We start from the raw sequence: 57,671 nt of genomic DNA, 5'->3' as shown, positions 1-57,671 counted from the left end.
TGATCTCGATAAAGTGGTACTGCTTCTCGCCGGACTGGACCCGTTTGAGTAGCTCGTCGGCGTTGCGGGTACCGGAGGCGACCGCCACGTTGACATCCATACCGGCCACGTGATAGGTGGCCTCTTTGATGCCGGCAGTGCCGCGCACCTCGGTGAACTCGACGTTCTGCAGCTCTTCGCCGGTGAGGGTCTCGACGGCGGTGCGCAGGGCAGCCTCCATAACGCCGCCGGTAGCGCCGAAGATGACGCCGGCACCAGTGGCTTCGCCCAGGGGATTGTCGAAATCCTCGTCGGGCAGATCGGTGAACTGGAGACCGGCGCGCTCGATCATGCGGGCCAGCTCACGGGTGGTGAGAGCCACATCTACATCGGGCACGCCCGCTGCGGCCTGGTCGTCACGGCCGACCTCGAATTTCTTGGCGGTACAGGGCATGATGCTGACCACAAAGATCTTCTTGGGATCGATCCCCTCTTTCTCGGCGTACCAGGTTTTGGTGATGGCACCAAACATCTGTTGCGGCGACTTGCAGGAGGAGAGGTTGTCGATCATATCGGGGTAGTAGTGCTCGCAGAATTTGACCCAGCCGGGGGAGCAGGAGGTGATCAGCGGCAGCTTACCGCCATTTTGCACCCGGTCGAGGAACTCGTTGGCCTCTTCCATAATGGTCAGATCGGCCGAGAAATCGGTGTCGAACACCTTGTCAAAGCCCAGCCGGCGCAGGGCGGCGACCATTTTGCCCTGCACGTTGGTGCCGATGGGCATACCGAAAGCCTCGCCCAGGGTGGCGCGGATGGACGGCGCGGTGTTGACCACCACGTATTTGTCGGGATCGGCCAGAGCCGCCCAGACCTCGTCGGTCTGATCTTTTTCGGCGATAGCGCCGGTGGGGCAAGCCACGATGCACTGACCGCAGGAGATACAGCTGGTGTCGCCCAGGCCCAGGTCGAACGCCGAGCCGATGTGGGAGGCAAAGCCGCGATCGTTGGGGCCGATGACGCCGACTTTTTGCAGCTTGGAGCAGGCGGCTACGCAGCGGCGGCAGAGGATGCACTTGGAGTTGTCGCGGTACATATGGGCGGCGGAGTTATCGATCTCGTACTGCTCGTTCTCGCCGTCGTAGTAGCCCTCGTCCTCGACCTTCAGGTCTTTGGCCAGCTTTTGCAGCTCACAGTTGCCGCTGCGCACGCAGGACAGGCAGCTGCGGTTGTGGGTGGAGAGGATCAGCTGCAGGGTTTTCTTTCTGGAATCCAGCACCTTGGGGGTGTTGGTGAACACTTCCATCCCCTCATTGACCGGGGCACAGCAGGCGGCGACCAGGCTGCGGGCGCCTTTGACCTCGACCACGCAGATGCGGCAGGCGCCGATCTCGTTGATCTCTTTTAAATAGCACAGGGTGGGGATCTGGATGCCCGACAGACGGCACGCCTCGAGGATGGTGGCGTTTTTGGGGACAGAGACGGACATGCCGTTTATTTTCATGTTGATAGTTTCCACGTTTTGCACACTCCTTCTCTACTGGATCGAGATCGCGCCGAATTTGCACTTCTCGATGCACGCGCCACACTTGAGGCACTTGTGCGGGTCGATCTCATGGGGCAGTTTGACCGTACCGGTGATGGCGCCGGCGGGGCACACTCTGGCGCAGAGGGTGCAGCCTTTGCACTTGTCGGGGTCGATCGAGTAGGTGAGCAGCGCCTTGCACACACCGGCAGGGCACTTCTTGTCGACGATGTGGGCCACGTACTCGTCGCGGAAGTAGTGAAGGGTGGCCAGCACCGGGTTGGGCGCCGTCTGGCCCAGACCGCACAGTGCGTTCTCTTTTATGTAGTGGCAGAGCTCTTCGATCTTGTCCAGATCCTCTAAAGTGGCCTGACCCTTGGTGATCTTGGTCAGCATCTCCAGCAGGCGCTTGGTGCCCACCCGGCAGGGGGTGCACTTACCGCAGGACTCTTCTACGGTGAACTCTAAGAAGAACTTGGCGATGTCCACCATACAGGTGTCCTCGTCCATGACGATCATGCCGCCGGAGCCCATCATCGAACCGATGGAGATGAGGTTGTCGTAGTCGATGGGGATATCGAAGTGCTCAGCCGGGATACAGCCGCCGGAGGGGCCGCCGGTCTGGGCAGCTTTAAACTTTTTGCCGCCGGGGATGCCGCCGCCGATCTCCTCGATGATCTCGCGCAGGGTGGTGCCCATGGGGACCTCGACCAGGCCGGTGTTGTTGATCTTGCCGCCCAGAGCGAACACCTTGGTACCTTTAGATTTCTCGGTGCCCATGGAGGCGAACCACTCGGGGCCGTTTAAGATGATCTGGGTGATGTTGGCGTAGGTCTCGACGTTGTTGAGCAGAGTGGGTTTTTCGAAGATGCCTTTCTGCGCGGGGAACGGGGGGCGGGGGCGCGGCTCGCCGCGCTGGCCCTCGACCGAGCGCATGAGCGCGGTCTCTTCGCCGCAGACGAAGGCGCCGGCGCCCAGCCGCAGCTCGATATCGAAATCAAAGCCGGTGCCGAAGATATCTTTGCCCAGCAGGCCGTACTCGCGGGCCTGGTCGATGGCAATCTGCAGGCGTTTGACGGCGATGGGGTACTCGGCGCGCACGTAGATAAAGCCGTGGTTGGCGCCGGTGGCATAGGCGGCGATGGCCATGGCCTCTAAGATGGTGTGGGGGTCACCCTCGAGTACCGAGCGATCCATAAACGCGCCCGGGTCGCCCTCATCGGCGTTGCAGGCCACGTATTTCTGATCGGCGTGGTTCTGGGCGGTGAGCTGCCACTTGACGCCGGTGGGGAAACCGGCACCGCCGCGGCCGCGCAGACCGGAGGCCTTGATGATGTCGATGACCTCTTGCGGGGTCTTTTCGGTCAGGCAGATGCCCAGTGCCTTGTAGCCGTCCATGGCGATGTACTCGTCGATGTTCTCGGGGTTGATGACGCCGCAGTTGCGCAGGGCCACACGGTGCTGTTTTTTGTAGAAGTTGGTGTCGTTGAGGGAGATGACGCCATTGTCGGTGACCGTCTCGTCATACAGCAGCCGCTCGACCGGGCGACCCTTGAGCAGGTGCTCAGAAACGATCTCGGGGACGTCGGTCACCTCGACCCGGCTGTAGAAAGAGCCCTCGGGGTAGATGATGACGATGGGGCCCAGCGCACACAGGCCAAAGCAGCCGGTGCGGACGATCTTGACCTCGTCTTGCAGGTCGTTTTTTGCGAGCTCGGACTCGAACGAGTGGATGAGCTGGTCGCTGCCCGAGGACGTACAGCCGGTACCCCCGCAGATCAGTACTTGGGAACGAAACATATCTACTTCCTCCTCACTATTTTGCGTTGGCGCCGATGGTGTACTCGTGTACGATGTTGCCGCCAATGATGTGTTCCTCCACCACGCGGGCGGCCTTTTCAGCGGTCATCTTCACATAGGTGACCTTGGGCTCGCCGGGAACGAACACTTCGACGACCGGCTCGTACTGGCAGATGCCGATACAGCCCGTCTGGGAGACCATGACCTGGTGGGTGAGGTCGCGGTCGGCCACTTCTTTGGCAAAGGCATTGAGTACCGGGCGGGCGCCGGCGGCGATGCCGCAGGTGGCCATGCCCACGACGATGCGCTTGCAGTTTTTGTCTTCTTCGCGCAGCCCGATGCTGCCTTTCATCTTGTCTTTGATAGCCTGCAGTTCCGCTAAGCTCTTCATTATTCTATGACACCTCCGTAAAGTTCTGTAAGATGTTCCTGTATGTACTCTCTGATAAATTCCAGCACCTGCGGCGTTGCGAGGGACACCCCCTCCAAGACCTGTTTAAACTCTCTGGTGTCGGCGGCAAAGCTGCGCCCGTCAACGGTGTGGGTGTACAAAAAGTCGGTCGACTCGTTGACCATGACGAGACTGCAGTAGGTGCCGGCCATGTCACCCAGGGGCATGCGGTCGATGTGACTGCGCACGAAAGTGCCCTGGATAAAGGTACCTTGCCCCACCCGCGAGCGGATGGAGAACTGGCCGCCGGCCATCTCGCTTTGCATTTTGAAAAACGGCACCCCCAGCCCCACCTTGCGGGTGGTGCGGGTAGTGTAAAACGGGTCGGTCACCCGGCGCTGCGTCTCCTCGTCCATGCCGCAGCCGTCGTCGATGACGGCGATGCGCATGAAGTCTTTGGCCCGATCCTCCTCGATCTCGATCTGCACCAGCGAGGCGCCGGCCTTGATGGAGTTCTGGGCGATGTCGAGGATGTTCAGTGAGAGTTCCTGCATGGCTGTTACTTGTTCTGGTACTCGGCCAAAATACGATCTACATCGTCGACCACCAGGCGGCCGTACACCTCGTCGTTGATGGTCATGACCGGAGCCAGACCACAGGCGCCGATGCAGCGGCAGGCCTCGAGCGAGAAACGGCCGTCGGCGGTGCATTCGCCGCCCACGATGCCCAGATTTTGACTGAGCTTATCAAAAATGTCGCCCGCGCCTTTTACGTAACAGGCGGTGCCCAGGCAGACGGAGATTTTGTATTTGCCTTTGGGATTGAGCGAGAACTGGGAGTAAAAACTCACCACACCGTAGATCTCCTCCAGCGGCACATCCATCTTATCGGCGATGATCTTCTGCACCTCGATGGGCAGATAGCCGTAGATATCTTGTGCCTGCTGCAGTACCGAGATGAGTGAGCCCTGTACGTCCTTATGGGCCTCGATCACCTCCAGCAGTTTCTGCTCCTGCTCTTGGGTGCCGCTGAAAGGCACCGATGAGATTTTTCCAGCCATGAAACTTGACCTCCTAACGGATTGTACAGATACAGGTGTAAAAACAACCTTCTCTATCTACTATAATTAACATATGAATTATATCAAAGCGCCGCGCGCAAAGTAAAGTGAAACTGGAAATAAGCGGAAATAAACAAAAAGTTCGACGTTTACGTCAATAAACCCATTTTTTCTTTGGTAGTATTGCCTGTTAAAATATTGTCATTTAGGAGGAAAAGCGTTTGCGCCCGCCCGGGAGAAAATGCTATCATATCAGTAGATATTCTGTGCTGCCTCACCGCCCCACTGCGGCGGTGGGGCCGCGCGCATACCGGGCCGCACCGGCCCCGACTGGAGGGATACCAATTGACGATCCACGACATACAGCAGATACTCGACGCCCGCTGGATTTACGGCGAGGAGCTGGCTGACCGCGAGGTGCACACCGCCTGCGGCAGCGACATGATGAGCGATGTGCTGGCCTTTGTAAAGGACCAGTCGGTGCTGCTCACCGGCCTGGTCAACCCGCAGGTGGTGCGCACCGCCGAAATGATGGACATGGTGTGTATCGTGTTCGTGCGGGGCAAGACCCCGGACGAGAACATCACCGCTCTGGCACGGCGCGGCGAGATCGCTCTGCTGTGCACCGACGAGCGCATGTTCACCGCCTGTGGCAAGCTGTACGCCGCCGGACTGAGCGGCGGTGTGGGGGAGCGCCTCTCGTGAGCGGCGACTGACTGGCCGCGCCCGCAGCGGGCCGAGCCAGAGAAGGTGGGAGTTATAGTATGGGAGAACTGGTGAAACTGCATTACGACGTGCCGGGGGACGATTTTACCCGCGCGGGAGAGGCCTCCAGCGACGTGAAGAAAAAGCTCAAGACCCTGGGCATCGACCCGGGGTGTATCCGCAAGGTGGCCATCGCCATGTACGAGGGGGAGATCAACATGGTGATACACGCCCACGGCGGCACCGCCGACGTGGAGGTCACCACCGCCTATATCGACATTGCTCTGGCCGACCAGGGCCCGGGCATACCCGACGTGGCGCTGGCCATGACCGAGGGCTTTTCTACCGCCCCGGAGGAGGTGCGCAACCTGGGTTTTGGCGCCGGGATGGGCCTGCCCAACATGAAAAAGTACACCGACGACATCCGCATCGAGACCGAGCTGGGCGTTGGCACCACCGTGTATATGCGCGTCAACATCGCCTGACCGCGGGCCGCGCTGCAAGCGCCGGGCTCCACCGCCCGGACACTTTTATTAAATAAGGTATACACGCAGAGAGGAGGCGCACAGAAATGGCCTACCGCAACAGCCAGATAGACCGGCAGAACTTCAGTTGGTTTGCCAGCGACCGCAAGGTAAATTCTCTGGTGGAGATCGAACTCGACCGGGGGCGCATCGCGCAGTTGGGGCCGCTGTGCGCCCACTTTACCTATCCTGTGGCCGCCTTTTGCGGCGAGCGGGGGGCCGGCGGCAGTGCGCTGCTGGCGGTGGCGGCCTGCGCCTATCACGGGCGCAGCTGCCCGCCGGGGCGGCAAAAACCCTACTACACCTTTGGCGACTTCTTTACTTTTTCGGCCGACGACGCCCACATCAAGGGCTGCGTACTGCGCTATACCCTGCGGCTGCCGCTGATCGATGTGGTGGAGACCCGCCGCCGGGAACCCTGCCAGCGCTGGAACGACTACGCCCGCCGCAGCGAGCGGGCGGTGTACTACCTGGACCGCGACCGCGTGCCGGGCGCTGAGGCGGTGCTGGCGGCAGTGGCCGCAGTGGCCGCAGTGGGCAGGGGCGGTATGGTGTGTGTAGAACAGCTGGAGTGGGGGCTCTCGGTCCCCCAGCAGAAAAAGCTGGTGACCGCGCTCAAGGCACTGTGCGCCAAAAATCACTGCCAGCTGCTGTGCACCACCCGCTCACCGGCCATACTGGCTGCACTGCCGCCGGCGGCGCGCTACCGGCTGGTGCAGCAGGATGGCCAGACGCTGCTGGAACACCCGGTGCCCCCGGAGGCGGCGCTGCCACAGCACCGTGAAAAGTTGCCGATATACCTGCAAAAAGAGGCCGGCCCCTGGTTTTGGGGGCTGGCACCGCTGGCGTTGCGGCAGCAACTTCAACCGGTCTACTGCCATACGGCCGCCGAGCTGGCACAGCGACTAGGCGAAGACGACCGCGCCCCACTGGGGGCGTGTACCGCCCGCGCCGAGGGGCGCACCGCGGCACTGTTGCCGGTGGCAGCACGGCACAAGCTGCTATCGCTGCCGCCGCTGCTGGATGCGCCCAGCGAGCTGCTCAGCCGCCTGTGTCAGCTGCCGAGCCGCAGCCGGCTATGTGACAGCTGGGGCTGCGACGACACCGACTTGCAGCAGCTGCTATCTGACGCGGCAGCTACCGCCGACCCGCTAGGGGCGCTGGCTGCGGCACTGGACGAACCCCGTGAGGCGCTGCAGCGGCAGCTGGCGGCAGCGGTGCGCGACACTGTTCACTGCCGGTCTTTTGCCAGCCGCTTAGAGGCACTGTTTGAATGAGTATTCTGCGAGAGGAGGCACCCCGGCCATGACCGACTTTTACCATTCGGTGACTTTGGACCCGGACAAGTGCAAAGGCTGTATCAACTGCATAAAGCGCTGCCCCACCGAGGCCATACGGGTGCGCAAAGGCAAGGCGTATATCATCAAAGAGCTGTGTATCGACTGTGGGGAGTGTATCCGCATTTGCCCCCACCATGCTAAACAGGCCACTTATGACCCGGTGACGGCAGTGTTACAGGCACCTTACAAGCTGAAGATCGCTCTGCCGCCGCCGGCGCTTTTTGCCCAGTTCAACAACTTGGAGGACATGGATATCGTGGCCTCGGCCCTGCTGCGCATGGGCTTTGACCGGGTGTTTGAGGTGTCGCGGGCGGCGGAGCTGGTGAGCGACGCCACCCGGCGCATCATGAAGTACGGCGACATCAAGCGGCCGGTGATCTCGAGCGCCTGCCCGGCCATTACCCGGCTGATCCGGGTGCGTTTTCCCGAGCTGTGCGACCACGTGCTGCCGCTGCACGCACCGGTAGAGGTGGCGGCGGCACTGGCTAAAAAAGAGGCCAGCGAGCAGACCGGTATACCACTCGAGGAGATCTGTACGGCATTTATATCGCCCTGTGCGGCCAAGGTGACGGCGGCCAAATCGCCCATTGGGGCCGAGCGCAGCCAGATCGACTACGTGCTGGCCCTGAAAGACGTGTACCCGCTGCTGCTGGAACAGATGAGCGAGGAGCAGAACCAGCCGCTGACCAACACCGGCCGCATCGGCATCAGTTGGGGTTCCAGCGGAGGCGAGGGATCGGCGCTGCTGCTGGATAACTACCTGGCCGCCGACGGCATCGAGAACGCGATACGGGTGTTAGAAGATCTGGAGGACGAAAAATTTGACCGGCTGGACTTTATCGAGCTCAACGCCTGCAGCGGCGGCTGCGTGGGCGGGGTGCTGACGGTAGAGAACCCCTACGTGGCCAAGACCAAGCTGCAGCGGCTGCGCAAGTACCTGCCGGTGAGCTGTAATCGCCTGACTTCGCCCATACCGGCCTTTTTTAAATGGGACCAGAAGCTGGAGTACCAGCCAGTAATGACGCTGGACAGCGATCTGTCGGTGGCTATGCAGAAGTTAAACGACATCGAGCAGCTGGCGGCGAGCCTGCCGGGGCTGGACTGCGGCTCGTGCGGGTCTCCCTCGTGTCGGGCCTTTGCCGAGGATGTGGTCCGCGGCAAGGCGGCGGTGGGGGACTGTATCTTCCGCATGCGCGACGAGATCGAACTGTTGGGCGGCGACCAGACCGACCTGCGCGACCTGGTGCCGCTGCCGTTTAGAAAGGAGGAGCGGGATAATGGATAACGTGTTGTTTTCGACCGCCGATCTGGCGGACTGCGCCGGCATTGAGCCGGTGTGCTGTGGCCAGGAGAGAGAGGTGACCGGGATCTACTGCTGCGACCTGCTGAGCATGGTGATGGGCCGGGCCCAGGAGGGGGATCTGTGGATCACGGTGATGGGCAACGTAAATGCGATCGCGGTGGCGGCGCTGGCTGACGTTGCCTGTATCGTGGTGGCGGAAGGGGCCGTGCTCGATGAGGAGGCCCGCACCAAGGCGCAGCAGCAGGGCATCAACGTGTACTGCACCGAGCTGCCGGTATACCAGACCGCTATGGCGGTGACCGCACTGGCCGCCGGAGGCGCGTGATGGGGGCGGGCCGGCTGGCCCGATACGACCTGCACCTGCACAGCTGCCTATCCCCCTGCGGGGACGATGAGATGACCCCGGCTACCATTGTGGGACTGGCCAAGTTGGGCGGCCTGGATTTTATTGCCCTGACCGACCACAACACCGTTAAAAATTGCCCCTATGCCCTGGAGGCGGGGCGGTTCTACGACCTGCCGGTGATACCGGGCATGGAGCTGTGCACCCGTGAAGAGGTGCATGTGGTGTGCCTGTTTGACAGCCTGCCCGGGGCGCTGGCCTTCGGCGATGCGGTATATGAAAAGCTGCCGGATATTGCAAACGATGAGGAGATCTTCGGGCATCAGTATATCTGCAACACCGATGACGAGGTGGTGGGGAAGCTGGATAAACTGCTCATCAACGCCTGCGACATCTCCATTTACGACGCCGTGCCCATGGCCGCCCGGTTTGGCGGCATCGCCTACCCGGCCCATGTGGATAAGAGTGCCAACAGCGTGCTCTCGAACCTGGGTTTTTTAGACGCGGACATGGGGTTTACCATCGCTGAGCTGGCCGATATCGCCAAGGCGCCGGACCTCTTGCAGCGGGGGCTGTTGCCGCCGGATATCAAGACCATCACCAACTCCGACGCCCACTACGCCAAAGATATCAAAAATCCAGCCCGTCCGGAGTATCTGCCCAGTGAGATAGCAGGGTTGCTGGAGCGGCTGTTAAAAACTGCATAGCGGCAGTGCGCCGCGGGCAAACTGAGCTGTGAGCTGTGAGCCCGTGGCCCGCGCCGGGACGAGGACGGCCCCTCGCCCCGGCTTTTTTCATATTTGTAAGCGGCAGATACCGGCGGCCACGCGCGGGGACAATAAAAATGCAGTGAGCGGTATTGACAAACTACACTGCTGTGGTATACTATACATACACCCCCTCCCCCTGGGGGTGTCTACCACACAGGAGGGAGACCTTATGAGACAGCAGAAATTTGACGTCACCGGTATGACCTGCTCGGCCTGCAGCGCCCACGTAGAAAAAGCGGTGCGGGGACTTGACGGGGTGGAGGAGGTCTCGGTCAACCTGCTCACGGGCAGCATGACGGTACAGGTGGACGACCAGGTGACCGACACCCAGATCGAGGCAGCGGTCGACGCCGCCGGCTACGGCGCTACCCCCCACGGACAGCAGATCGCCGACCGGACTGCGCCGGCTGGGCCCAGCCCGGTAGAGCTGCAGATCAAAAATATGAAGATGCGGCTGTGGGTGTCGTTTGGCTTTTTGATACCGCTGATGTACATCTCGATGGGACACATGGTCGGGCTGCCGCTGCCCGGTTTTTTGAGCGGCATCGAAAACGGCGTCACCTATGCTATGGCTCAGTTTTTGCTGACGCTGCCGGTGGTATATGTGAACCGCAAGTACTACCAGGTGGGGTTTAAGACCCTATTTCGCGGGGCGCCCAACATGGACAGTCTGATCGCCATCGGCTCGACGGCGGCACTGGTGTACGGGGTGTTCGCCATTACCCGCATCGGCTACGGGCTGGGCATACAGGATATGCAACTGGCCCACCACTACCACATGGACCTGTATTTCGAGTCGGCGGCTATGATCCTGGCGCTGATCACCCTGGGCAAGTATTTGGAGGCCCGCAGCAAAGGAAAGACCAGCGAGGCCATTACCAAGCTGATGGATCTGGCCCCCAAGACCGCCACTGTGGAGCGGGACGGCCAGGAGCTGGAGCTGCCGGTAGAGCAGGTGGTATCGGGCGACACGGTGCTGGTGCGGCCCGGCCAGAGCGTGCCGGTAGACGGGGTCATCCTCGAGGGCAACTCCAGCCTGGACGAGGCGGCCATCACCGGCGAGAGCATACCGGTGGACAAAGGGCCGGGGGATACAGTCATCGGCGCCAGCATCAACCGGGCCGGGTTTTTTAAGTTCCGCGCCACCAAGGTGGGCGAGGACACCACCTTGTCGCAGATCATCCGGCTGGTGGAGGACGCCAGCTCTTCTAAAGCGCCTATCGCCAAGCTGGCCGACAAGATTTCCGGCGTGTTCGTGCCGGTAGTCATCGGCATCGCCCTGCTGGCGGCAGTCGTCTGGCTGATCGCCGGGGCCACAGTGGAGTTTGCGCTCTCGGTGGGTATTGCGGTGCTGGTCATCTCGTGTCCCTGCGCGCTGGGCTTGGCCACACCGGTGGCCATTATGGTGGGCACCGGTAAAGGGGCCGAAAACGGCATCCTCATCAAGTCGGGCGAGGCGCTGGAGACGGCACACAGCATCGACACGGTGGTGATGGACAAGACCGGGACCATTACCCAGGGGCACCCGGTAGTCACCGATATCTTGCCCCTGGCCGGGCAAGAGGAGCCCGCTCTGCTGCAGTTGGCAGCCAGCCTAGAAAAGCGCAGTGAGCACCCGCTGGCTCAGGCCATTTTAGACCGGAGCGGCGAGATGGGGCTGACACTGGAGCCCACCGACGACTTTACCGCTATTTTTGGCAAAGGACTCACCGCCTCGATCGGCGGGCAGGCATACTTTGCCGGCAACGAGGCCCTGCTGGCCGACAGCGGTATCGCCCTGAGCGAGCAACAGCAGGCCCAGGTGGCGGCGCTGGCCGAGGACGGCAAGACTCCGCTGCTATTTGCCGATAGCGAGCGACTGCTGGGCATCATTGCCGTAGCCGATACGGTAAAGCCCACCAGCGCTCAGGCTATTGCCGACTTTAGGGGGATGGGCATCGACGTGGTGATGCTCACCGGCGACAACGCCCGCACGGCTGGGGCCATCCAGCGGCAGCTGGATATCCCCCACGTCATCGCCGGCGTGCTGCCCCAGCAAAAGGAGCAGGAAGTAGCCAAACTACAGGCTGCCGGCAAAAAAGTGGCCATGGTGGGCGACGGTATCAACGACGCCCCGGCACTGGCACGGGCCGATGTGGGCATTGCCATTGGCGCCGGCACCGATGTGGCTATTGAGAGCGCCGACGTTGTGCTGATGAAGAGCGACCTGCAGGACGCGGTGACAGCCGTACAGCTGAGCAAGGCGGTCATCCGCAACATCAAACAGAACCTGTTCTGGGCATTTTTTTACAACTCGGTGGGCATTCCGCTGGCTGCCGGGCTGCTGTACCCGGCGCTGGAGCTAAAACTAAGCCCCATGTTTGGCGCAGCGGCCATGAGCCTATCCAGCGTTTGCGTAGTGACCAACGCTCTGCGGCTGCGGGGCTTTCGGCCTAAGCGCACCGGTGCCAAGCTCCGCCACTCGGCAGAGCCGGCACCGGCCGATATACAGGAAGTACACCAGAGTGATCTACCCACACAACAAGAAGGAGAGAGTACCATGAAAAAGACCATTCACATTGAAGGTATGATGTGCGCCCACTGCGTGGCGCATGTGGAGAAAGCACTGAATGCCATCGACGGCGTACAGGCCACTGTGAGCCTAGAGGACAAAAACGCTGTAGTCGAGCTGGAGCACGACGTGGCAGACGACGTGCTGAAAGCCGCTGTGACCGACGCCGGCTACACCGTCACCTCGGTAGAGTAACATGAAAGCCGACAAACAGACGGTGACCCGGCTGCTGAAGACGGCCCGGGGCCAGCTGGATGGGATCCTCTCGATGGTGGAGGACGACCGCTACTGCATCGATATCTCAAACCAGGTGATGGCGACCCAGTCGGTGCTGGCCAAAGCCAATCGGGAGATCCTAAAGGCCCACATGCTGGGCTGCGTAAAAGACGCCTTTGCCAGCGGCGATCCGGAGGAGAAACTGGACGAGGTGCTGGCTATCATCGACAAGCTGGCCAAATAGACAGGCTGCCTTGGGCGGCAAAAAGTGGGGCGGGCGACCAAATTGGTCGCCCGCCCCACGCTTATATGCAAGCTATATTACCTTTTTACTGGGTGCTTATTTACGAAATATCCATCCGGTGTACGGTGCACGAGTGTTCTTAGGCGCCTTTGACGATAGTGTAATCGTCGTACTCCTCCTCGATCTCGGTCTCGGCCTGCTCCTGGGTCTCGATCTTGTCCCAGCTGCCGAAGTAGGTGCCGTACACATAGGCGTCGTCGGGGTCAAAATCAGAGTCGATACCGCTCATCTCGGTGTAGTAGTAAAAGTCTCCCTGCAGGTCCTCGTAGGTGGCACTGCTGCCGTAACCGTTTTTCTTCTGCCCCTTAACGGTGACCTTGTACAGCGCCACGTACACGTCGCTGTCGTAACCGCCCGGCTCACCTTTCATCAGGTACTGGGCCACCTTCTCGTACCCCACCAGCTCTTTATCCTTGTCGTAGGCAAAGTCGCCGGCATAAGAGATAGAGTCATAGCTGTTTTTTATGAGCTTTTCACTTTTTGCGTCTGACGTCTCGATCACTTCGTCGGGCAGGTCGGCCACATCTCCGTACCGCTCGGTAAGGCCCTGCACTTTAAAGGTGCGGGTATCTTTGATGACCTTGATCTTGGCTTTTTTGGCTGTTTCTTTGGAGTAGACTGCCTTGACGGTGACCTTGTCGCCATTGGCGAGGCCCTCATTGGGCTCGATCTGATAGGTGACACTGCCGACGAAGATGCCCACCGCCGCGTCGTTTAGGTCGTAATCAATATCCTGTTTACTGACATAGGCCGTGCCGGCGCCCGACTCGTTATTGAAGGTGACCTCCACCCCCGAGACCAGGTCGAGCTTGGTGCGGGTGAGCACGCTCAGCAAAATACCGCCAGCGACCAGCAGCAGGATACCGCCGCCGATACAGCCCAGGGTGACTTTGCCCTTTTTGCTGCCCACGAACGCCCGCAATTTTTGAGCCGTCTGCCCCGGTGCCGCCACAGCAGGCGGCGCCGCGGTGGCTACCCCACCGGCGGCTTGGGTGGCGGTGACAATGGGCTGGCCGGTCATGGGGTCGAACCGCGGGGCCGGAGCACCCATCTGATGGGGCGTTTTGCCCTTTTTTAACTGCAGCAGGTTATAGATATTATAGCCGGCCAGTGCCACCTGCAAAATGATGGCGAAGTAAAGAAAGTACAGCGCTGCCGCCATAGCCTGCAGCGACATGGCAGCCCCGATGATAGCCATATAGTCGCCGCCCAACAGGGCAAAGCCCAGGCCCACCAGGCGCAGATTAAACAGCAGGGCCAACGTACCCACGACCCCCACCGCAAAGGTGGCGATCATGGGGATGGTGCGCTCTTTTGCCCCGAACAGCCGCAGGCCCGCCCCCGCCGTAAGGCAGAGGTTGGCGGCCAGTGAGACAAAATACACCAGCTCCAGCACCACCACGAGAAAGCCGGCCCCGCTCATACTGCTGATCGCATGCTCGCTGACGGTGAGCAGCAGCCAGGCCAGTACGGCGCCGCCGCCCATGATCACCGAGAGCAGATAAAGCCGCTTAGCCGTTATAAAATCCCTCAATTTTTGCACGATATCTCCTCCTCTAGACAGCGCCACCGCCGGTATAGCTGTCTACCGACGGCGGCGTTTTACTGGTATCAGCATAGCATATATTTGCCGCTGCTGCCTATAGGGACATTCCTATTTCGCCAAAAATCGTCTATTTACACACCGGGCGACCCATTGGTTTGTAAATTCCGCCACCTGGAAGCTGCTCAATCCGCCGCCGGGTTTACATGCACCATGCAGTGCTTGACCTGGGGGAACTCGCGCTCGACCATATCGTGGACCTGGCGGGCGGTATCGTGGGCCTGCTGCAGAGTCTGCTGGCCGGGGGCGCTGATCTCTACATCCACGTATACCCGGTCGCCAAAGAGGCGGGTACTCAGCCGGTCCACCCCGGAGACCCCGGGCTGAGCGCCGATCTTTTGCCGCAGCTGACACTGTACCTGCTCGTCGCAGGCACGATCGGTCATTTTGGCTATCGCCTCGCGAAAGATATCGATCGCCGCCTTGAGGATAAACAGGCAGATGAGTACGCTGGCGATAGGGTCGAGCACCGGCAGGCCCAGACGGGCCCCCAGTATACCGGCAAAGCTGCCCACCGAGGACAGCGCATCGGACCGGTGGTGCCAGGCATCGGCCATCAGGGCGCTGGAGGACAGCTTTTTGGCTGCTGCGCGGGTATACCAATACATGGCCTCTTTTATAATCACCGACAGCACCGCCGCCCACAGTGCCAGCGCCCCGGGCACCGCTAAGCTGCCGGCCGCACCGGAGAATATTTTTTGACAGCCCGAGACGCCGATACCCAGACCGGTGGCAAACAGCACCGCTGCCAGCAGAAGTGCCGCCACACATTCCAGCCGCTCGTGGCCGTAGGGGTGGTCGTCATCGGGCGCCTTGCCGGCCATTTTGACCCCCACCATGACGATAACGGTGCTGAACACGTCGGAGGCGGAATGGACCGCATCGGACACCATAGCTCCTGACCTGGCCAGCAGCCCGGCGGCCAGTTTGCCCGCCGACAGCACCAGGTTCCAGCCGATGGTAACGGCCGAGACGTGCATAGCCAGCTGTTGGCCGAATCTTTGTTGTTTCATGAAAGTTACCTCCCTGTCGCTCGCAAAACAGCGGCATTTTTGATAACTCTGTGACACGCATCTGCCCAGATGACCGCAGCTTTTGGGTACCAAAAAAGCACACCTGCGGAACATACTACTGTCCCGCAGATGTGCCTGTGCATTTTCATCTGCTGCCGCGCGCTGCGGCCCGGCGCACCGCGCCCCACATGGGGGCGGCCGCCTGTTCAGTTTGTACTGTAGCGATATGCAGTGCAAAGAGATTACCCATTACTATACGGTATGCCGCGAGCGCTGTCAAGGGAACACTTAAGTTTTTTGGCCGCTCTGGGTCGCCCGCACCGGCGTGTAGGTGGAAAAGGCGGCCTCGACTTTCGCGCAGGCCTGATCCAGACTGTGCACCTCGTCGCGCCGGGAAAAGTAGCGGCCGGTGACCTGGGCCGCGCCGGCCACAAAATCGCTGTCGACACCACCCAGTTCGGTGTAATAATAAAAGTCCTGTTGGGCGGTGCGGTAGCTGCTCTCTTCTTTGACCTGGCCGCGTACCGTCACCTGGTAGAGCGCCACGTAGCGGTCGCTATTGTAGCCACCGGGCTCGCTCTTCATCAGGTAACTGGCCACCTTTTGTGCCTTTACCAGCTCGCGCTCCCGGTCGTAGGCAAAATCGCCGGCAGCCGAGAGATAACGCAGATTCTTTTTAATGAGAGAGCGGCTCTCACGGTCTGACAGGTCGGTGATCGCCGGGGGCAGGTCTTCGGGAGTACGGTAGCGCTCGGTGAGGCCCTGCACCGAAAAGGTGCGGCTGGCGCGGCTGACCTGTATCCGCGCACGGCGGGCGGCAGCACTGTCGTACACCACCCGCACCTGGACCGGATCGCCGTTGTGCAGCCCCTCGCTGGGGGTCACCTCGTACCCGACACCACGCCAAAAATCGGCGGTGCGCCGGTCTTCGGTATCGGGCAGCGGGGGCTGGTCTACGTAGGCCATACCGGCGCCCGACTCACCGTAAAATACCGGCTGTAGACCGTCGGTGAGGTCGACCCGAGTGCGCCCCAACAGCGCACCGCACAAGATGAGCGACCCCAGCAACAGCGCCCCAAAACCAGACAGCACCACCGCGCGCTGGCCGCCGGCGGTAGATACCCGGCTGAGCCACCGGCCCAACCGGCTGCCGGCAGAGGGCGGGGCGGCCAGACCGCGGCCCAGCAGCTTGCCCAACGCCCAGACACCCACCACCGCCTGGGCGATAAGGTACAGCCGCAGCAGCGCGATGCCCGCCCCCAGCGAGACCGGGTCCATCTCGGTGGCCAGCACCGACAGGTAGTCGCCCCGCAACAGCTGCCGGCCCAGGTGGGCCAGCGGGGCGTTGACCAGCAGCACCACCGCCCCGGCCACCGCGCACCAGAGCACTGCGCGCAGGCCCGGTGGGCAGGGGCGTACAGCGCTGCGGCGCAGGCCGGCCAGAACCGCCGTGCAGCACAGCAGTGCCAGGCCCAGCGCATAGAGCCCCTCCAGCAGCCACAGCGGGGCAGTGGCACCTTGCAGCTGGGTGATGGTGCCACCGGCCACAGCCAGCAGCACGATTCCCAGCAGAGAGAGCGCGCCCGCCGCCGCTGTCAGCGCGTACAGGACGCGTGGCGCTATTTTTTTACCCAATGTGCGCACGGGCACACCTCCTTTTTTTAAACTGGCACACCGGGGATACCCACCTTTTTGTGCGCCAAAACACCACTTACAGAGTACCACATCTAAAGCCTTTTTGCCTACACCTTTCGCCGGCAAACGACAAGTTTTGCCGGCTCGGGGCACAGCCAGAGGGCGCCGCCGCTCCCGCGACAGCGCCCCCAGCCTATGCCCGCCAAGCCGTTTGTGTGAAGACCTGTCGCCGGGCTATTTGAGCAGTTCGGTCAGCAGCTGCAGCACCCGCTGCTTATCCAGCTGGTAGACGATCTGCACATCGCCCTGCGGCTCGGAGTAGGAGCGGGTATCCACCACCAGACGGCCGTCGGCAATGTTGCCGCCAAAGTCGACGTCGCAGTTTTGACGGCGTTTTTGCAGCACGAAACTGTCGTCGATGAGATAGAGCACGCAGAATACATCGTGCATGGCGATGGAGTAGTCATCGTCGTTTTGCATGTTGTTGCGGATACCCAATAGCTTGAGCCGGTCGGTCCAGTGCTCGATGAGCGAACCGAAATACTCAGCACCGGGGGTGCCCACGGCGGCTATCTGGGCGGCGTCCGCTTTGTTAAAGAGGATGGAGGTGGTGGCGTCGAGGGGGAACACCACGATGGGGCAGTCGGCCCCCAGCATGATGTGGGCGGCCTCGGGATCCCAGTAAAAGTTGGCCTCGGCGGCGCTGGTGATGTTGACCGCGTCGTGCCCGCCGCCCATGACGATGAGCTGGCGGATATTTTTGGCGATAGAGGGGTCCATTTGCAGGGCCATAGCGATATTCGAGGCCGGGCCCACCGCCACTACGGTGATGGGCTCGGCGGTATGGCGCAGGGTCTCGACCAGGTAGCTGACGGCGTGCTGGGGCTGGGGGGCGATGGTGGCTGCCGGCAGATCGAGATAGTCGTCGTGGATGGCGACCTGTTTGCCGCCGTGTTGCTGCTGGTACTTTTGCCGCCGCTGGTTTTGCAGCCGGCCGGGGGCCAGATGCTGTACCATAGGGCCGGGCATGCCGGCATACACCGGCACCCCGCCGCCCATGAGCTGCACCACCCTCAGGGTATTTTCGAGGGTATTGGGCAGCGGCCGATTGCCGTGGGTGACGGTGATGGCCAGCAGCCGCTCGCGCAGGGCGCTCATGGCGGTGATGATGGCCATGGCGTCGTCGGTGCCGGTATCCACATCTAAAATGATCTTGGAAGTATCTGTCTGCATACGGTATTCCTCCTACACAAGCTGGATGGGCCCGACGAGCGGGCCGATGGGCGCTTACAAAATTATTATACCGCCACTGGCTAGACGGTGGCAATGACAGTTGTCCCGCAGCTCTGTCTCCCCTAAAATAAGCTATGGCCCCATCGCCGGGCGGCGGGGGCCATAACTGCCTGTATCATTTTTATAGCGCTGTCACCGGTCTGTAGGCCGGGTCAGGTCAAGGTCGGCATCGGCAGCTGCCGCTTTCTCCAGTTGCTGCCACAGCTGGGGAAAGCACTTTTTGACGCTGAGCGGCCGCATGTCGCGACCGACAAAACCGTGCTCGGTAAAACCGGTACTGATGGGTCTCATCTCACCCTGCCGCAGTACGGCGTACCCAAAGCGAATGCGCGCCGGGGTGAGCCGCTCTATCACCGTGCGCACGGTGAGCACGTCCTCATAGGTGCAGCTGCGCACAAACTTACAGCCCAGCTGAGACAGCGGCGTAAAGAGGCCCAACTCCTCGATGGCCGAGTAGGGCAGCCCCAGCGCGCGGAAATAGGCGCTGCGCCCCTCCTCGTACCACACTGGGTAGACCGCGTGATGGACGATGCCCATGCGATCGGTCTCGGCGTAGCGGACGGTGACCAAAGTCTCGTTCACGGCCGGTCCTCCGCGCTGTCTGCATCGGCGGTCTCCTCGCAGGGCGGCAGCTTGCAGATGCGCACCTGGGCGATGCGGCGCTCCTCGACTTTGAGCACCTGGAACTGGTAACCGCCATACTCGATGGCCGGGGTCTCGTCGTCATCGGGGATGCGGCCCAAAACATCAGTGATAAAGCCGGCTACCGTGTCGTAGAGCGAGTCGTCGTAGTCGATTGACAGGCCCAGCTCCTCGCAGATATCGTCGAGATCGGCAGCGCCGTCGACGATGTAGGAGTCGTCGGGCTGCTTTTGGATCTCCTCCTCCTCGGTGTCGTACTCGTCCTGGATATTGCCGACGATGCTCTCGAGGATGTCCTCCATCGAGACCAGACCGGCGGTACCGCCGTACTCGTCGGCCACCACCGCCACCTGGGCGTGTTTTTGGGTCATGACGGCAAACAGGTCGCGGCACTTCATGGCCTCGGGCACGTAAAATACCGGGCGCATAAAGTCCTCGATCCTGCACGCCTGCAGGTCGGCCCGGCCCACCAGCTGAAGCAGGTCTTTGACAAAGACGATGCCCACGATATCGTCCAGGTCCCCCTGATAGATGGGGATGCGGGAAAAGCCGTTTTCCAAAGTGGCGCCCACCACATCCTGGATGCTGCCGGAGAGCTCGACGGCGGTGATCTCGGTGCGGTGGGTCATGATGTCCTCGGCGGTGATGTCGTCGAGCTCGAAGATGCCGGCGATCATGTCTTTCTGGCTCTGCTCGATGGCGCCAGTCTCCCCGCCTTCATCTACCAGCAGGCGGATGTCCTCCTCGGTGACGGCGTCGGCCACCGTTTGCGGGCGCACCCCGAACAGGCGGCACAGCGCCCGGCCCAGCCCCAGCGCGACCGACCCCAGCGGGTAGAGCACCAGCGACAGCGCCCGGTACAGCGGCAGCAGCCCCAGGCCACAGCCTTGGCTGCGGGCGCGGCCCAGCGCCGCCGGCAGCACCTTGCACAGCGCCACGAACAGCAGCGCATAGGGCACAAAAAGCCCCAGCGCCCACCAAAATGGAGCGAGATCCCACACCGGGCCGGGGAACAGCCGCTCGGCCAGCAGGGGATAGAGGGCCAGGTACAGGCAGAGGTAACCGGCCCCGCCCAACAGCAGCCACCCCAGACTGACACTGGCCTCTACCCGGTGGCGCTGGTCCATGAGCTGGGCCAGTTTTTTTGCCCGCCCGGGGCCCGGTTCCTGGCCGCGGCGCTCCTCGAGCCAAGTGAGCGCCCCCCAGTAAAAGGCCTGCAGCAGGCCGGCTAACAGCGCACACAGCGCCGCCCAAAAGAAAAACACGTTCATATTCCCGTCAGGGTCCATCCGTCGACTCCTCCCGATCGATAAGGCGGGTGCGCTTTGCCGGTACCCGCCAGGTGCCGTGCCGCCCACATATCTGCGGGCGCACTGTGCATATACAGAATTTATATTAACCGCTTTGGCAGCCGCTGTCAAATACCGCTGGCGGCGAGTTAAAAGGCCCGCTGCGCCGCACACATCGCCCGGCGAATGCCATCGGGGCCCCCGACCCGGGCGTCCGCGGTGGAATTTTGTGTGTACAGGCTGGTTTTGCCAGGTTTTGTCCTTTACATCACAGTTTAAAAGTGTTAAACTTTTTATTGTGGAAAGAAGGCTATCGGTCTTCTTTTATTGTACTGTTTTCGCGCTTGTGTACCCAGGACAGGGCGCAAAAAGTGAAAGAGCTCATATTTAAAAGGAGGAAATCCAATGGCAAGAAAAATGAAGACCATGGACGGCAACACCGCTGCCGGCCACGTGTCTTACGCGTTTACCGACGTAGCTGCCATCTACCCCATCACCCCCTCTTCCCCCATGGCTGAGGTCTCGGATAAGTGGGCTGCCGGTGGTAGAAAGAACATCTTCGGTCACGAGGTAAAGATCGTCGAGATGCAGTCTGAGGGCGGCGCTTCCGGCGCTGTTCACGGCTCGCTGGCCGCCGGTGCTCTCACCACCACCTACACCGCCTCGCAGGGCCTGCTGCTGATGATCCCCAACATGTACAAGATCGCCGGCGAGTTGCTGCCCGGCGTCATCCATGTTTCGGCCCGTGCGCTGGCCAGCCACGCTCTGTCCATCTTTGGCGACCACTCCGACGTGTACGCCTGCCGCCAGACCGGCTTTGCCATGATGTGCGCCACCAACCCGCAGGAGGTCATGGACCTGGGTGCTGTCGCCCATCTGGCCACCATTAAGGGCCGCGTGCCGGTGCTGCACTTCTTCGACGGTTTCCGCACCTCCCATGAGATCCAGAAGATCGAGATGTGGGACTACGAGGATCTGGCTGAGATGGTCGACATGGACGCCGTCAAAGCTTTCCGCCGCGGCGCCCTGAACCCGGAGCACCCGGTACAGCGCGGCACCGCCCAGAACCCCGACATCTTCTTCCAGGCCCGCGAGGCCTCCAACCCCTACTACGACGCTTTCCCGGCCATCGTAGAGGACTACATGAACAAAGTCAACGCCAAGATCGGCACCGATTATAAACTGTTCAACTACTACGGCGCTGCCGATGCCGAGCAGGTCATCATCGCCATGGGCTCGGTGTGCGACACCATCGAAGAGACCATCGATTACCTCAACGCCAACGGCGGCAAAGTCGGTCTGGTGAAAGTTCGCCTGTACCGCCCGTTCTCGGCCGAGCACCTGATCGCCGCTCTGCCCGAGACGGTAAAGACCATCTCGGTCCTCGACCGCACCAAGGAGCCCGGCTCCATCGGTGAGCCGCTGTACCTGGATGTCGTCGCCGCCCTGAAAGGCAGCAAATTCGAGAACGTGCCCGTGCTGACCGGCCGCTATGGTCTGGGCTCCAAGGACACCACCCCCGACCAGATCGCCGCGGTGTACGAGAACGGCAAGACCTGCGGCAAGCAGCGCTTCACCATCGGCATCGTCGACGACGTGACCGGCCTGTCGCTGGAGAACGTAGCCCTGCCCGACACCACCCCCGAGGGCACCACCAACTGCAAGTTCTGGGGCCTGGGTTCCGACGGCACCGTGGGCGCCAACAAGAACTCCATCAAGATCATCGGCGACCACACCGACATGTACGCCCAGGCGTACTTCAGCTACGACTCCAAGAAGTCCGGCGGCGTGACCATCTCGCACCTGCGCTTTGGCCACACCCCCATCAAGTCTACTTACCTGATCAACAAGGCCTCGTTCGTGGCTTGCCACAACCCCTCTTACATGGGCAAATACGACATGGTCGAGGACCTGAAAGACGGCGGCACCTTCCTGCTCAACTGCGGCTGGACCATGGAAGAGCTGGAGAAACACATCCCCGCCAAAGATAAGCGCTACATCGCCGAGCACAACATCTCGTTCTACACCATCGACGGTGTGCAGATCGCCAGAGAGATCGGCCTGGGCGGCCGCATCAACACCATCCTGCAGTCTGCCTTCTTCAAGCTGTCGGGCGTGATCGACGCCGACGACGCCGTGAAGTACATGAAAGACGCCGCCACCGCCTCTTACGGCAAGAAGGGCGAGAAGATCGTGGCCATGAACCACGCCGCTATCGAGCAGGGCATGGAGCGCGTCGTCAAGGTAGAGGTCCCGGCTTCCTGGGCCACTGCCACCGACGAGGCCACCGAGGCCGGCGCCATCGAGGGCCGCCCCGAGCTGGTCGACTACATCACCAACATCCTGGAGCCGATCAACGCCCAGAGAGGTGACAGCCTGCCTGTCTCGACCTTTAAGGATTGCGCCGACGGCACCGTGCCGCTGGGCTCCTCCGCTTACGAGAAACGCGGTATCGCCGTGGACGTTCCCACCTGGAACCCCGACAACTGCATTCAGTGTAACTTCTGCTCCTACGTCTGCCCCCACGCGGTCATCCGCCCGGTGGTGCTGACCGAGGAAGAGGCAGCTGCGGCCCCCGCCGCCATGAAGACTGCCGATATGACCGGTATGCCCGGCTACAAGTTCGCCATGACCATCTCGGTCCTCGACTGCACCGGCTGCGGCTCTTGCGCCAACGTCTGCCCGGGCAAGAAGGGCGAGAAGGCTCTGGTCATGAACTCGCTGGACAGCCAGCTGGAGCAGGCCGACGTGTTTGCTTACGGCACCGAGATCGAGGCCAAACCCGAGGTGGCTGCCAAGTTCAAAGAGACCACCGTCAAGGGCAGCCAGTTCAAACAGCCGCTGCTCGAGTTCTCGGGCGCCTGCGCCGGTTGTGGCGAGACCCCGTACGCCAAGCTGATCACCCAGGTGTGCGGCGACCGCATGTACATCGCCAACGCCACTGGCTGCTCCTCCATCTGGGGCGGCAGCTCGCCCTCTACCCCGTACACCACCAACAAAGAGGGCAAAGGTCCTTCCTGGGGCAACTCGCTGTTTGAGGACAACGCTGAGTACGGCTACGGCATGTACCTGGCTCAGGCTACCCTGCGCAGCCACCTGATCGCCGACGTCTGCGCCCTGTGCAAAGACGCCACCGGCGACCTGAAAGCCGCCTGCGAGGAGTACCTGTCCACCGTGGACGACGGCAATGCCAACAAGGCCGCGACCGAGAAATTGGTCTGTGAGCTGGAGAAAGACGGCTCTGACGCCGCCAAAGCCATCCTGGAGGACAAAGACTTCCTGGCCAAGAAATCCATCTGGATCTTCGGCGGTGACGGCTGGGCCTACGACATCGGTTTCGGCGGTCTGGACCACGTAATCGCTTCCGGCGAGGACGTGAACATCATGGTGTTCAACACCGAGGTGTACTCCAACACCGGCGGCCAGTCCTCTAAGGCCACCCCCACCGGCGCTGTGGCGCAGTTCGCTGCGGCTGGCAAAGAGATCAAACAAAAAGATCTGGCTGCCATCGCCATGAGCTACGGCTATGTGTACGTGGCCCAGGTCGGTATGGGCGCCGACTACAACCAGTGCATGAAAGCCATCGTCGAGGCCGAGAGCTACAACGGCCCCTCGCTGGTCATCGGTTATGCCCCCTGCATCAACCACGGTATCCGCGGTGGTCTGGTCAATGCCCAGGCCGAGATCAAAAACGCTGTTCAGGCCGGTTACTGGCACCTGTTCCGCTTTGATCCCCGCCTGAAAGCACAGGGCAAGAACCCGTTCCAGCTGGACAGCAAGGCCCCCACTGCCAACTACGGCGACTTTATCAAGAACGAGGTCCGCTACACCTCGCTGACCCGCTCCTTCCCGGATCGGGCCGAGGACCTGTTCGAGAAAGCCGAGAAGTTTGCAGCCGACAAGTACGAGCATCTGCTGAAACTGTCTAAACTGTACGACGTGGAGTAATCTACATCATCTATAAAAAGGTCGGAGACTTCGGTCTCCGGCCTTTTTTGTGCTGGGGCTGCTTGGCGCTGTGCACCAGTTATTGGCTGTTTGCACCGCTTACTGCCGCTGTGCTATACTCTTTATACTGGAGCGGTAAACACTGCACAAAAAGCCGGCAGTGCCCGAAGCGGGCGCTCTGCAGAGAGGGGCAACGGAGATGAGAGAAACGATTGATAACCAGGACCGCAGCGCGGTGATCCGGGAAGGTATCGCCCTGCGGGGAATGACCGTAAAGAGCTTTGCCGCACAGATCGGCATGCCGTACTCCACGCTGCTCTCGATCTTGAAAAGCGGGGTGGGGGGCGCTGCGCTGGATAACCTGCAAAAGATCTGCTCCGGGCTGCAGCTGCCCCTGGCGGCGTTACAGTCGCCGACACTGCCGCAACCGCCCATCTCCGGTCCGGCGCTGACCGCCGCGGAGCAGCGACTGCTCAAACAGTATCGCGCGCTGCCAGAGATGCAGCCGGCGGTGTGCAAGCTGCTGGATATAGAAAAGCCGTGAACAGGTACCGAGAGGTGCTGCACTGCTGGACCCTGTAAAAAAGAGCGCCGGACAGGCAGACTGTTCCAGTGCTCTTTTTTGGCGCTGTATTTAGACGAGGATACCGTACCACTCCAATGCGGGAAAGCTACAAACCATCTGGCTGCAGCCGATAAAAATGCCTATCTAGGACGGTGTCGCGACATACTTTTATCGGCGTGGCGCATATCGCATAGAAAATAAGTATACCTGCCCAAACCTGCCCAAACTTGCCCAAACTTGCCCACACCTGCCCAACAAATATCGTCACTACAGTTTTTTCAAATATATTGCGTTGATAGGGTCGCAGTGATACAATATATAGTGTTACATGCTGAATTGTACATGATGAATGCAGCGTGCTGATTTAGTTGGCGGGCAGCCGCCGCGATATAATACCACATAGAGGAAGAGGGAAAAAAGAGCATGTCAGTTTCTAAAAACGCCCAGACGGTACTGGAGCGGCGGTACCTGATCCGCGATGAGGAAGGAGCGGTCACCGAGACGGTGGACGGAATGTTTCACCGGGTGGCCAAAGCCATAGCCGCCGCCGACCTGCAGTACGACAGTGAGGCCGATGTAGCGGCTCTGTCCGACAAATTTTACCACATGATGACCGAGCTGGAGTTCTTGCCCAACTCGCCCACGCTGATGAATGCGGGGCGGCCTTTGGGGCAGTTGTCGGCCTGTTTCGTACTGCCGGTGGCCGACTCGATGGAAGATATCTTCGAGGCCATCAAGCAGGCGGCGCTGATCCACAAGTCGGGCGGCGGCACCGGCTTTAGCTTTTCGCGGCTGCGGCCCAACGGCAGCACCGTAAATTCTACCGGCGGGGTGGCGTCGGGGCCCATCAGCTTTATGCGGGTATTCAATATGGCCACCGAGGCGGTAAAGCAGGGCGGCACCCGGCGGGGGGCCAACATGGGTATTCTGCGGGTGGACCACCCGGATATTCTGTCTTTTATTGACTGCAAAAAAGACAACGCCGACATCACCAACTTCAACATCTCGGTGGGTATTACCGAGGATTTTATGGCGGCGGTCATTGCCGGCGGCGACTACGACTTGATCGACCCCTCTATCAAAAAGGTAGTGGGCCACCAGAATGCCAAGCTGGTATTTGACAAGATCGTCGAGGGCGCCTGGCACAACGGCGAGCCCGGTATCATTTTTTTAGACCGGCTCAACCGAGACAATGTAGTGCCCGCACAGGGCGAGATCGAGAGCACCAACCCCTGCGGAGAGCAGCCGCTTTTGCCCTATGAGAGCTGCAACCTGGGTTCTATCAACCTGGTGAAGATGCTCAAAAAGGGGGAGGACGGCCGCTACCGGGTCGACTACGACAAATTAAAAGCCACCGTACACGCGGCAGTTCACTTTTTAGATAATGTTATCGACGTGAATAAATACCCCATCGACAAGATCGATGAGGTGACCAAGGCCACCCGCAAGATCGGCCTGGGCGTAATGGGCTTTGCCGACATGCTGCTGTACATGGGCATCTCGTACAGTTCGGATGAAGGCGTGCAGATGGCCCGGGAAGTGATGCGCTTTATCAACGAGCAGGGGCATTTGGCCAGCCAGGAACTGGCCAAGGTGCGCGGCCCATTCCCGCTGTTTAGCCAGAGCATCTATAAAGACCAGGCGCCGCTGCGCAACGGAACCATCACCACCATCGCCCCCACCGGCACGCTGTCGATCATCGGTGGCTGCTCCAGCGGAGTAGAGCCGGTATTTGCCTATGTGTTCATTCGCAACGTGATGGACAAGACCGAGCTCATCGAAGTAAACCCCATCTTAAAGGAACGGCTCATCCAGCGGGGGCTGTACTCTGACGAGCTGATGCGCAAGATCTCTAAAGAGGGGACCATCGCCCACATCGAGGAGATCCCGGCGGATATCCGCGACGTATTCGTGTGCGCCCACGACGTGACACCGGAGTACCACGTGAAGATGCAGTCGGCATTTCAGGAGTACACCGACAACGCCGTATCGAAAACGGTCAACTTCTCCAACAGCGCCACGCTGGAAGATGTAGCCCAGGTGTATATGCTGGCCTACCGGCTGGGCTGCAAAGGGGTGACCATCTACCGCGACGGCAGCCGTGACAACCAGGTGCTCAATATCGGCAAGGTAAAAGACGGCTCTCAGCCGACTGCTCCCGCCGCTGCACCACCGCCCCAGCTGCCTACCGAGATCGGTCCGCGGCCACGGCCGGAGGTGGTGACCGGCTTTACCGAGCGAATGAAGATCGGCTGTGGGAACCTGTACATTACCGTAAATTACGACAAAGACGGCATTGTGGAGGTGTTCACCAATACCGGCAAAGCCGGCGGCTGCCCCTCTCAGTCGGAGGCGACGGCACGGCTGACCTCTATTGCCCTGCGCTCGGGCATATCGGTGGACGAGATCATCGACCAGCTCAAGGGTATCCGCTGCCCGTCGACCATCCGCCAGCAGGGGATGAGCTGCACTTCCTGCCCGGATGCTATTGCTAAAGTGGTCAAGAAAGTGGACCAGTTCATTAAAAACGGTGGGGCTGAGGGGGGCCAGATCATCCCCAGCTCATCGGTGACGCCGCCCCAGAAAGTAAAGCCCTCGGACCAGGGATTTATTGAGCGGCAGGACGGCTATGCGCTGCCGTCCCACGCACTGCGCACCTGCCCGGACTGCGGCAGCGCGCTGGAACATGAGGGCGGTTGCGTGGTCTGCCGCAACTGCGGTTTCTCCAAGTGTGGCTGAACCGGTGTTCCTAGCGACTCAAATTTATGAATAAACTGTAAAAATGCGCTGTGAACAGGTCGTTCACAGCGCATTTTTTTGCTTTTAATAGGTACTGATACTTTTTACCGGCTGGGCTTTTTCGCCAGATAGAGTTTGATGGTATCGCTCAGGGCGTAACGGCCACCATGACGCTGGATGATGTCGCGTATCTCGGCGGCAAAGGCCTGTTTTGTTTTTGCTGGCAACGAGAGCTGGTCGCAGTTGGTGGCGAGCAGGGCGACATAGCTGTCGGCATCGTATTTTAGCACCTGCTGGTAGGTCTTGTAGGTGATGCTCGTAAAGCCGTGGGCGGCCAGCTGATCGGCAAAACTGATCGCCGGACTCTTCTGGTCGGGGACAGGCGGCTGCAGAGAAGTGAGCACCTGTCGGTACTGCGGGTGGACCTTATCGAGCGATATTTTGGGGTCGGCGTAAAATTGAGGGCGATATTTTTCATACACCGCGTCCATGGCGGCGGTAAGCGGGGCATATTGTGGCAGGCGGTAGAGCGCGTGGCCAAAGCGGGCAAAGACACCGCCCGCCCGAAGCAGCGCATACACCTTGGGAAAGCCGATCTCTGGGTCTATCCACTGGAAAGCCGAGGCGGAATAGATGAGGTCGTACCGGCCAAGCGGCAGGTCGACCGTCTCGAAATCGGCCTGCAGCACCTGCAAATTGGGGTAGGCGGCGTATTTTTTTCTGGCTACCGCCGCCATGTGTGCGCCCAGCTCGACGGCGGTGACCCGGCAGCTGGCCTGTAAAAAGGGCCGAGTGGCTTGCCCGGTGCCGATACCGATCTCCAGCGCCTGTTGGCCCTTGTTGTCGGGGCCGCAAAATTGCAGGATATCGGCAAACATCTGCGCGGTATACAGCGGCCGCTGCCGGTCGTAATCCTATGCTATCTGGTCAAAAACGAGCCTTAGATCCATCTTTTACACCTCCATGACCCCAAAAAACAGAGTTCTGGAGCTATTTGGGGACTATTTTAAAGGGGTATTTACGCGTATACGACCCGTGCCGGACCAGTATTCCACACATTTTTAGAAAATGTGGAATACCGGGTGTTTGCCGACAAAAGACGACTGAAATACTCTGTATTTGACGAAAAATAAAATACCAGCTGTATAAATGCTGGTATTTTATCGTTTTTGTATTGTTGAAAGATGTTACTGATAGGACTTGCAGGCATCCAGCAGCATCTGCACGAAACGGGCGCGATCGGTGCAGTCGCTGGCCCAGTAGGTGGGCTTGGTGGGCTCTTTGTGGAAGCGCATGTCCACGTAGGTGCAGCCGTAGGTGTGATCCCCCTCGAAGTCGACCGAGATGTCGCGGTGCTCGACGGAAAACAGAGTGGGATCGATGAGCCAGGCGACCGGACAGGCATCGTGGATGGGACACAGCGACAGGCCGACTTTGGTGTGAGCCTTAAAGTAGAAATCGAGCAGCTGGGCCACCACGTTGCCCACACGGCCCCCCTCGGTGCGGAACTTCTCGACTTCGTCGAAGGTTACGCCGTTTTTCATGGTGAGGTCGAGGCCGAACATGGTGATGGGGATACCGGCGTCGAACACATAGCTGGCGCTCTCGGCATCCTGCCAGACATTGAACTCGGCGGTGCGGCTGTAGGTGGAGAACTCTTTAAAGTCGCAGGCCAGGTTGGCACCACCCATGTAGGCGATCTCTTTGATCTTGTCTTTTACCTCGGGGTGGCAAAACAGCAGGGTGGCGATGTTGGTGAGGGGGCCCAGGGCGATGATGGTCATGGGCTCGCTGGCTGCCGACAGCACCTCGTAGTAGTAGTCGACAAAGTTTTTGTCGACGACCGGGGTGGTGGGCTCGGGCAGGTCGGGGCCGTCGAGACCGGTAGAACCGTGGCCCTTAGCCGACACGTGCTCTTTGCGCATGGGTTTGACTGCGCCTTTGATGACGGGCACATCGGTGCGGCCCAGCAGCTCCAGCGCTTTCAGGGCGTTTTTGGTGACGTTATCCAGCGTGTTGTTGCCCATGACGGTGACGATGCCCCGAACATCCAGCTTGTCGCTGGACAGGGCCAGAGTGATGGCGATGACGTCGTCATGGCCGGGATCGCAATCTATGATGACCGGTAGTTTGCTCATACGAAAAATCCTCTCTTCCTAAGCGCAGGCCGACTGGCGGCGCCGTTAGTGCTCGCTGTAATACTTGACCATCTCTACGCAGAGCTGGCGGTATTTCTGCATATCCAGATCCTGGATGTCGTGGCAGTTGACCGGCAGCTTTTCTTTGCGGTAGCTGAAGTCGGGCAGGGTGGCGCCAAAGCCGCCTTTGGAGCTGGAACACTCCATATCGATATGGCAGTCTCTGGTGGTGACCATGTCGGGATCGATGAGGGCCAAAAACGGCACCGCGTCGTAGATGATGCTGGAGAGGTTGCCGTCGGGATCGGGCTTGACGTCGGAGTAGCCGGCGACCAGACCCTTGAGCACCTCGCTGATGCGGCTGGGCATCTCGGACAGCTCGGCCAAAAAGTCGAGCGGCAGACCGGTCTTTAAGCAGACGTTGCAGCCGGCCTGGGTGACCACGATACCGGATTTGTAGACGATATCGGCGGCGTGCACGTCGACCCAGATGTTAAACTCGGCCAGCTCGTTGACGTTGCCGGTGGTGGTGGAGCCGCCCATGATGTACAGGCCCTTTAACAGCTGCGGCAGGTCGGGGTACTTGAGCAGGGTGATGGCGATGTTGGTGAGCGGGCCGGTGGCGACGATGATCAGCTCACCTTTTTGCTCGACCGCTTTTTCATAGATAAAGTCCCACGCGGGCTTGGGGTAGACCGGATTTTTGGCCGGGGGCAACACCACCTGACCGATGCCGCTCTCGCCGTGGGTGCCGGTGGCGGGGCGATAGCGGTCGCGGGTGAGCAGCGGGCCGTCGGCGCCGTAAGCGACGGGGCAGTTGATGCCCAAAAACTCGGAGATGTCGCGGGCGTTGCGGCGGGTGTGTACCGCCGGCACGTTGCCGGCTACCGGGGTGATACCCAGGATATCGAACTTTTGGGTGGAGTGCGCCAGCATGATGGCGATGACGTCATCGATGCCCGGGTCGCAGTCGATGATGATTGGTATCTTTTTACTTTCCATAGGATGTTACCTCCAAATAGCGTGTACCGTGGCGGACAAGACCTGTCCTCTCGTGTACTCGTGTACAGGATATGCCGCCACAGGCCGCAGCAGCACTGTTTTGGGCATTCTATGTGTCCATTGTACATGAGCGCGGCAGCGGTTGGCAAATAGAAGTTTGCCGACCTTTTTCGTGCGGAATAGACAAAACCGGACGCCTATTTGTGTACGCTTGCGGTGGGGGTGACCCAGTGGTATACTAAAACAAATGTTTGTTTACAGCCAATGGGAGGGGGGACCACCGTGATCGTAAGTGCCAGCCGCCGCACCGACCTGCCGGCCCACTATGCAAAGTGGCTGGGCGAGCGGGCCAAGGCGGGCTATTTGCTGGTGCGCCACCCCCGCCGCTACCACCAGGTGTACCGGCTGGACCTGCAACGCGGGGTGGACGGCTGGGTTTTTTGGAGCAAGGACCCGGCCCCGCTTTACCCGCTGCTGCCCGCTTTTGACCACTGGCCCTACTACTTTCAGTTTACCCTGACCGGGTACGGGGCGGATATCGAGCCGGGACTGCGGCCTAAAAAGGCGCTGGCGGCCACCTTTTTGCAGCTGGCCGCGAGGCTGGGGAAGCGGCGGGTGATATGGCGGTACGACCCGATATTGCTGGGGCCGCAATACACCGCTGCGTGGCACCGGCAACAATTTGCCCAGCTGGCCGAGGTGCTGCAGGGCGCGACCGAGCGGTGTGTCATCAGCTTTTTAGACGACTACAAAAACGCGCCGGCACTGTATGCGCGGGGCCTGCGGCCACCCACCGCCGACGAGGCCCGTCAGCTGATGGCCCAGCTGGCGCCCATTGCCCGGCGCCGCGGCATGACCGTATGTACCTGTGCGGAGGAGCTGGACCTGGCGGCGTACGGGGTGGCGCACGGGCGCTGTATAGACGGCGAACTGCTGGCCGCTATTGGCGGCACTGCGCTGAAGGTGCCCCGGGATACCGGACAGCGGCCGGCCTGTGGCTGCGGCAAGAGTGTGGATATTGGCCTTTACAACAGCTGCCCCAGCAGCTGCCGCTACTGCTATGCCAACTTTAGCCCCGGCAAAATAGCCGGCACGGTGGCGCGGTATGACCCCTATAGCCCGCTGCTGGGCAGCGAGCTGGGGCCGGACGATGTGGTGCGGCCCTACCCGATGACCAGTTTTGCCGACTTGCAGATGACGCTCTACTGACCGACATACGCCTAAAGAAGGGGCCTGCATGGCCCACACCCTAAGGAGGAACAAGAGATGAGCGCTTACCCCTGGCTGGAAGAATACCTGCTGCAGAGACCCGGCGTGACCAGTGACTTTAAGGTGGAGTGGGGCTGGCAGCGGTATATGGTGGGCGGCAAGCTGTTTGCCGCCCTGATGCACCCCACAGACAAATACGATGCCGCCTATGCGGAGAAAGACCTGCTGAACCTGAAATGTGACCCGCTGCTGGCGCCGCTGCTGCGCCAGCAGCACCCCGAGGTGCTGCCCGGTTTTTACAGCGACAAGCGGTGCTGGAACTCTGTTGACCTGGGCGGCGGGCTGCCCGACGATCTGCTGCGGCAGATGATCGACGACTCGTACCAGCTGGTGTTTGCCAAGCTGACCAAAAAATCGCAGCGCGAGATAGCAGCCGCGCCAGAAAAATGACCGGCCGGCGACCACACTTTACAGGCGGCAGCCATGTTTGACTATTTTTAAGGACAGGGGGGAGCGAGGTGCGCGACGAGGTCGTACAGCTGCTGTTTTTCGCCCTGCTGCTGGCGGTGAACCAGTACTGCTGTCGCTGGATCTTTGCGGCGGTGTGCCGGTCGGCGGGGATGGGGCCGGAGCAGGTGGTGGCGTACCGCAAACACCTGCACCTGACGGAGCGGCCTTATTTTCATGTGAGCAGCCGACTGATCACCTTTTCCCCCGACCCCGCGAAGACCCGGCGGTGGCTTTTTTTGTACCAGATGAACCATGTACTGCTGCTGTTTGGCATGTTTTTTGCGGTGGTCGGCTGTATGACCCGCACTTTTGGCTGGGTACTGGGCCTTGTCGGGGCCGTGTTGGCCGCCTTTACTGCGATCTTGACAGTGGCGGGCGTGGTATACGGCCGGCCGCGGCCGGCCAGAGCAGCTGACACGGCGGCTGACCGCCCACCGCACGGAGCAAAAAAAGTGCGGCGGCAGTATGTGGACGCCGCGGCAAAGCTGGTATGTGCGGCGGGCATGCTGGGGTTGGCTCTGTTTATGCTGGGGGAGATGGCGCCCAAGACGCCGCCCACCGCCGAGCAGGTGCGCGCCGCGCTGACAGCACAGGGATACGCGCCCCAGGAGATGGGTGCGGATGAGCTGGCGGACTACCCGGGCCTTGCACGATATATCTCTGCCGGAGACGGTCAACTGCAGTTTTCGGTATATATATTTGATGATCCGGGCGCTGCGCGGGATACCTATGAGCGGGCGCACCAGCGTATCGTATCGCAGTGGATGCAGAGCCCATTTACCGACACGGTGACCCAGCGGTCGAACTATGCCGTTTACACGCTGCAGGCCGGAGATATGTACGCGGTGGCGGCGTATATAGGGCAGACTGTGGTATACGGGTACTGTGACTTGGATCATAAAGAGCAGCTGGTACGGTTGTTGCAGGAAATCGGCTATATGGATGCCGCCTAACTTATAATGAAAGCACCGATCTGCAGGCTGATTGTTATTCGCCGGACTAAAGAGCACCGGTCCAGGAGGCTATCAGATCTGTACATGAGGGATAGGGGGCGTTTTTTTGCTGCGGTATACCTATTTTTTTCTGTGGATGATCTTAAATTTTATAAGTTCCCTCTGGATGATCGACTGGTTGCTGCAGGTGGCGGGTATGCCGAGGCTGGAGGCCAAACGGTTTATGCTGCGCCAGAATATAAGGCGCTTTCAGCGGCTGCTCGATCAGATATGGCGGCATGCACCCGACCGGGGACGGCTGAACCGGGTGTACCTGGTCATGGTTTTGTGTACGGCACCGGGTGTTGTGTGTATGATGGCGTCCCTATCCCCCCACACCGATACCCTGGATGTATTTTTGCGTTGGGCGGCGGTGCTCTTACCAATATTTGTATGCGTTTTGGCCGCCGTGGGCGTTTGTTATAGATGGAAGAAAAAACACACCCACCGGCGGTAAGACCCCTTTTGACAAAAAGGAAGAGGAGGACGGTATATCCTCCTCTTCCTTTTTAGAGACTGGCAGATATGGCTAGTGATGCCCCCCCTTGGGACACACCCGCATGCAGATGCCGCAGACCGCGCCGCGGCCGATGTGCTGGTAGGCGCGCTTCATGTGCTGGCTACAGGCGGCGGGATCGAACATCTCTTCGCGGCAGCGCACCTCGTTCCAGTTTTTGCCCAAAATGGCCAGCGCCGGGCAGGCCTGCTGGCAGACCGTGCAGCTGCTGCAGCTCTCGCCGGTGGGGCGGGGCGGCGTATCCAGCGCGGGGCAGTCGCAAAACAGGGTGCCCAGGCGCACCCGCGGGCCGTACTGGTGGTGGATGAACAAACAGCTTTTGCCGATGTAGCCCGCCCCAGCCATGCAGGCCACCTTTTTGTGGGAGTAGCGGCCCTGGTAGCTGGAGCCGGGCAGATTGACGCTCTGGGAGGCGCCGATGGGGATATACCGGTAGCCGTGTTGCCCCAGCAGCAGACCGATACGCAGCAGGCAGTGGTCGATATAGGCGTTGACGGTGCGATAGTGGTGAAAGTAGGAGTGGGTGGGAGCGCCGTCGATCTCGTCGACGATGGCATTGGACAGCGGCACGGCAATGCTGACTGCATAGGGGGTTCCGGGCATATCGGGCACGGTGACGAATTCTGCCCCCGCCAGCCCCAGCTGGCGGCAGAGCGCCTGTATTTTTTCTCGCATGATGATACCTCGCAAAAAACATGGATCGCTGTGGCCATCTGTAAATAGCGCACAGCCGTGATCGACCTCATTTATATACTTTCGACAGGCTTCGTCGGACGCATTTTGAGACCTGCCGCGCGGGTAAAAAAATTTTTAAAGAGACCCCTACACTGGATATTGTGGTCTGATACACAGTATAAAATTTTTGCGCACCACTGTAAAGCAAAGTGGCAAAAACCGCATGGATATGGGAAACAAGAGTAAATAAGTATACATTCTATCTGTATTTATTTTTTGTAATATTACATATTGTATATCTCACTTTCACAAAAGCTTGCTTTGCAGCAACACAATATATAGTGGTTCAAATAAAAAACACCTACTAATTATAGGATTTTCCTGTTGACATCCCTTGAGGGTTGGCTTAAAATAATGCTAGCACAGACCGATATGCATGTCGTGGCTACTTTGCGTGGTGGTCACGGTATTTTTTCGCAGTCGTTCCCCTGGCTATTTTGCTTATCGACCGGCTGGCTGCCGGTGCACAGTATGTGATATAGAATGGTACTACAAAAGGAGACAGCGACATGATCGAGACCATTGTGAAGAGAGACGGGCGCACGGTCCGCTTTGACAGCGATAAGATCGCCAACGCCATCTTTCTGGCCGCCGCACAGCTGGGCGGGCAGGACTACCAGACGGCCAAGGAGCTGGCCGGCATGGTGGAGCAGTACCTGGAGGGGGAACTGCACAACACCTCTCCCACAGTGGAGGACATTCAGGACGCGGTGGAGAAAGTACTGGTGGACCAGGGGCACGCCCGCACCGCCAAAGAGTACATTTTGTACCGGGCCGAGCGCAGCAAGGTGCGGGAGATGAACTCGCGCCTGATGAAGGTGTATGAGGACCTGACCTTTCAGGACGCGGCGGAAAACGACATCAAGCGCGAGAACGCCAACATCGACGGCGACACCGCCATGGGCACCATGCTCAAGTACGGCTCGGAGGGGGCCAAGCGCTTTTACGAGATGTTTATTCTCGACCCCGAGCACGCGCAGGCCCACATCAAGGGCGATATCCACATCCACGATATGGATTTTTACACGCTGACCACCACCTGCTGCCAGATCGACCTGGATAAGCTGTTTACCGGCGGTTTTTCTACCGGACACGGCCATCTGCGCGAGCCCAACGACATCCAATCCTACGCGGCGCTGGCCTGCATCGCCATCCAGTCTAACCAAAACGACCAGCACGGCGGCCAGTCGATCCCCAACTTTGACTATGCGCTGGCCAAAGGCGTGATCAAGACCTATAACCGGCTGTACCGGCAGAACCTGGGTAAGTGCCTGGAGCTGCTGGCCGACCTGCCCGACGGGCAGCAGGCCGCCGCAGCGGTGCTGGATAAGCTGCAAAAGGCCAGTTTTGCCCCGGCGCTGGAAGACGCCGAGAGCTTTGAAGATGCGCTGAAGGCGGCGCTGCAAGACGGCATTTGCAGTGCCGAGACCGCCGCGACGGTAGCTGCACACACCAAGACCTACGCGGTGAAAGAGACCCGCCGCGCCTGCTACCAGGCCATGGAGGCGCTGGTACACAACTTAAACACCATGCATTCGCGCGCCGGGGCACAGATCCCGTTTAGCTCGATCAACTACGGCATGGACGTGAGCCCCGAGGGCCGGCTGGTTATCGAGAGCGTGCTGCTGGCCACCGAGAAGGGGCTGGGCAACGGCGAGACCCCCATCTTCCCCATCCACATCTTCAAGGTAAAAGAAGGGGTGAACTACAACCCCGGCGACCCCAACTACGACCTGTTCAAGCTGGCCTGCAAGGTATCGGCCAAGCGGCTGTTCCCCAACTTCTCGTTCTTGGACGCACCGTTTAACGCCATGTACTATAAGCCCGGCCACCCGGAGACCGAGATCGGCTACATGGGCTGCCGCACGCGGGTGATGGCCAACAACTACGACCCCGAGCGGGAGATCGTGAGCGGGCGGGGAAACCTGTCGTTCACCTCGATCAACCTGCCGCGCATCGCCATAAAATCCCACGGCGACATCGACTGGTTCTTTGAGGAGCTGGACCGCAAGATCGACCTGGTCATCGACCAGCTCAACCACCGCTTTAAGATCCAGTGCCAGAAAAAAGTGAAGAACTACCCCTTCCTGATGGGGCAGGGGGTATGGATCGACTCGGAGAAGCTGGGGCCGGAGGACACGGTGGGCGAGGTGCTCAAACACGGTACCCTGACTATTGGCTTTATCGGTCTGGCCGAGTGCCTGAAAGCGCTGATCGGCGCGCACCACGGCGAGAGCAAAGAGGCCCAGAACCTGGGGCTGGAGATCATCGGGTTTATGCGCAAGCGCTGTGACACCGAGAGTAAGCGCACCGGGCTCAACTACTCGCTGATCGGCACCCCGGCCGAGGGGCTGTCGGGCCGGTTCGTGCGCATCGACCGCGAGGTGTACGGCGAGATACCCGGTGTGACCGACCGCGATTACTACACCAACAGTTTCCACATTCCGGTGTATTTCCCCATCGGCGCCTTTGACAAGATAAGGCTGGAGGCCCCGTACCACAATCTGACCAACGGCGGCCACATCTCGTATGTGGAGCTGGACGGCGACCCCCTGCAGAACCTGGACGCCTTTGAGCAGATCGTGCGCTGCATGAAAGAGGCGGGCATCGGCTACGGGTCGATCAACCACCCGGTAGACCGCGACCCGATCTGCGGCTATACCGGCATCATCGGCGACGTGTGTCCCCGCTGCGGCCGGCGGGAGGGGGAGGGGATCAGCCCCGAAAAGCTCAGGGAGCTGCAGCGCCAGTATCCCGGGGTGCCCCAGTTCGTGGGCATTGAATAGACAGAAGGAGCGGCACTGGCGAGAACACCTACGCACACATGAACACCGGAATCAACGCCTACACAAGCACCGGGCCGGCTGCCGAGCGCGCAGCCGCGCACCGCGAAGATAGACATACACTTTTTATAAGCAGCAAACAGGAGACCGTACAGGGCCTGGGGCCCTGCCGCGACCAGGGAGGTAACGACTATGGCACAGAACACCGCGACCAATGAAAAATACATCGGCGAAGGGGTGGGCTTTGAGCGCATCCGCCGCATCACCGGCTATTTGGTGGGCACCATGGACCACTGGAACAACGCCAAGCGCGCCGAGGAGCACGACCGGGTAAAACACGACGTGCAGATGCAGAAGCTGTAAGCGCGGATGCCGCTTGAGAGAGCGCCTGACTGAGCCCCGCCCGGGCCCGGCCGGGCGCTCTTTTTTTGCCGGGTGACAGGACATAGAAAAGAGCGACTAAAAATGCCGCACCTTTCACAAAAAAAGCAGGGGAACAGACGGGGTGGCAGCCGCTTTTTTGTGCACTATAGCGCATGTGGCCGGCGGGTATCTGTAGCCTTTAACAATGTGAGAAAAAGGCCTTGCAAAAGGATTTATGGCAGCTTATAGTAGGGGTATGACCGACACACAGCGGGGTGGGGTTTCTCTCCCGCGCTGTTTTTTATGTAGCGGCAGGACTTTGGAGGAGGTTTTTATATGGATTATATCGTAGCTGGCATCACCATCACCAACGACGTGGTGTTCGCCGACGGCACCAAGAGCGACTGCCACCTGGGCGGGGCCATCTTTGCCCTGGAAGGGGTGCGGCTGTTTACCGACAATGTGCTGTACGTCTCGAACGTGGGACCTGACTTTGAGAAGTATTACGGCCAGTGGATGGACGACAACAACCTGAAGCGCGACGGTCTCTCTGACGTGTTGGAGCACACCCACTACAATATCGTCAAGTACTATCCCGACGGCCAGTACTACGAGTACTCCATCTACGGGGAGGAATTTTCCAAGCGCAACCGCGAAAAGACCGACATTACCGGCGAACAGATACTGGCGGTGTGCAAAGGCGCCAAAGCCATGTATCTGGACTGCCACGAGAGCGAGCCGGTCATGGCCCATCTGGGGGACATTCGCGCCACCGGCTGCAAGATCATGTGGGAGCCCCCCTCGAACATGCTGATAAAGCCCGAGCTGCGGCAGAAGGCCTGGGAGATCATCGACCAGGTGGACATGTACACCATGAACAAGCCCGAGTCGTTTGCGCTGTTCGGCGTAGAGACCGAGGAGGAAGTGCTGGAAAAACTGCTGGCCTACGGCAAGCCCTGTTTTTACCGGGTGGGCTCGAAGGGCTCGTACATGGTGGCCGACGGCAAATACGCCTTTGCCCCCAGCATAGATGTGGGCGAGTTCGTAGACCAGACCGGCTGCGGAAACTGCTCTACCGCCGCCTCGATGTACGCCTGGTTCGAGGGCAACGACCACCTGATGACCTGCATCATGTCGAACCTGGCCGCCGCCTACAACCTGCTGCAGTACGGCCCCTACCCCAAGACCACCGCCGAGACCAGCGCCCACATTATGGAGCTGGCCCACAAGTACTACGACGAGCTGAAGGACAAGTAGACCTCTGTTTGCAAAACATGAGAGGACCGGCCATTTTTGCGGCCGGTCCTTTTTGTATTGGCCGCATTTTATGCTATAATAGCAGGTATACGGCCGCGCCCGGTACCGGGCGGCGGACAGGCCCGGGGCAGCTGTGCCGGGCACACCGGGAAAGAGGAACGAGGCACCCATGTACTTACACGCCAAAGACCTGTATCTACAATACGGCCAGCGCCCGCTGCTGCGGGGCTGCAGCCTGTATATCGGCCAGGGGGACAAGATCGGTCTCATCGGCCAAAACGGCACCGGCAAGAGCAGCCTGCTGCGCATTTTAGCCGGACTGGAGCCGCCGGACAGCGGGCACATCGACCGCGCCGGCGGGGTGCGTATCGCCTACCTGGCGCAGGATACCCGCATCCCGCCGGAGCACACGGTGCTCTCGTACGTATTGTCGGCCATTGAGCCGGGACAGCGGGAGCAAAAGGCCTATGAGGCCAAGTCGATCCTCAACCGGTTGGGGCTCAGCCAGCACGACGCGCCGGCGGGCAGATTGTCGGGCGGGCAGCAGAAGCGGGCGGCCATCGCCGCGGCGCTGGTGGCCCCCAGCGAGCTGCTGATACTGGACGAGCCCACCAACCACCTGGACACCGACATGGTGACCTGGCTGGAGAGCTATTTGGCCGGCTACCGGGGCGCTGTTTTGATGGTGACCCACGACCGCTACTTTTTAGACCGGGTGGTGGGCCAGATCGCCGAGCTGGACCGCGGTCAGCTGCACCTGTACCCGGGCAGCTACAGCGCCTATGTACAGGGCCGGGCCGAGAGGCAGGAGATGGCCGCCGCCAGCGAGAGAAAGCGCCAGAGCATTTTGAAAAAAGAGCTGGCCTGGCTGCAGCGGGGCGCCCGCGCCAGAGGTACCAAGAGCCGCGGCCGCATCGAGCGGTACCAGCAGCTTTCTGAGCGGGAGGCGCCGGCCGCCGAGGGGCAGGTGGCGTTTTCTTCGCTGAGCTCTCGCCTGGGGCGCAAGACGCTCGACGCCGAGCACCTGAGAAAACAGTACGGCCAGCAGGTGCTGGTGGACGACTTTTCGTATTTGATGCCGCGGGACGACCGGGTGGGCATTATTGGCCCCAACGGCTGCGGCAAGACCACCCTGCTGGGCATGTTGGCCGGCGATATACTGCCCGACAGCGGCAGTGTGGACGTGGGGCAGACGGTAAAGCTGGGCTATTTTCGCCAGACCTGCGACGAACTCGACCAGACACAGCGGGCCATCGACTACATCCGCGAGATCGCCGAGAACGTACAGACTGCCGACGGTACTATGACGGCCAGCCAGATGATGGAGCGCTTTTTGTTTGACGGCGACATGCAGCACACCGAGATCGGCCGCCTGTCGGGCGGGGAGCAGCGGCGGCTGTATTTGCTGGGCATTTTGATGCAGGCGCCCAATGTGCTGTTTTTAGACGAGCCCACCAACGACCTGGATATCCAGACGCTGACCATTTTAGAGGACTACCTGGACAGCTTTTCGGGGGCGGTGGTGACGGTGTCGCACGACCGCTACTTTTTAGACCGGGTGGCACAGCGCATATTTTGCTTTGAGGGGCAGGGGCAGGTGTGCCAGTACCTGGGCGGCTACACCGACTACCTGCAAAAGCGGCCCCAGCCCCAGGCCGCCACTGCCGCCCCAAAGGAAAGTAGGGCCGCGCCCCGCCCCAAAAAGGAGCGGCCGCTGCGCTTTTCGTTTAAAGAGGAACGGGAGTTTGCCGAGATAGACGGCGATATTGCCGCGCTGGAAGAGACGCTCAGCGAGCTGGAGGGGCAGATAGAAAAAGCTGCCCGCGACTTTGCCAAACTGCAGGAGCTGCTTGACCAAAAAGAGGCGCTGCAGGCCCAGCTGGACGAGAAGATGGAGCGCTGGGTATACCTAAACGACTTAAACGACCGCATTACCGCCCAAAAGGGGCAATAGCGCCACTATACCAACTGCTTGAGACACCGAAAAACCGGCGGCTGGGCGGTGTGCCCGCTGCCAGAGATAAAGGAGCGTACCCATGAACTATGCAGATATCACCCTGCGCATTGCCGGTGTGGTGCAGGACTCGATCGTGGACGGGCCGGGCCTGCGCTTTACGCTGTTCGTGCAGGGCTGCCCCCACCGCTGCCCCGGCTGCCACAACCCCCAGACCCATGACCCGGCGGGGGGATACGACTGCTCACTGCAGAAGATCTTAGACGCGGTGGACAAAAACCCGCTGGTATCGGGCGTGACGCTGAGCGGCGGCGAGCCGTTTAGCCAGCCGGAGCCGCTGGCGGTGCTGGCCGGCGCGCTGCGGCAGCGGGGAAAGAACATCATCGTCTACTCGGGCTATACCTTTGAGGAGCTGCTTTCGCGGGCCGAGCGCGAGCCGGCGGTGATAGAGCTGCTGAGCCGGTGTGACTACCTGGTGGACGGCCGCTTTATTTTGGCGCAGAAAAATCTGCTTTTGCGGTGGCGGGGAAGCGACAACCAGCGCATCGTATACCTGCCCGACAGCCTGCGGGAAAAGAGAGCTGTTACCCGCGAAGATATGACGTTTTCAGATGACCGTACCGATGTAGAGATGTAAAAAGGAGATGGACCATGCCAAAGAAAGTAAAGAGAACTGTGCAGACCCACCCCTATAAGATGAGCCCCAACGTAAAGCACTTTGTGTGGACCATGCTGCTGGCGGCCATAGCCGCCGTGGTGGTGCTGGCCATCAGCACCGCGCTGCACGCGCTCAAGGGCGATGCAAATCTGGTATCGCTGGAGGAGTTTGACGCCTCGTATACCAAGATCTGCGAGGAGCGCGGCCTGACGGCAGCTGCTCAGCGGCAGGCTGAGGGCAAACAGGGCAAAGAGGAGCTGTACCAGTATAAGATCGCCACCGAACAGGGAGACCTGCTGCTGAAGGTGCAGCTCAACGACGACGGTAAGGTCATCAGCGCCAACTACCAGTGGCCCACCGGCCAGACCGACCTGGATGCGGTGGCCCAGTACGCGCCGCCGCTGTTCTTGGCGCTGGATAAGACGCTGCCGGTAGAGGGTAGCGGCGAGGTGATCGACGCGCTGCAGGACGATAAATTCAAAAAGAAAAAGGACAAGGACGACACCGGCGACACCTGGGAGTACAGCCGCGAGAAGATCCATTACCTGTACTACGCCGACGACAGCTACTGCGCGCTGTTCGTATCGAACCTGGCCGGCGCTTAAAATATTGAGCGGATGGGGGCAGGCACAGGAGCGGCGCTCGCGGGCGGGACGCACATCGAGCTAATGCTGCCGGTACCGGATGACCGGCGGGCGGTGCTCGCTTGCCGGGCGACTTTTATAGGGCGGGGCGATAGCCTGGATGATGTTGCTGCGCCGGTGGGGCACCCGGACTACGACCGCTGGTACCGGTGGGTGCGCGCCAGCCGCAGTGGCAGCGGGGACACGGTGCCCGCCGAGCCGGCGCTGGCCAACTACGCTGCCTGACCAGCACCGGTCAGGTGGGCAGCTGGTGGGGGTGACCGATATTTGCCGCCGGCTAAACAGCTGTCTGCAACAGTTTGGCGGGTGTATCGGATACAGATACAGAATCCACCCCCAATGGCGGCGACGAGAGGCTTCTTTTGGCGTTACCGGAGTGCCGCGAACGGGGATTGCGGCGGGTGCTTTTTGCCCGTGACAGTGAAAACATCACCTTTGCAGAGCACGACGCGGCACTGCGGCGCCGGGTGGCCGGACCAGCTGCCTTAAGGTAAGTTTTTGACAGACCGCTACCGGACAGACCTGGGCGCCGGTATACGGTAGCTGTACCCTGTGAGAAAAACCAAACGGACCGCCGGGCGGACGGCGGCACATTTAATAAAGAGAGAGGCATGACCCATGGATGATAAGACCGCACTGGTACTAGAGGGCGGTGGCCTGCGCGGCACCTACACCGCCGGTGTACTGGACTACTTTATGGAGCACGAGCTGGCTTTTCCGTATGTGATCGGCACCTCGGCCGGAGCCTGCAACGCCACCGGCTATTTGTCGGGGCAGATCGGGCGCACCAAAAAGATCAACACCGAACTGCTGCACACCAGCAAATATAAAGGGCTGGGGCAGCTGATGAAAAACGGCACCTTTTTGAACCTGGACTACCTGTTCGACGAGATACCCAACGAGATACTTCCCTTTGACTACGACGCCTACGAGCAGAACCCCGCCCGTTTTGTGAGCACCTGCACCAACTGCTACACCGGCCTGTGCGAGTACTACGAAAAAGCGGATATGGGCCGCGACATGACGGCGGTGCGGGCCTCCTCCTCGCTGCCGCTGGTGGCGCCCATGGTGGTGATGGGGGACGGGGCCTATCTGGACGGCGGGCTCTCTGACTCTATCCCTTATGGACACGCGCTGGCCGACGGCAACGACCGGTGTGTGGTCATCCTCACCCGGCCTGACGGATACCGCAAAAAGCCCTCGATCAGTTACCTGTTTATCAAGAGTCTCTACAAGGACTTTCCGCTGCTGCTCAAGAGCATCAAAGACCGGCCGGAGACCTACAACCGCCAGCTGGAAGAACTGGCCGCGCTGGAGCAGGCGGGCACAGCCTTTGTTATCAGGCCCTCAAAGGCCATTAAGATCGGCCGGCTGAGCGCCAAAAAAGAGGAGCTGCTGGCGCTGTATGATCTGGGCTATCAGGACGCGGCCAGCCACTATGCTGCCCTACAGGACTTTTTACAAAAAGAAGCCCCAGAAAATGAACGAGCAGATACTGTGCCGGAGGCCGAGCAGTGAAGGCGGTGGTGCTGGACGGGTACGCGCTGAACCCGGGCGACCTGAGCTGGGACGGGCTGCGCGACCTGTGCGACGAATTTACCTGCTACGACTACACTGCCCCCGCCGAGACCATCGCCCATATCGGCAGCTGCGAGGTGGTGTTTTCTAACAAGACGGTGATTACCCGGGAAATACTCGACGCCTGCCCGCAGGTGCGCTTTATCGGCCTGCTGGCCACCGGGTACAACATCATCGATATCGAGGCGGCGGCCGAGCGGGGCATACCGGTGTGCAACGTGCCCAGCTACTCCACCGCCTCGGTGGCGCAGATGACGATCGCTCTGCTGTTGGAGATCACCAATGCGGTGGGCCTGCACAGCCAGTCGGTCCACGGCGGGAGATGGCAAAACTGCGACGGTTTTACCTACTGGGAGACCCCGCAGATAGAGCTGGCAGACAAGACCTTTGGCATTGTGGGGTTTGGCAATACCGGTATGGCCACCGCGGCCATTGCTCAGGCGTTGGGCATGCGGGTGCTGGTGTACACCCGCACCCCCAAGCCCCAGTACCAAAGCGAGACGCTGCGCTTTTGTGCGCTGGATGAGGTGCTGGCGGGCAGCGATATTTTGTCGCTGCACTGCCCGCTGTTTGCCGAGACCGAAAAGATGATCGACGCTGTGGCTATCGCCAAGATGAAAGACGGGGCCATTTTGTTGAACACCGCCCGCGGCGGACTGTTAGACGAGCAGGCGGTGGCTGATGCGCTGGATAGCGGCAAGCTGTACGCAGCGGGGCTGGATGTGGTGGCGGTGGAGCCCATACTGCCCGATAACCCGCTTTTAAAGGCCAAAAACTGTCTGCTGACCCCACACATAGCCTGGGCCACCTTTGCCGCCAGAAAGCGGCTGATGGGGGTGCTGGAAGAAAATCTGCGCGCCTTTTTAGAGGGCAGGCCGCAAAATGTGGTAAACAACCTCGATTAAACGAAAATGCCGGGCGAAAATCGCCGGGCATTTTTTTAAAGAAAAAGTGGGGGGAGGGGGGACACAGCGATACGCCTGCATATGCTAGTCCCCAGCGGAGCGGGCAAGACCTATTTGACCGAGCGGTCGACCCACAACCCGTGGGTGCCCGGGTTACCCGGGTACATAGTTTGCCCCACTGCAACCTGTAAGACTGTTTTGGACCGCACTGCAGCGTATGGTACGCGGTGCGATCCGGCAGAGCGAGACGCGCTGCTGCGGGCATTTTTACAGCGGCCAAACTTGGGTGATAGAGGGGGTATATATAGATTGGCTATCACCCAATTTTGAGCGGGCTGACACCGTGATTTTTTTGAGTCTGCCCCGATCTATCTGCCGGCGGCGTATTTTAGGACGCTTTATAAAGCGCAAGCTGGGCATGTTGCCCGACAAAAAAGGGGGGACCTGCACTCACTGCTGGATCTGCCGCGGTGGCTGGGTAGCTGGGTGGCTTTTATATGCATACGCTGCCCTATATACGGCAGGTACTGCCGGCCTACCCGCACAAAGCGGTAACTCTGCACAGTTGCCGGCAGGCGCGGCAGTATTTTGAGGATGGTAGGGACCGGGCGCCGCCGGCCAGCGATATAGAAAAATGGGCACGCAGTGCGTGGACATATAGGTAGCTACGGTATGGCTATGATGCCCCAAAAAGGGGCCTGACGCTGCCTGGTTCAAGCTGTTTCCACCAGGAGCGGCCGGATAAATGAAAAAGAGCGGTGGCACCACAGGTAGGGCACCGTGCTCGGCACAGGCGGCAGAGGTCGCAGGGCCGTTGACAAAACAGAAAAACAGTGCTGGATGGGAGCATGTTCCCATCCAGCACTGTTTTTTTAGATTTTGATGCCTGTCACCAGCTGCTTTTTTGGCGTATTAGAGGGCGCAGATAGCGGTGGCCAGACTGCGCAGGTCGTAGCGATTGACCGCGTCGATGAGATCGATATAGTGGGCGGGAAAAGCACCGGCGCCGCGGTAAGCGCCCATGATAGCCCCGATCATGGTGGCCACGGTGTCGGTATCGGCGCCGCCGTTGACCCCGTACTGGATGGCCTGCAGCGCGTTGCCGCCGCTGGCGGCGATGTAGCCGAACACCGCCGGAACCGACTCCAGTGCCGGCAGTCCGGTGCCGATCACTTCGGATATCGCCCGCAGGGCGCCCTCGAAATCGCCCTGATGGGAGAGCCCCAGAGACACAGCCAGACGAATGCGCTTTTCGTAGCTGGCGGCGGGGCCTGGTTTGGCTACCTTTTGTGCCCGCCGGGCCCCTTCTGCGGCGCCGTAGATCCCGGTCTCGATCAGGTCGTCGAGCGATGCGCCGGGCTGCAGCGCCTGCCACACTGCCGCCGATACGGCGCAGGCCCCGGCCAGCGCCGCCACATTGGGGTGGGTGCACAGACAGGCGGTGATGGCACCGTCGATGGTATCGCTGAGACTGTGAGGTGTAAACAGGGCAAAGGGGCCGGATTTCATAGCCGCGCCGTTAGAGGTGTAGAGGTTGTCGCACAGCGGTCCCCGGCCTATATCGGGCTGTGGCTGGCCGGCCTCGATACGGGCGATAGCGGCCAGCGTGGTGGGACCCACGTAGGGGTCGCAGAACTCGGGCAGGTGAGACCACTCTACCAGCGCCCGGTGGGCGGCACTGGCGGTGATGCCGCCATCTTTTACAAAAGCCCAGCAGGTGAGGTAGGAGAGAGAAAAGTCGTCGGTGACGTGGCCGGCGGGAGCGCCGTTGGCGTATGCGTCGAGGGGGGAATCGATCAGGTCGGTGACGAAACCGCCAAAGTCATGCTTGATCATATCGATGGTGCGGGTCTCGGTGGGGGCGCCCATCGCATCCCCCACCGCGGCGCCGAGCAGGCAGCCCAGCACCTGGTCGTAGGTGGCGGCCATCTAGATCTCCTCCTTTGGGCCCAGAGGGGCAAGGTGGGCAAGCTGCTCGGCCAGCGGCAGCAGGTCGAGAGCATTCTCCCGCTCGATGCAGGTGAGACTGTCGGTATCGGGCAGGGCCTGGGGCCATACCGCCCCGGCGAGCAGGCCGGTGATGGCGGCGATCGTGGGGCTGTCGTCACCCAGGTTGGCCGCTATCTGCACGGCTTGCCGGGCACTGGTAGCGGCACAGAGACAGCCAAACACCGCCGGCACCGCATCCACCACCTGTTGGGTGGCACCGATGTAATCGCCCAGCTGCTGCACCGCGCGGTCGAGATCGCCGCGGCAGTCGTTCCCCAGCTGTACGGCCAATTGGATGCGCCGGTACAGAGAGGGGCCTGCCGTGGGGCGCAGGCGCTCACAGCCCACCGTTTGCCCCAGCCGCCCCAGCGCCTGCCGGTAGCCGTTTTGGGCGGCAGCCAGCCCGTGCTGTATGGCGGCCAGCCGGCTGCCGGTAGCCAGTGCTGCCGACAGCGCGCTGCCCACTGCGGCGGCGCCGGTGACCGACAGCAAATTGGGGTGGGTGGACTGGGCGGCGGTAATGATATCATCTACCAGCCGGCTGTCGCCGGGATGGCAGAGCGCCACCGCCAGACCGGCAGCGCAGCCGCCACTGGTGGCGCTGCGGTTAAAGCAGGCCACCCGGTCTTGTTTGGTAAGGGGCAGCTGCTGACCGGACAACAGCTTTATGCCCCGCTGGGTGATGGGCTCGCGCTGGGTGGCATAGCGGATATTTTTTGACCAGCGCAGCGCACCGGCTTTGGCCTGTTCGACACCCCAGCTGCCGTCTGCCGCCATCTGCTGGAGCATGGCGGTGAGCAGAGTAAAAAAGTCGCTGAGAGAACCCTTGGGGCTGCCGGCGTTTACGCTGTCGGCCGGGATGGCCGACAGCGCCGTGACTGGGCCGCTGTTTTGCCGGTATAAAACGGCGCTGCTCTTTCCCTCACAGATCATGCCCAGCGCATCTCCGTAGGCGCCCCAACTCAGGGCGGCGTAGTATCTATTGGCTCTGTCCATTGGCGTGACCCCCTTAAACGATATTTTTATAGCGGTCCATCAGCTCGGTCACTTGGCGGCGGCTGACGGCGCCGCTGCGGCCGCCGACCGACGAGACGCACACGGCACTGGCCGCACAGGCAAACCGGGCCGCCCGGACCGGATCTTGCTGCTGCAGCAAGGCGTGCATAAAGGCGCCGCTAAAGGTGTCGCCGGCACCGGTGGTGTCTACTGCCTTTACCGGGTAGCCGGGCACCGCCGTACAGCCATTACGGGTGCAGACCAGCACCCCGTCTTTTCCCCGGGTGAGCAGCGCGATCTTATCGCTGTCGCCGATGAGATCGAGCACGCCCTGTTGACCCCGATCGCCAAAATAGTAATCGACCGCGCCCTGATTAAAGCTGATGACCGACGCGAGCTGCAGGTAGAAATCGTCGTCGCTTTTATCGGTGGCGGAGGTGGGCTCGGCGTCGACGAAGATACGGGTACCGCCGGCGGCCAGCTGCGTCAAGAGTTGGTGATCGTTTGGAAGAAATTTGTAGGAGAGCATATCGGAGTACACGAAACTGGCGCCCTGCAGCAGTGCCCGCTTAGCCGGTGTATCGCGCACCATGAGACGGTAAGGCATTTTTTGCAGCAGGATGATGCGCTCCTCGCCGTAGAGCAGTATTTGGTGCACGACATTGGGGCGGCCGGGATAGATATCGAGGTAGTCGGTACACACACCGTATTTAGCCACCGACTGGATCAGCGGCTGGGTGTAGTCGTCTTGCCCCATGCCGCCCAGCATATAGCAGCGGCTGCCCAGAGCGGCCACTACGCTGGCGGTATTGGCCATGCCCCCGCCGGGACGCCACTCGAGATAGCTGGCATTTACCTTGCCGCCCAGCACCGGCAGTGTATCGATGCGGTAGTAATCGTCGCGGATACTGCGGCCGATACACACTACATAGCCGCTGGATACCATAAAAAACCACCTCCAAGGCCCATTATAGCCCTGGAGGTGGCGGTTTGTATACCGGCACAGTGCCTACCGTTTGCCGCTGTTTTTTGACATCTAGCCCACCAGAAGTTGGAGCAAGATACCGGAAAGCGAGCCCACGGCAAACAGGGTGAGTATGATCTTGCCGTTTTGGCGCAAATTTTTGTTGTAGCGAAACAGCATGACCAGGCCCACCCCGGCACCGGTGGTGAGGCCGGCGATGACCGAGCCAAAGGTGATGCTGCCGGCCAGGTACAGCTCGGTGAGCAGTACCGAGGCGGCGCAGTTGGGTATAAAGCCGATGACCGCTGCCAGCACCGGCTGCCACAGGCTGTTTTGCAGCAACAGCTTTTCGATAAAGGCGGTACCCACCAGAGAGATGAGCAGATTAAAGGCCAGCATGAACAGCAGGATAAAGACAAAGATCTGCAGTGTGTGGCTGATGGCCGAGCGCCAGATAGAGTGCTGGTGACCGCGGTGGCAGCTGCAGCCGGCGCCGTGCTGCTGGCAGTCGTGCCCCTCGGGAGACTGCTCCTCGCCCAACTTGCGCACCACTACCGGCCGGTGCAGCAGCAGATCGACCACAAAGCCGACGATGAGAGCCAGCACCGTTTTTACCGCCAGCAAAAAGAGCGTGTCCTTCATGCGGTCGGGGTGAGCCAGCATGACCGGCAGCGCCTCGTCTGAGGTGGAGATGAATACCGCCAGCAGCGTGCCCACGGTGACCAGGCCCCGACTGTAGAGATTGGCGGTGGCCGCCGAGAAACCGCACTGGGGAATGACCCCCAGCACGGCACCGCCCAGAGGGCCGAACCTATCGAGCACGGCGTGCAGTTTGACGGTAGAGCGGTGTTCAAAATACTCGATGAGCAGATAGGCCCCCAATAAAAAGGGCAGCATTTTGGCCGCATCTTTGAGGGTGTCTAAAATGACGTCTAAAAAGTCCATAATGCCTCCGAAAATGGGGCGGCCGGGGCAGAGGAGAAATCTGCATCTTCTGCCGGGCGGCCGCCCTGGATACATCTTTATTATAAACCACCTGTCAAATGTTTTTTGTAACAATGTGCAGGTGTCGGCCGCGCCGCTGAGCCCTGCGCCGCCCCAAAAAGCGAGTATAAAAACAGGGACAGGCGACCCTGTTTTTGGCCGCCTGCCCGAATATTTTTGGCGCTATGGAGCTGTAGTAGAGAGCCCTACAGTTACAGCTGCATCTGCTGTGTGTATTTTTGCCAGTATGCGCGCTGCAGCTGGCCGAGCAGCTGCGGGGCCCGCCCGCCGACCGGGCACCCGTCGATACTGGCTACCGGTGCGCCCATACAGCCGGTGGAGAGCACCAGCACCTCGTCGGCTGTCATGAGCTCCTCCAGGGTAAAGGGCTGCTGGCTGGTGGGGATACCCAACTGTTCGCACAGCTGCAGGCAGTGTTTGCGGGTGATGCTGGGCAGTATATAGGCGTCTAGTGGCGGGGTGCAGAACACGCCGCCGCGAAACATGGCGATACCGGAGTGGGCCCCTTCGGTGACCCGGCCGTCGCGGTGAAACACCACCTCGTCACAGCCGTGCTCGACTGCCTGCTGGTAGGCCATCACATTGGGGATGAGGTTGAGCGTTTTGATGTTGCAGTGCAGAAAACGGGTGTCGGGCACGGTGATGAGACGCATGGGCTTTTTGACGTCGTCCAGCGGCATCAGCTGAATAAAAGCCATGAGTTTTGGCGCGCTGTTTTGGGGAAAGGCATGACTGCGCGGGGCCGCGCCGCGGCTGGCCTGCCAGTAGCACAGGTAGCTGTGGGCCGGGTCGACCCGGCCGGCCAGATCGCACAGCAGCTGGGACAGCCTGCTTTTTTCCATGGGGGCGGGGATGCGCAGCAGACGCAGGCTGTCATAAAAGCGGTCCAGGTGTTCATCGAGGGCAAAAAGGCGGCCGTTTTGGCAGACGGCGGCGTCGTACACGCCGTCGCCAAAGTAGAGCGCCCGGTCGGTGATGGGTGCCTTGAGGGTATCGATAGGGCCGATCTGCCCATCGTAGTAGCCGATATCGGTCATAGAGTTCCACCTCGCTGATCTTATAAAAAACAGTATACTATGCATTCAACCCATTGGCAAGTACCCTGCGCGGTGCTATACTATTGGTGTGCGATACGACAAGGTGCCTTTATGGCCATGTTAGGTATTGCCTTTATACGATAAGGGCGCATCTTGAAAAAGGAGAGTTATTGCTATGCCTAAAAAAGTGATACTAGATGTGGATACCGGTTCGGACGACGCTGTGGCTATTATGGCCGCTATGCGGTCGCCGCAGATCGAGCTGATGGCGGTGACTGTGACCCACGGCAATCAGCCGCTGTGCTACACGCTGGACAACACCTTGCGGGTGGTATCGTACATGGGGGGCGGGGTACCGGTATATGCCGGCAGCAGCGAGCCCATGGTGAAAAAGCTGCTGCCGGGCCGCTCGCAAAACGGCGGGCAGCAGGACGTGCAAAAAATGATAAAAGACGGCAAGGAGTTTTCGCTGCACCAGAAGACGCTGGACCTGCCGGAGGCCACCTGCCGCGCCGAGGAGATGCCGGCGGCGGCCTATCTGGTACAGGCGCTGCGCCACAGCACCGAGAAGGTGACGCTGATACCGGTGGGGCCCTGCACCAACATTGCTATGGCTCTGCGCATGGACCCCAGCATTGTGGAGCACATTGAGGAGATCGTGTGTATGGGCGGGGGAGATAACCTGGGCAACCGCACCGCCGCGGCGGAATTTAACTTTTATGCCGACCCGGAGGCGGCCAAGATCGTGTTGGGCTGCGGCGCCAAAGTGCGCATTTTGACCCTGAACGCCACCGGCTCGGCCCGCTTCGACTGGGCGGATGCACAGAAATTTTTAGATCTGGGTACCCCGGCCGGTGAATTTGCCGGCCAGCTGATCCGCCATCGGCTGGAATTCGAGGAGATGAAAGGCAACGCCGATACAAATGGGACGGCGGTGCACGACGCGCTGACGGTGTGTGCAGTCATCGACCCGTCGGTGATCAGCTGTCAGGAGCAGATCCCCTGCGATATCGATATCGGGGGCAGCATATCGGATGGGCAGCTGCTGTGCGACCACCGGGCGACGGCGAAAAAGGATGCGCCCACCTCTGTGGCCTACACGGTGGACAAAGAGCGGGCGCTGGCAGTGCTGCTGGCGGCGATGGCCGAGCGGTAAAGAGCACCGCTTTAAATGTTACCAAATTGTAAAAACGGGGCGATCTGCCACGAAATAGACAAAAAAAGAGGCGCTGCCGTGACAGCGCCTCTTTTCTTTTTTATGCTTTTACGCCTGCTCGGTATCGGGGGACTCGGAGCCGGCAGCAGGGGACTCGGTCTCTGGAGCCGGCAGCTGCTGGTCGTCGCCGCTCTCCTCGCCAGCGTCTTCCTCTTCCTCGCGCTCGGCTCTGGCCACGGTGACCACCTTTTCGTCCTCGGCCACCCGCATGACCCGCACGCCTTGGGCGTAGCGGGACTGGATGCTGATGTCGGAGACGTTCATGCGGATGATGACCCCGTTGGAGGAGATGATGATGAGATCGTCGTCCTCATCGACCACCTTGATGCCGCAGACGTCGCCGCCCTGACCGCTGACTTTGTAGTTGGTGATACCTTTGCCGCCGCGGTTTTGCAGGCGGTACTGGTCGAGATCGGTACGGCGGCCCAGACCGTGCTCGGTGACGGTGGCCAGTGTGGCCCCTTCGCGCACCCGGGCCATGCCCACCACCTCGTCGCCATCTTGCAGCGTGATGGCCTTTACGCCGTGGGCGGTACGGCCCAGGGGACGGGCGTCGTTTTCGTCGAAGCGCAGCGCGCGGCCCTTTTTGGTGGCCACGATGAGCTGGTGGTGGCCGTTTGTCTGCCGCACCCAGGCCAGCTCGTCGCCGTCTTCCAGCGAGATGCAGATGATGCCGCCACGGCGCCTGGTCTGGTATTCGCTGAGCGGGGTGCGCTTGACGATGCCGTGCTTAGTGACCATGACCAGGTATTCGTCGTCTTTAAACTCGGACACGCGGATCATGGAGTTGACCTTTTCTCCCTCCTCCAGCGGCAGGAGGTTGACGATGTTGATACCCTTAGAGGTGCGGGAGCCCTCGGGGATCTGGTAGCACTTCTGGCGGTACATGCGGCCCTTGTTGGTCATGAACAGCACATAGTCGTGAGAGGAGCAGATAAACAGCTCGTCGACGAAGTCCTCGTCGCGGCGGGTCATGCCGGCGATGCCGCGGCCGCCGCGCTTTTGCGCCTTGTAAGTGCTGACCGGCTGGCGCTTGATGTAGCCGAAACGGGTGAGGGTGAGCACGCACTGCTCGACCGGGATGAGGTCCTCGATATCCACCTCGCCGCTGACGGCGGCGATCTCGGTGCGGCGGTCGTCGCCGTACTTCTCGCGGATGGCGTTGGCCTCATCTTTGATCTTCTGCATGAGCAGGCTCTCGTCGCCCAAAATGGCCTCTAACTCGCCGATGAGGGTCATGAGACCAGCCAACTCTTCCTCGATCTTTTCGCGCTCTAAGCCGGTGAGCTGGCCCAGGCGCATAGCGACGATGGCCGATGCCTGCACGTCGTCGAAGCCAAAGCGCTCCATGAGCCGCTCTTTGCCCTCGGCAATCGACTTGGAGGAGCGCAGGATATCGATGACCTCGTCGATATAGTCGAGCGCGGTGTGCAGCGCCTCGAGGATATGGGCCCGCTCCTGGGCCTTGCGCAGGTCGTACTTGGTGCGGCGGGTGACCACGTCTTTTTGAAACTCGATGTAGTTTTCGAGCATCTCTTTTAAGGTGAGCACCTTGGGCTCTCCCTTACACATGGCCAGCATGATGACGCCCACCGTATCCTGCAACTGGGTGTAGGAGTACAGCTGGTTTAAGATGACCTGGGGGATGGCGTCTTTTTTGAGCTCCACCACGATCTTGATACCGGCCATGTTGGACTGGTCGCGCAGGCCGGAGATGCCCTCGACCCGCTTTTCTTTGACCAGGTTGGCGATGCTCTCTACCAGGCGGGACTTGTTGACCATGTAGGGGATCTCGGTGATGATGATCTGGCTGCGGCCGTTTTTGCCCTCTACGATCTCGGCCCGGCCCCGCAGAGTGATCTTGCCGCGGCCGGTGGCGTAGGCCGCGCGGATACCGGAGTAGCCCATGATGATGCCGCCGGTGGGAAAGTCGGGGCCCTTGATGTAGTCCATCAGCTCGGCCACCGAGGCATCGGGGTGGTCGATGAGGAAGTCCATGCCGTCGATGACTTCGCGCATGTTGTGGGGCGGGATGTTGGTGGCCATGCCCACGGCGATACCGGTAGAGCCGTTTACCAGCAGGTTGGGAAAGCGGGAGGGCAGTACCTCCGGCTCCTGCAGGCGGTCGTCGTAGTTGGGTTTAAAGTCGACCGTCTCTTTCTCGATATCGGTGAGCATGAACTCCGCCATCTTGGCCATCTTGGCCTCGGTATAACGGTAGGCGGCCGGGGGATCGCCGTCGATGGAACCGAAGTTGCCCTGACCGTTGACCAGCGGATAGCGCAGCGAGAAATCCTGTGCCAGGCGCACCAGCGCATCGTACACGGCGGCGTCGCCGTGGGGGTGGTAGCTGCCCAGCACGGCGCCGACGGTATCGGCGCATTTTCTAAAGCCTTTGGATGCGGTGAGGCCGCGCTCGAACATGGTGTACAGGATGCGGCGGTGCACCGGCTTGAGGCCGTCGCGCACATCGGGCAGCGCGCGGCCCACAATCACGGCCATCGAGTAGTCGAGGTACGACTTTTTCATCTCTTTTTCGATGTCGACTACTATGACCTTGGTCTTATCGTTCTCCATAGTTCTCCCCATTTCTCTAGCGATCCTGCCGGCCGGGCCCCCGGCTGGGGGGTGCGGCCGACCCGTGCGGTGATCGGTGCCGAATGTACATGTATGTGCAAAGACAGGCCCGGGGCGGCCGTTTGGCGCCCGCTAGCGGCCTGTATGGCGCCTGGCGGCGCCCGGTGTTACTTTTTGTCGCGGCTGCGGTCCTCGGTGAGGCCGAATACCTTTTGCATCTCCACCTCTACGTTGGGGCGGCCGTTTTTGATAAACCACTTACCCAGATCCCGGGTCAGGACCCGGGAGAGCGCAGCGAAATCCTCTCTCTTCATGAGCGATTTGGGGATGGGCACATACTCCTGCTTACCGGTGATGAGCAGGAAGTAGTGGTCGTTCTCGTGGGCCTCGTACAGCTTTTCGTAGTCGAGATAGATCTCTTTGACACGGCTGCCGGGCGTTTGGCCGCGCTCGCTCTGCGCGAGCAGCGCATCGTAGCTGCCGGGACGGGAGGAGACGCTGCGGTAGCGAAAGCTCTCGGCCCCCAGGACGATGGTGTTGTCGGAAAACTGCTGCTCGAGCAGGTCGATCATCTCCTCCCGCCGGCGGCGGGAAAAGGCGTGGTAGAACAGCGCCAGACAGACGCAGACCACGATGACGAAAGCCGAGGACATGATGCTCTGCCAGTCGGCCCCCATAAAGGTGTTTTGGCCGGAGCCCACTCTGGTACGGGTGGTGATGATATAGAGGATGTTGCACAGAAAGCCAAAGGCCAGAAAGCCAAACATCCAAAAATAGAGTTTTTTCTCTTTTTTGCCGCCCACGATCATATAGATCTCGCGGGTCTGATCGCGGTCGAGCTGATAGTGCAGCTGTATGGGTAATGCCATGGATCTACCTTCCTCGTTAAAAGGGGCGGCGCCGGCCCGTTATTTTTTGATGTGCCCGTCGATGAGCGACTTTACCTGCTCGAGGGTGGCGCGCTCGATCTGGTCGCCGGGCAGGATGTAGCCGCCGGTCTCGGACAGGCTGAGGATGAGGTTCTCGCCCAGCCAGTAGGCGTCTTTGATCTCGCTGTATTGGAGGCTTCCCTCACCGACACAGGAGCGCTCGCTGACTGCATCGCGGTAAAAGGTCAGCTGGACCGGCTCTTTAAAATAGTCGTTTTGCTGGTAATTTTTTTTGACTGCCTTGGCCATCTGCCGCTCGAAAAAGAGCGGATAAAAGAAGATGGAGAACAGGCCCATGGCCAGCATGGATACCGACAGGATCATGAAAAAGGCATTTTGATCTTTGGTGACGAGATTGGTGACCATAAAGACGATGGCCATGACCACCTCGAGTATGCCGAAGGTGGTGACCTTTTTTTTGCTCTTTTTTATGAGGCCGGCGGTGACGTGCTGGTTAAAGGCGTAAAAGTCGGCCAGAGATACCTGAAACTGTACCTGTAGGAGCGGCTCTTTTTTATCTGGTGTTGGTTGTTGCATGCTGTGAGACCTATCCTCTCTCTTTGGTGGGCAGCACCAATTTATTCATCACCTCGTCGGGGAGCAGCTGGGGGATATGATACTGGGCCTTTTTCTCGTTTAAAAGGGCCCAGAGCTGCTCGAGCTTTTGCGGGAAGATATAGCGCTTGGAGATGATGAGGCGCTGGAAGCCCTGCAGATTTTTTTTGTTGGAGGCGCGGATGCGCAGGATGATGAGGTTGTCGGTCTCCTGGATGTACTCCACGTCCTCCCACTCGAAAAAGCGGCGGTACTCGTCGGTGCGGATGTTGATCTCTCTGTCGCCGAAATCGACGGTGAGTTTCTCGTCGTAGATGTTGACGATGTTGTGGTCGCGCAGGTTCTCGTAGAGCCGTTTCATATTTTTGTAGTCGGCGTCGTAGCCGGAAAAGTACTCGAAAAAGAACTTGATAAAGAACATGGCCGAGGCCACCAGCGAGATCCAGAGGTAGTTTTTATCGATAAAGGGGGCAAAGGTGAACAGCACCGTGAACCCCAGCACGAAAAACATTTGGATCATCAGGCTGCGGGAGGCGTGATCCCGATCGTCGAGACAGCTCCAGTACTGCTCGAACAGCGAGAACTCATACCAGTCGTCCTGGTCGTTGATATAGGTCAGTTGCAGGTTTTCTTGCATAGTGGTACTCCAAACTGTTAGATTTGCCGCGAAAAAAGGCTGCACGCCGGCGGATATCAGATATCCAGGTCGGTGACGTATTTGGCGTTTTTCTCGATGAACTCCTTGCGGGGGGCCACCTTGTCGCCCATCAAGATGGTGAAGATCTCGTCGGCGCGGGCGGCGTCCTCCACCTCCACCTTGATCATGATGCGGTTTTCGGGGTTCATGGTGGTCTCCCACAGCTGCTCGGGGTTCATCTCGCCCAGGCCTTTGTAGCGGGCGATCTCCCATTTGCCCTCGAGATTTGCCATGTAGTCGTCGCGCTCTTTGTCGCTGTAGGCGTAATAGACCTTTTTGCCGCGGAAGATCTTGTAGAGCGGCGGCTGGGCCAGATATACCCGCCCGTCCTCGAGCAGGGGGCGCATGTAGCGGAAAAAAAAGGTGAGCAGCAGGGTGCGGATATGGGAGCCGTCGACATCGGCATCGGCCATGATGACCACTTTGCCGTAGCGGATCTTGCTCATGTCGATGTCGTCGCCGATGCCGCAGCCCAGCGCCAGCACGATGGGGGTGAGCTTGTCGTTGCCGTAGACCTTATCCATGCGGGCCTTTTCGACGTTGAGCATTTTGCCCCACAGCGGCAAGATGGCCTGAAAGCTGGAGTCGCGGCCCATTTTGGCCGAGCCGCCGGCCGAGTCGCCCTCCACGATGTAGATCTCGGTGTTTACGTTGTCGGTGTTGGCACAGTCGGCCAGTTTGCCGGGCAGCGCGGCGGTCTCGAGCGCGTTTTTGCGGCGGGGGGGGGCTGGCTCTTTTTCACATCTTGATGTGTTTAAAAGAAAGCCCCTTGGGGGGGCGGCGGTTTTCCTGTCGGGCGGGGGGGGCGGCCGCGGCCGGGGCGGGGCGGGCTGTTTTGCGGTGTAAACGGGGGCGGCCCTTCCCCCCCCGCACCTGAGGGGGGGGGAGGGGGCGGGGGGGGGGGGGGGGGGGGGTCGGGGGGGGGG

General features: G+C 60.4%; 49 protein-coding genes, 1 pseudogene and 1 riboswitch (1 of these 51 running past the window's edge). Of the genes and pseudogenes, 25 read left to right on the top strand and 25 right to left on the bottom strand.

The features are described 5' to 3' along the window. The 5 genes in view from C6Y32_RS14065 to C6Y32_RS14045 are tightly spaced (at most 18 nt apart) and all read right to left on the bottom strand, a layout consistent with a single transcriptional unit that may run on beyond the window. Nucleotides 1-1,495, bottom strand: partial view of an NADH-dependent [FeFe] hydrogenase, group A6 gene (locus C6Y32_RS14065; protein ID WP_105205910.1) — the 5' portion only. The gene continues 245 nt to the left of window position 1, outside the view; the window shows 1,495 of its 1,740 coding nt (coding positions 1-1,495); it begins with the start codon at nt 1,493-1,495; the stop codon falls past the left edge of the window. Between the two features lie 18 nt (nt 1,496-1,513). Then, complete coding sequence (gene nuoF, locus C6Y32_RS14060) at nt 1,514-3,301, bottom strand: NADH-quinone oxidoreductase subunit NuoF (protein ID WP_105205909.1); 1,788 nt, start codon at nt 3,299-3,301, stop codon at nt 1,514-1,516. Between the two features lie 16 nt (nt 3,302-3,317). Continuing rightward, a complete protein-coding gene (locus C6Y32_RS14055) occupies nt 3,318-3,692 on the bottom strand; it encodes a (2Fe-2S) ferredoxin domain-containing protein (protein WP_105205908.1) in 375 nt (124 codons plus the stop codon). After that, nucleotides 3,692-4,246 (bottom strand): ATP-binding protein, encoded by a 555-nt coding sequence (locus C6Y32_RS14050; RefSeq protein WP_105205907.1) that lies wholly within the window; start codon nt 4,244-4,246, stop codon nt 3,692-3,694. The genes C6Y32_RS14055 and C6Y32_RS14050 overlap by 1 nt, the downstream gene beginning before the upstream one ends. A 5-nt stretch (nt 4,247-4,251) precedes the next feature. Further along, on the bottom strand, nt 4,252-4,752 hold the full coding sequence (locus C6Y32_RS14045) for an NADH-quinone oxidoreductase subunit NuoE family protein (RefSeq protein WP_105205906.1): 501 nt from the start codon (nt 4,750-4,752) through the stop codon (nt 4,252-4,254). A 345-nt stretch (nt 4,753-5,097) separates the two neighbouring features. On the opposite strand from C6Y32_RS14045, the gene C6Y32_RS14040 reads away from it, so the two are divergent. The 8 genes from C6Y32_RS14040 to C6Y32_RS14005 all read left to right on the top strand — a co-directional run bounded on the left by C6Y32_RS14040 (nt 5,098) and on the right by C6Y32_RS14005 (nt 12,748). Beyond that, on the top strand, nt 5,098-5,457 hold the full coding sequence (locus tag C6Y32_RS14040) for a DRTGG domain-containing protein (protein ID WP_105205905.1): 360 nt from the start codon (nt 5,098-5,100) through the stop codon (nt 5,455-5,457). A gap of 59 nt (nt 5,458-5,516) precedes the next feature. After that, on the top strand, nt 5,517-5,942 hold the full coding sequence (locus C6Y32_RS14035) for an ATP-binding protein (protein WP_105205904.1): 426 nt from the start codon (nt 5,517-5,519) through the stop codon (nt 5,940-5,942). Between the two features lie 86 nt (nt 5,943-6,028). After that, the gene (locus C6Y32_RS14030) at nt 6,029-7,258 is read left to right on the top strand and encodes a hypothetical protein (RefSeq protein ID WP_105205903.1); all 1,230 of its coding nucleotides are present in this window, start codon (nt 6,029-6,031) and stop codon (nt 7,256-7,258) included. 28 nt (nt 7,259-7,286) lie between these two features. Beyond that, entirely contained in the window at nt 7,287-8,606 is a 1,320-nt protein-coding gene (locus tag C6Y32_RS14025; RefSeq protein ID WP_105205902.1) for a [Fe-Fe] hydrogenase large subunit C-terminal domain-containing protein, read from the top strand. Beyond that, nucleotides 8,599-8,949 (top strand): hypothetical protein, encoded by a 351-nt coding sequence (locus C6Y32_RS14020; protein ID WP_243562788.1) that lies wholly within the window; start codon nt 8,599-8,601, stop codon nt 8,947-8,949. Before C6Y32_RS14025 ends, C6Y32_RS14020 begins: the two co-directional genes overlap by 8 nt. Continuing rightward, nucleotides 8,949-9,674, top strand: coding sequence for a PHP domain-containing protein (locus C6Y32_RS14015; RefSeq protein ID WP_105205901.1), 726 nt, complete (start codon nt 8,949-8,951; stop codon nt 9,672-9,674). Before C6Y32_RS14020 ends, C6Y32_RS14015 begins: the two co-directional genes overlap by 1 nt. A gap of 232 nt (nt 9,675-9,906) precedes the next feature. Continuing rightward, the gene (locus tag C6Y32_RS14010; protein ID WP_105205900.1) at nt 9,907-12,483 is read left to right on the top strand and encodes a heavy metal translocating P-type ATPase; all 2,577 of its coding nucleotides are present in this window, start codon (nt 9,907-9,909) and stop codon (nt 12,481-12,483) included. A 1-nt stretch (nt 12,484) separates the two neighbouring features. Further along, nucleotides 12,485-12,748 carry a metal-sensing transcriptional repressor gene (locus tag C6Y32_RS14005; RefSeq protein ID WP_105205899.1) on the top strand — a complete coding sequence of 88 codons (264 nt, stop codon included), beginning with the start codon at nt 12,485-12,487 and terminating at the stop codon, nt 12,746-12,748. Nucleotides 12,749-12,887: 139 nt separating this feature from the next. On the opposite strand, the gene C6Y32_RS14000 is transcribed toward C6Y32_RS14005, so the two are convergent. The 6 genes from C6Y32_RS14000 to C6Y32_RS13975 all read right to left on the bottom strand — a co-directional run bounded on the left by C6Y32_RS14000 (nt 12,888) and on the right by C6Y32_RS13975 (nt 20,283). Further along, the gene (locus tag C6Y32_RS14000) at nt 12,888-14,351 is read right to left on the bottom strand and encodes a hypothetical protein (protein WP_105205898.1); all 1,464 of its coding nucleotides are present in this window, start codon (nt 14,349-14,351) and stop codon (nt 12,888-12,890) included. A gap of 185 nt (nt 14,352-14,536) precedes the next feature. Then, a complete protein-coding gene (locus C6Y32_RS13995; RefSeq protein WP_105205897.1) occupies nt 14,537-15,424 on the bottom strand; it encodes a cation diffusion facilitator family transporter in 888 nt (295 codons plus the stop codon). Between the two features lie 116 nt (nt 15,425-15,540). After that, a riboswitch (NiCo riboswitch) is annotated at nt 15,541-15,644 on the bottom strand. Nucleotides 15,645-15,712: 68 nt separating this feature from the next. Further along, entirely contained in the window at nt 15,713-17,068 is a 1,356-nt protein-coding gene (locus tag C6Y32_RS13990) for an ABC transporter permease family protein (protein ID WP_105205896.1), read from the bottom strand. Between the two features lie 225 nt (nt 17,069-17,293). Beyond that, a complete protein-coding gene (locus C6Y32_RS13985) occupies nt 17,294-18,292 on the bottom strand; it encodes a nucleoside hydrolase (protein ID WP_105205895.1) in 999 nt (332 codons plus the stop codon). A gap of 192 nt (nt 18,293-18,484) precedes the next feature. Next, nucleotides 18,485-18,934, bottom strand: coding sequence for an acyl-CoA thioesterase (locus C6Y32_RS13980; protein WP_105205894.1), 450 nt, complete (start codon nt 18,932-18,934; stop codon nt 18,485-18,487). After that, the gene (locus C6Y32_RS13975) at nt 18,931-20,283 is read right to left on the bottom strand and encodes a hemolysin family protein (protein WP_105205893.1); all 1,353 of its coding nucleotides are present in this window, start codon (nt 20,281-20,283) and stop codon (nt 18,931-18,933) included. The genes C6Y32_RS13980 and C6Y32_RS13975 overlap by 4 nt, the downstream gene beginning before the upstream one ends. 405 nt (nt 20,284-20,688) lie before the next feature. Here C6Y32_RS13975 and nifJ point away from each other — a divergent pair, with 405 nt between their 5' ends. The 3 genes from nifJ (at nt 20,689) to C6Y32_RS13960 (ending at nt 27,535) form a co-directional block, all read left to right on the top strand. Beyond that, nucleotides 20,689-24,231 (top strand): pyruvate:ferredoxin (flavodoxin) oxidoreductase, encoded by a 3,543-nt coding sequence (nifJ, locus tag C6Y32_RS13970; protein ID WP_105205892.1) that lies wholly within the window; start codon nt 20,689-20,691, stop codon nt 24,229-24,231. A gap of 199 nt (nt 24,232-24,430) precedes the next feature. Next, nucleotides 24,431-24,775 carry a helix-turn-helix domain-containing protein gene (locus C6Y32_RS13965; RefSeq protein ID WP_105205891.1) on the top strand — a complete coding sequence of 115 codons (345 nt, stop codon included), beginning with the start codon at nt 24,431-24,433 and terminating at the stop codon, nt 24,773-24,775. Nucleotides 24,776-25,219: 444 nt separating this feature from the next. After that, a complete protein-coding gene (locus C6Y32_RS13960; protein ID WP_105205890.1) occupies nt 25,220-27,535 on the top strand; it encodes a vitamin B12-dependent ribonucleotide reductase in 2,316 nt (771 codons plus the stop codon). 104 nt (nt 27,536-27,639) lie between these two features. Here C6Y32_RS13960 and C6Y32_RS13955 read toward each other — a convergent pair whose 3' ends face one another. The 3 genes from C6Y32_RS13955 to C6Y32_RS13945 form a co-directional block, all read right to left on the bottom strand. Beyond that, nucleotides 27,640-28,413 carry a class I SAM-dependent methyltransferase gene (locus tag C6Y32_RS13955; RefSeq protein ID WP_105205889.1) on the bottom strand — a complete coding sequence of 258 codons (774 nt, stop codon included), beginning with the start codon at nt 28,411-28,413 and terminating at the stop codon, nt 27,640-27,642. A gap of 309 nt (nt 28,414-28,722) precedes the next feature. Next, a complete protein-coding gene (locus tag C6Y32_RS13950) occupies nt 28,723-29,673 on the bottom strand; it encodes a nucleoside hydrolase (RefSeq protein WP_105205888.1) in 951 nt (316 codons plus the stop codon). A 45-nt stretch (nt 29,674-29,718) separates the two neighbouring features. After that, complete coding sequence (locus tag C6Y32_RS13945) at nt 29,719-30,675, bottom strand: nucleoside hydrolase (protein ID WP_105205887.1); 957 nt, start codon at nt 30,673-30,675, stop codon at nt 29,719-29,721. A gap of 282 nt (nt 30,676-30,957) precedes the next feature. On the opposite strand from C6Y32_RS13945, the gene C6Y32_RS13940 reads away from it, so the two are divergent. The 4 genes from C6Y32_RS13940 (at nt 30,958) to C6Y32_RS13925 (ending at nt 33,843) form a co-directional block, all read left to right on the top strand. After that, nucleotides 30,958-31,884, top strand: a complete 927-nt coding sequence (locus C6Y32_RS13940) for a DUF1848 domain-containing protein (RefSeq protein WP_164998299.1) — start codon at nt 30,958-30,960, stop codon at nt 31,882-31,884. Between the two features lie 57 nt (nt 31,885-31,941). Then, entirely contained in the window at nt 31,942-32,334 is a 393-nt protein-coding gene (locus C6Y32_RS13935) for an MmcQ/YjbR family DNA-binding protein (RefSeq protein ID WP_105205885.1), read from the top strand. 68 nt (nt 32,335-32,402) lie between these two features. Further along, nucleotides 32,403-33,347, top strand: a complete 945-nt coding sequence (locus C6Y32_RS13930; RefSeq protein WP_105205884.1) for a hypothetical protein — start codon at nt 32,403-32,405, stop codon at nt 33,345-33,347. 196 nt (nt 33,348-33,543) lie between these two features. Next, a complete protein-coding gene (locus C6Y32_RS13925) occupies nt 33,544-33,843 on the top strand; it encodes a hypothetical protein (protein WP_129589462.1) in 300 nt (99 codons plus the stop codon). Between the two features lie 72 nt (nt 33,844-33,915). On the opposite strand, the gene C6Y32_RS13920 is transcribed toward C6Y32_RS13925, so the two are convergent. Further along, the gene (locus C6Y32_RS13920) at nt 33,916-34,578 is read right to left on the bottom strand and encodes a 4Fe-4S double cluster binding domain-containing protein (protein WP_105205882.1); all 663 of its coding nucleotides are present in this window, start codon (nt 34,576-34,578) and stop codon (nt 33,916-33,918) included. A gap of 569 nt (nt 34,579-35,147) precedes the next feature. On the opposite strand from C6Y32_RS13920, the gene C6Y32_RS13915 reads away from it, so the two are divergent. From C6Y32_RS13915 to C6Y32_RS13880, 9 genes are all read left to right on the top strand, one after another. Further along, complete coding sequence (locus C6Y32_RS13915) at nt 35,148-37,424, top strand: anaerobic ribonucleoside triphosphate reductase (RefSeq protein ID WP_105205881.1); 2,277 nt, start codon at nt 35,148-35,150, stop codon at nt 37,422-37,424. A gap of 189 nt (nt 37,425-37,613) precedes the next feature. Further along, complete coding sequence (gene nrdD / locus C6Y32_RS15190) at nt 37,614-37,784, top strand: anaerobic ribonucleoside-triphosphate reductase (RefSeq protein WP_129589461.1); 171 nt, start codon at nt 37,614-37,616, stop codon at nt 37,782-37,784. Nucleotides 37,785-38,120: 336 nt separating this feature from the next. Continuing rightward, nucleotides 38,121-39,041 (top strand): carbohydrate kinase family protein, encoded by a 921-nt coding sequence (locus tag C6Y32_RS13910; RefSeq protein ID WP_105205880.1) that lies wholly within the window; start codon nt 38,121-38,123, stop codon nt 39,039-39,041. A 169-nt stretch (nt 39,042-39,210) separates the two neighbouring features. After that, nucleotides 39,211-40,995: an ABC-F family ATP-binding cassette domain-containing protein gene (locus C6Y32_RS13905; RefSeq protein WP_105205879.1), complete on the top strand. Its 1,785-nt coding sequence runs from the start codon at nt 39,211-39,213 to the stop codon at nt 40,993-40,995. 82 nt (nt 40,996-41,077) lie between these two features. Further along, a complete protein-coding gene (gene nrdG, locus C6Y32_RS13900; protein ID WP_105205878.1) occupies nt 41,078-41,632 on the top strand; it encodes an anaerobic ribonucleoside-triphosphate reductase activating protein in 555 nt (184 codons plus the stop codon). A gap of 14 nt (nt 41,633-41,646) precedes the next feature. Then, on the top strand, nt 41,647-42,258 hold the full coding sequence (locus C6Y32_RS13895) for a hypothetical protein (RefSeq protein ID WP_105205877.1): 612 nt from the start codon (nt 41,647-41,649) through the stop codon (nt 42,256-42,258). Nucleotides 42,259-42,321: 63 nt separating this feature from the next. Beyond that, on the top strand, nt 42,322-42,522 hold the full coding sequence (locus tag C6Y32_RS13890; protein WP_105205876.1) for a hypothetical protein: 201 nt from the start codon (nt 42,322-42,324) through the stop codon (nt 42,520-42,522). Between the two features lie 393 nt (nt 42,523-42,915). Beyond that, nucleotides 42,916-43,815, top strand: a complete 900-nt coding sequence (locus tag C6Y32_RS13885) for a patatin-like phospholipase family protein (RefSeq protein ID WP_105205875.1) — start codon at nt 42,916-42,918, stop codon at nt 43,813-43,815. Beyond that, nucleotides 43,812-44,780, top strand: coding sequence for a D-2-hydroxyacid dehydrogenase (locus C6Y32_RS13880; protein ID WP_105205874.1), 969 nt, complete (start codon nt 43,812-43,814; stop codon nt 44,778-44,780). Before C6Y32_RS13885 ends, C6Y32_RS13880 begins: the two co-directional genes overlap by 4 nt. A 912-nt stretch (nt 44,781-45,692) precedes the next feature. Here the strand turns inward: C6Y32_RS13880 and C6Y32_RS13875 are convergent. The 5 genes from C6Y32_RS13875 to C6Y32_RS13855 form a co-directional block, all read right to left on the bottom strand. Continuing rightward, entirely contained in the window at nt 45,693-46,709 is a 1,017-nt protein-coding gene (locus C6Y32_RS13875; RefSeq protein WP_105205873.1) for an ADP-ribosylglycohydrolase family protein, read from the bottom strand. After that, on the bottom strand, nt 46,710-47,765 hold the full coding sequence (locus C6Y32_RS13870) for an ADP-ribosylglycohydrolase family protein (RefSeq protein WP_105205872.1): 1,056 nt from the start codon (nt 47,763-47,765) through the stop codon (nt 46,710-46,712). Between the two features lie 13 nt (nt 47,766-47,778). Next, entirely contained in the window at nt 47,779-48,711 is a 933-nt protein-coding gene (locus C6Y32_RS13865; protein WP_105205871.1) for a carbohydrate kinase family protein, read from the bottom strand. 90 nt (nt 48,712-48,801) lie between these two features. After that, nucleotides 48,802-49,674 (bottom strand): putative manganese transporter, encoded by an 873-nt coding sequence (locus C6Y32_RS13860; RefSeq protein WP_164998298.1) that lies wholly within the window; start codon nt 49,672-49,674, stop codon nt 48,802-48,804. 251 nt (nt 49,675-49,925) lie between these two features. After that, the gene (locus C6Y32_RS13855; RefSeq protein WP_105205869.1) at nt 49,926-50,771 is read right to left on the bottom strand and encodes an aminotransferase class IV; all 846 of its coding nucleotides are present in this window, start codon (nt 50,769-50,771) and stop codon (nt 49,926-49,928) included. Nucleotides 50,772-50,946: 175 nt separating this feature from the next. Here C6Y32_RS13855 and C6Y32_RS13850 point away from each other — a divergent pair, with 175 nt between their 5' ends. Further along, nucleotides 50,947-51,927 (top strand): nucleoside hydrolase, encoded by a 981-nt coding sequence (locus tag C6Y32_RS13850; protein ID WP_105205868.1) that lies wholly within the window; start codon nt 50,947-50,949, stop codon nt 51,925-51,927. Between the two features lie 108 nt (nt 51,928-52,035). Here the strand turns inward: C6Y32_RS13850 and gyrA are convergent, their stop codons facing one another. From gyrA to C6Y32_RS13825, 5 genes and pseudogenes are all read right to left on the bottom strand, one after another. After that, nucleotides 52,036-54,564 (bottom strand): DNA gyrase subunit A, encoded by a 2,529-nt coding sequence (gene gyrA, locus C6Y32_RS13845; RefSeq protein WP_105205867.1) that lies wholly within the window; start codon nt 54,562-54,564, stop codon nt 52,036-52,038. 167 nt (nt 54,565-54,731) lie between these two features. Continuing rightward, a complete protein-coding gene (locus tag C6Y32_RS13840; RefSeq protein ID WP_105205866.1) occupies nt 54,732-55,433 on the bottom strand; it encodes a YcxB family protein in 702 nt (233 codons plus the stop codon). A 39-nt stretch (nt 55,434-55,472) separates the two neighbouring features. Then, nucleotides 55,473-56,030 carry a hypothetical protein gene (locus tag C6Y32_RS13835; RefSeq protein ID WP_105205865.1) on the bottom strand — a complete coding sequence of 186 codons (558 nt, stop codon included), beginning with the start codon at nt 56,028-56,030 and terminating at the stop codon, nt 55,473-55,475. A gap of 10 nt (nt 56,031-56,040) precedes the next feature. Beyond that, the gene (locus tag C6Y32_RS13830) at nt 56,041-56,685 is read right to left on the bottom strand and encodes a YcxB family protein (RefSeq protein WP_105205864.1); all 645 of its coding nucleotides are present in this window, start codon (nt 56,683-56,685) and stop codon (nt 56,041-56,043) included. Nucleotides 56,686-56,741: 56 nt separating this feature from the next. Then, a pseudogene (locus tag C6Y32_RS13825) lies at nt 56,742-57,440 on the bottom strand (toprim domain-containing protein); the annotation flags it as partial. Nucleotides 57,441-57,671 lie beyond the last annotated feature (231 nt).

The organism is Neobittarella massiliensis (ex Bilen et al. 2018) (genome assembly GCF_900289145.1).
Taxonomy (GTDB): domain Bacteria; phylum Bacillota; class Clostridia; order Oscillospirales; family Ruminococcaceae; genus Neobittarella; species Neobittarella massiliensis.
Note: the sequence above shows the minus strand (reverse complement) of the source record. Positions and strands in the feature narration are given on the sequence as shown.

Coding starts and splice junctions, on each gene's coding strand:
- nuoF (WP_105205909.1), bottom strand. CDS start 3,301: ATGTTTCGTTCCCAAGTACTGATCTGCGGGGGTACCGGCTGTACGTCC.
- C6Y32_RS14055 (WP_105205908.1), bottom strand. CDS start 3,692: ATGAAGAGCTTAGCGGAACTGCAGGCTATCAAAGACAAGATGAAAGGC.
- C6Y32_RS14050 (WP_105205907.1), bottom strand. CDS start 4,246: ATGCAGGAACTCTCACTGAACATCCTCGACATCGCCCAGAACTCCATC.
- C6Y32_RS14045 (WP_105205906.1), bottom strand. CDS start 4,752: ATGGCTGGAAAAATCTCATCGGTGCCTTTCAGCGGCACCCAAGAGCAG.
- C6Y32_RS14035 (WP_105205904.1), top strand. CDS start 5,517: ATGGGAGAACTGGTGAAACTGCATTACGACGTGCCGGGGGACGATTTT.
- C6Y32_RS14030 (WP_105205903.1), top strand. CDS start 6,029: ATGGCCTACCGCAACAGCCAGATAGACCGGCAGAACTTCAGTTGGTTT.
- C6Y32_RS14025 (WP_105205902.1), top strand. CDS start 7,287: ATGACCGACTTTTACCATTCGGTGACTTTGGACCCGGACAAGTGCAAA.
- C6Y32_RS14020 (WP_243562788.1), top strand. CDS start 8,599: ATGGATAACGTGTTGTTTTCGACCGCCGATCTGGCGGACTGCGCCGGC.
- C6Y32_RS14015 (WP_105205901.1), top strand. CDS start 8,949: ATGGGGGCGGGCCGGCTGGCCCGATACGACCTGCACCTGCACAGCTGC.
- C6Y32_RS14010 (WP_105205900.1), top strand. CDS start 9,907: ATGAGACAGCAGAAATTTGACGTCACCGGTATGACCTGCTCGGCCTGC.
- C6Y32_RS14005 (WP_105205899.1), top strand. CDS start 12,485: ATGAAAGCCGACAAACAGACGGTGACCCGGCTGCTGAAGACGGCCCGG.
- C6Y32_RS13995 (WP_105205897.1), bottom strand. CDS start 15,424: ATGAAACAACAAAGATTCGGCCAACAGCTGGCTATGCACGTCTCGGCC.
- C6Y32_RS13985 (WP_105205895.1), bottom strand. CDS start 18,292: ATGCAGACAGATACTTCCAAGATCATTTTAGATGTGGATACCGGCACC.
- C6Y32_RS13975 (WP_105205893.1), bottom strand. CDS start 20,283: ATGGACCCTGACGGGAATATGAACGTGTTTTTCTTTTGGGCGGCGCTG.
- nifJ (WP_105205892.1), top strand. CDS start 20,689: ATGGCAAGAAAAATGAAGACCATGGACGGCAACACCGCTGCCGGCCAC.
- C6Y32_RS13965 (WP_105205891.1), top strand. CDS start 24,431: ATGAGAGAAACGATTGATAACCAGGACCGCAGCGCGGTGATCCGGGAA.
- C6Y32_RS13960 (WP_105205890.1), top strand. CDS start 25,220: ATGTCAGTTTCTAAAAACGCCCAGACGGTACTGGAGCGGCGGTACCTG.
- C6Y32_RS13955 (WP_105205889.1), bottom strand. CDS start 28,413: ATGTTTGCCGATATCCTGCAATTTTGCGGCCCCGACAACAAGGGCCAA.
- C6Y32_RS13950 (WP_105205888.1), bottom strand. CDS start 29,673: ATGAGCAAACTACCGGTCATCATAGATTGCGATCCCGGCCATGACGAC.
- C6Y32_RS13945 (WP_105205887.1), bottom strand. CDS start 30,675: ATGGAAAGTAAAAAGATACCAATCATCATCGACTGCGACCCGGGCATC.
- C6Y32_RS13935 (WP_105205885.1), top strand. CDS start 31,942: ATGAGCGCTTACCCCTGGCTGGAAGAATACCTGCTGCAGAGACCCGGC.
- C6Y32_RS13925 (WP_129589462.1), top strand. CDS start 33,544: ATGCCGAGGCTGGAGGCCAAACGGTTTATGCTGCGCCAGAATATAAGG.
- C6Y32_RS13920 (WP_105205882.1), bottom strand. CDS start 34,578: ATGCGAGAAAAAATACAGGCGCTCTGCCGCCAGCTGGGGCTGGCGGGG.
- C6Y32_RS13915 (WP_105205881.1), top strand. CDS start 35,148: ATGATCGAGACCATTGTGAAGAGAGACGGGCGCACGGTCCGCTTTGAC.
- nrdD (WP_129589461.1), top strand. CDS start 37,614: ATGGCACAGAACACCGCGACCAATGAAAAATACATCGGCGAAGGGGTG.
- C6Y32_RS13910 (WP_105205880.1), top strand. CDS start 38,121: ATGGATTATATCGTAGCTGGCATCACCATCACCAACGACGTGGTGTTC.
- C6Y32_RS13905 (WP_105205879.1), top strand. CDS start 39,211: ATGTACTTACACGCCAAAGACCTGTATCTACAATACGGCCAGCGCCCG.
- nrdG (WP_105205878.1), top strand. CDS start 41,078: ATGAACTATGCAGATATCACCCTGCGCATTGCCGGTGTGGTGCAGGAC.
- C6Y32_RS13895 (WP_105205877.1), top strand. CDS start 41,647: ATGCCAAAGAAAGTAAAGAGAACTGTGCAGACCCACCCCTATAAGATG.
- C6Y32_RS13890 (WP_105205876.1), top strand. CDS start 42,322: ATGCTGCCGGTACCGGATGACCGGCGGGCGGTGCTCGCTTGCCGGGCG.
- C6Y32_RS13885 (WP_105205875.1), top strand. CDS start 42,916: ATGGATGATAAGACCGCACTGGTACTAGAGGGCGGTGGCCTGCGCGGC.
- C6Y32_RS13875 (WP_105205873.1), bottom strand. CDS start 46,709: ATGGCCGCCACCTACGACCAGGTGCTGGGCTGCCTGCTCGGCGCCGCG.
- C6Y32_RS13870 (WP_105205872.1), bottom strand. CDS start 47,765: ATGGACAGAGCCAATAGATACTACGCCGCCCTGAGTTGGGGCGCCTAC.
- C6Y32_RS13865 (WP_105205871.1), bottom strand. CDS start 48,711: ATGGTATCCAGCGGCTATGTAGTGTGTATCGGCCGCAGTATCCGCGAC.
- C6Y32_RS13860 (WP_164998298.1), bottom strand. CDS start 49,674: ATGGACTTTTTAGACGTCATTTTAGACACCCTCAAAGATGCGGCCAAA.
- C6Y32_RS13855 (WP_105205869.1), bottom strand. CDS start 50,771: ATGACCGATATCGGCTACTACGATGGGCAGATCGGCCCTATCGATACC.
- C6Y32_RS13850 (WP_105205868.1), top strand. CDS start 50,947: ATGCCTAAAAAAGTGATACTAGATGTGGATACCGGTTCGGACGACGCT.
- gyrA (WP_105205867.1), bottom strand. CDS start 54,564: ATGGAGAACGATAAGACCAAGGTCATAGTAGTCGACATCGAAAAAGAG.
- C6Y32_RS13840 (WP_105205866.1), bottom strand. CDS start 55,433: ATGGCATTACCCATACAGCTGCACTATCAGCTCGACCGCGATCAGACC.
- C6Y32_RS13835 (WP_105205865.1), bottom strand. CDS start 56,030: ATGCAACAACCAACACCAGATAAAAAAGAGCCGCTCCTACAGGTACAG.
- C6Y32_RS13830 (WP_105205864.1), bottom strand. CDS start 56,685: ATGCAAGAAAACCTGCAACTGACCTATATCAACGACCAGGACGACTGG.